This window comes from Daejeonella sp. (genome assembly GCF_030684675.1).
In the GTDB taxonomy this organism is placed as follows: domain Bacteria; phylum Bacteroidota; class Bacteroidia; order Sphingobacteriales; family Sphingobacteriaceae; genus Daejeonella.
In genome coordinates, this window is the sequence record NZ_JAUXXZ010000026.1 from 1 (window position 1) to 48,625 (window position 48,625).

Sequence of the window (48,625 nt, forward strand, 5' to 3'; positions counted from 1 at the left end):
AAAAGAAAAAAGAAGCAAAAAAGAAAAAAACTGTGGAAATATGGAAAACTCTATCGAGTTTACCACATTCCCACAGTTACAACAATAATAATAACAGGTTTGTATACCTTTTAAAAGTCAACCTTATTCAGGCACGGACAAGTGATTTACTGATAACAGATAACTGACAACAGATAACACATTTACTCGTGCCCGAAGAGAGACTCGAACTCTCAAGGATTGTACTCCAACGGCTTCTGAGACCGCAACGTTTACCAATTTCGCCATCCGGGCAATGCTTTTTCTGCCATTAAAAGCCAGTTTGTTGATTGTTGTGACGCTCAGTGACACTGACATGTTCATTAGAAAGGCATGCAAATATATAAGAATTCAGATAAAATTAAGAAGCGATTTTATATATTAAATTCATATCAAACTATACCTTAATTCCTACTTTATCTAATCCATCAATAAGATAATAGGTGAGGACTCAGGTTGGATAAAAATTCTTATTTTAGACAGCTAAACAAGTATAAATGCATAAACTGAAGCTATTTTCTGTATTCTACAAAAGCACGCTAAGTTTAAGCATCGCATTTGCTACCCTAGTTGCAGCAATAGGAGGGAGGCTGGGTTTTATTACAGTTTTCGGGATTGCATTTATGACGGGTGGATGGATTTTAAGCCTTTTTTATAAAGAGCAAACCCGCAAAAATGAATACTTCTATTATCAGAATATGGGTATAACTAAAACTGCTTTAGTAATTTTCTGTATTCTTCTGAATGTTTTAATTGGATCATTCCTCATTCTCTTTGATCGTGCTTGATGTTTTGGAAGTCGATAGTCTTGCCAAAAGGTATTCTGAACGGGTAATCTTAAGCGATGTTTATTTAAAATGCTTTACCGGAGATATTGTGGGTCTATTTGGTAGAAACGGGACCGGAAAATCAACCCTGATGAAGATCGTGTTTGGAATAGAAAAGGCAGATAACAAATTTGTCAGAGTGAATGATAAGGTATTGGTAAGCCAGTCCCAACTGATACAGGAAATTTCTTATTTATCTCAGGACACCTTTTTACCCAATAATTCAACTGTACTAGAACTAATCAGGCTTACCTTAAATAATCAGAATGTGAATAGCTTTGTGAATGATGCTATCCTGAGTCCCTTTCTGAACACTAAAGTAAATTCACTTTCTGGAGGGGAGCTTCGCTATCTGGAAATTAAGGTTTTATTGAACCTGCCTTCAAAGTTTGTACTGCTTGATGAGCCCTTCAATGGTCTTTCCCCAATTATCGTAAAAGCGGTAAGTGAACTGATTAAATCTCATTCGAAATCAAAAGGGATTATTCTAACCGATCATGATTATCATAGCGTTCTGGATATCGCAAACAGGTTTTATCTGTTGAGTGATGGCTACCTGAAATCAATCTCAGGAAGAAGTGATTTGGTAAGGTTGGGATATTTGAATCGTTAAAATTTTCGATTTTATTCCCGATTTCTTATTCTCCATTCTCCACTCTCAATTGCCTACTCCTTAATCCTCAACCCGATCTTATAAATTTTGCTATTCCCATTTTCACTTTCCGAAAGATATTGATTGAGCCCTGCAATACTTTCAAATTTTCTGGGTTGAATGCTATTCCTTTTGCTGGTAAAGTATAAGGTTTCATTGACTTCATCATAGAAAGGGCAGTATTCCATGAATTTTGTGTTGATGGTATTTCCCATGTTTTCTGCCCTGCTCCATTGATTGGCTTTGTCTTTTTTAGAAATGTACAAATCGCCGCTACCCAGGCCTCCTTCGCTGTTGTATTTTGTGTAAATCAGAAAATCTTCATTTTTAGAGATGAAGGCATTGAATTCGTAGCCGGTACTATTGATTTCTGGTCCCAATAGTTTAGCTTCCTGATAAGTGCCATTGCGGTACTCGCATAAATAAATATCGTCCTGCCCGATACCACCCGGAGCGTCGGATGTGAAATACAAATTATTATTTGCTGAAACAGAGGGGTAGAATTCGTCGTTTTTGGAATTTATTGGCTTGCCCATATTGATCAGGGCAGACCATGGACTGTTTTTGTTTTCTCTTTTGACATACCAGATATCATAATCTTTTGCAGTACTTGCAGAATCGTTCAGAGGTCTGTTTGAAGCAAAATAAAGTTTGGTCTGGTCAGGGGAAAGAAATGGCTCCATATCGGAGAATTTATTGGAGAATGACATTAATTTGGGTCTGACCATTTCCCATTCAACTTTTTCATGGATACAATTTGTGAAATCTCCTGAAAAGGGCTTTGCAGCGTAAAATAGATTTCGTCATTATTCTGAGAAATGCAGAAATCCCTTATATTTTGAAACTGGTTTAGCTTTTCGTTTACAATTTCTACTTTCCCGATGATCTGGCTAAAACCAGTGATTGTACAGCAAATAATTACTGAAACAAGGAAGGAAATTCTAAGTGCTGCTTTCATTTTTTAGGATTGTATGGTCTGCTGTATTTGAAAAATAAGCCTTGATACACAATTTGAATGATTTCTTAATTCGTTTTCCGGATAAGCATAAACTCAGGTATTGGAATAGCTTTGTTTAAATATGCTAAATATCTGTTACAGGTTCTAATTTAATAATGCTCTCTTCAGGAGCAGGAAATCCTGGGTATAATTCTTCCATCTTATCAAATCATAATCACATTCCATCGTCCAAATTCCCATAAAAAAATTAACTTTGCAATTCTAATACAGGTACCCAAAGAAAACGTTCAATGATCCATTTTTTTGTCTCCCCAATAAACAAAGTTTTTGCTGTTCAAACACCTGCTGAGATCGCTCAGGAAGATATAAAGAGACTAAACTGGCTCTTTGGGGAAGCACATAAATCAGATCAATTGGTGATGCCAGGCTATCATGTGGGTCCGAGGGCTGCAATGATTACACCTTGGAGTACCAATGCGGTCGAGATCACACAGAACATGGGTATTTCAGGCATTATCCGTATCGAGGAATTTGAAAAGGTTCCGGCTGATTTTAATGCTTTTGATCCGATGCTTTCGCAGAAGTATTCAGAACTGAATCAGGAGATCTATACGATTCATATCAAACCTGAGCCTATTCTGGATATCAGCGATATAGCGGCTTATAATCAATCCGAAGGACTGGCCTTAAGCGTTGAGGAAGTTGATTATTTGAATAATCTGTCTGCCAAGCTGGGCAGGAAATTAACGGATTCTGAGATTTTCGCCTTCTCACAGGCCAATTCAGAGCATTGCCGTCATAAGATCTTCAACGGTACTTTTGTGATTGATGGGGAAGAAAAACCGACTTCACTATTCAAACTGATCCGTAAAACCTCTGAAACGAATCCCAACGATATTGTTTCGGCCTATAAAGATAATGTGGCCTTTGTAAAAGGCCCTAAGCTGGTGCAATTTGCACCTAAAACTGCCGATAAGGCTGATTTCTACGAAGAGAAGGAATTTGATTCTGTTCTTTCCCTTAAAGCCGAAACCCATAATTTCCCTACAACCGTTGAACCTTTTAATGGCGCAGCAACCGGTTCGGGAGGGGAGATCCGCGACCGGCTGGCCGGGGGACAAGGTTCATTGCCGCTCGCAGGGACGGCTGTTTATATGACCGCCTACTCTCGCTTGGAGCAGGAGCATGCTGATTACCAGCACTCTAGTCACCCCGATGAAAATCGGGGGCATCAGGGTGACACCGCACAAAGCAACCGCACCTGGGAGAACGCCATGTCCGAACGCCCATGGCTCTACCAAACCCCTATGGATATCCTGATCAAAGCTTCCAATGGTGCTTCAGATTTTGGAAATAAATTCGGTCAGCCTTTAATTACGGGTTCTGTATTGACCTTTGAGCATGAGGAAAGCGGTCGTAAAACCGGCTATGATAAAGTAATTATGCAGGCGGGTGGTGTTGGATATGGTAAGCTGGATCAGGCGATTAAACATAGTCCGAAAGCAGGAGATAAAATTGTGATCCTTGGCGGAGAGAACTACCGCATTGGAATGGGTGGTGCTGCGGTTTCTTCTGCAGATACCGGTGCTTTTGGTTCAGGAATTGAGTTGAATGCGATTCAGCGTTCCAATCCTGAAATGCAGAAGCGTGCAGCCAATGCGATTCGTGCTTTTGTTGAAAGCGATCATAACCCGATCGTTTCCATTCACGATCATGGCGCAGGAGGACATTTAAACTGTCTTTCGGAGCTGGTGGAAGCTACCGGTGGACTTATTGATCTGGATAAATTGCCTGTTGGCGATCCAACTTTATCAGCAAAAGAAATTATTGGTAACGAGTCACAGGAACGTATGGGTCTGGTGATCGGCCAGAAAGATATAGATACCTTAAAACGCATTGCCGAGCGTGAGCGTTCACCAATGTACGAGGTGGGAGATGTAACCAATGATCATCGTTTTACCTTCGAGTCGAAATCAACAGGCTTAAAGCCAATGGATTATGCTTTGGAAGATTTCTTTGGAAGTTCTCCTAAAACCATTATGGCGGATAAAACAGTTCAGCGGAATTATGCTGATCTGACTTATAATACTTCAGATATTCCAGCTTACCTCAATCAGGTATTGCAATTGGAAGCCGTGGCCTGTAAAGATTGGCTGACCAATAAAGTTGACCGTTGTGTTGGTGGCAGGGTTGCTAAACAGCAATGTGCCGGACCGTTACAATTGCCATTAAACAATGCAGGTGTAATGGCGCTGGATTTTAAAGGAAAGGAGGGTATTGCGACTTCCATCGGGCATTCACCGGTATCCGCATTGATTGATCCGGGAGCGGGTTCTCGGACTGCCATCGGGGAGGCACTCTCAAATATAGTCTGGGCTCCTTTAAAGGATGGTCTAGCTTCGGTTTCACTTTCAGCAAACTGGATGTGGGCTTGTAAGAATGAAGGTGAGGATGCCCGTTTATATGAAGCTGTAAAGGCATGTTCAGATTTTGCTATTGAACTGGGAATCAATATCCCGACAGGGAAAGATTCGCTGTCAATGAAGCAGAAATACCCGAATGATGAGGTTATTGCCCCTGGTACTGTTATTATCTCGGCAGCCGGCAATTGCTCTAATATCACTAAGGTTGTTGAGCCGGTTCTGAAGCGTAATGGCGGAAACATTTATTATCTTAATTTATCTCAGGATACATTCAAGCTGGGTGGTTCTTCTTTTGCTCAGATTCTAAATAAGGTTGGAACAGAAGTCCCAACAATTAAGGATTCAGCTTATTTCAAAAAGGCTTTTAATGTATTGCAGGATCTGATTAAAGACCGCAACATCAATGCCGGGCATGATGTGGGCAGCGGTGGTTTGATCACTACTTTGCTGGAATTGAGCTTTGCGGAGGTTAATCTGGGTGCTGATTATGATCTGAGTTCATTAAATGAACAGGATACGGTAAAAGCATTCTTTAACGAGAACATTGCAGTAGTTTTCCAGGCTGATGCATCTGTGGAAGCTATCTTTGCTCAGAATGGGATTGAAATCTTTAAAATAGGTAGGGTTGCCGAAGGTAATTCAATAAGCATTAAGAATAACAGCGATTCATTCACTTTCAATGTGTCTGAAACAAGAGATACCTGGTACAAAACCTCATTCCTCCTGGATTCTAAGCAATCGAAAAACGGAATGGCGCAGGAGCGTTATCACAATTATAAGAAACAGCCTTTACAATTTACTTTCCCTGCAAATTTTGACGGTAAATTACCTGTCATAGCCAAGGGAGCAGTAAGACCAAAAGCAGCGATCATTCGTGAGAAAGGAAGTAATTCTGAACGCGAAATGGCGAATGCGATGTATCTGGCCGGTTTTGATGTGAAAGATATCCACATGACCGATCTGATTTCGGGAAGGGAAAATTTAGAGGATATTCAGTTTATCGGGGCTGTCGGAGGATTCTCCAATTCGGATGTTTTGGGTTCGGCAAAAGGCTGGGCAGGTGCATTTTTATACAATGAAAAGGCTAATACAGTCCTGAAGAACTTTTTTAAGCGTGATGATACTTTATCTGCGGGTATTTGTAATGGCTGCCAGCTGTTTATGGAGCTTGAACTGATCAATCCTGATCATGAAGTTCATGGAAAGCTGCATCATAACACTTCTCACAAGCATGAAAGCGGGTTCACATCCGTAAAAATCCAGAAAAACAATTCGGTGATGCTTTCTTCGCTTGAAGGCACTACTTTGGGGGTCTGGATTTCACATGGAGAGGGTAAATTCAATTTGCCTTATGCCGAAGAGCAGTATAATATTGTCGCTAAATACGGCTATGAAAGCTATCCTGCAAATCCGAATGGTTCAGATTTCAATACTGCTATGATGTGTGATGCAACAGGAAGACATTTGGTAATGATGCCGCATATTGAGCGCTCAACTTTTCCATGGAACTGGGCGAATTACCCTGACAGAGGCCAAAAGGACGAAGTTTCTCCGTGGTTGGAGGCATTTGTGAATGCGAGAAAATGGGTTGAGGGGAGCTTAAAGCTAAAAGCTTAAAGTTGAAAGCTGGGATTGGGGTTCAATGCATAACAGGTAATCTTAAGCACTTTCCTAATCCTACTAATCACCTTAATCCTACTAATCCTAGTCCATACCGGCCTCCCCCCAGCCCCCTCCGAAGGAGAGGGAGGCATGATGGCTAGAAATTTTAGTTCAATGGAAATGGTTATTCTTAAGCACTATTCCTAATCATACGAATCAGCTTAATCATACGAATCACAGTTCAGACAATATTGCAAGTAGTTATTCTTGAGTACTATTTCTATGCGCCCAGTATCCCCCGCAGGCGGGGGAATAAAAGGGGGAGGCTGGAAGAATGATTATGATTTTAACCTCCCCCTGCAACCGCACCAATCCGATGCACCCCCTCCAAAGGGGGATAGCATGATACCTAAAAATTTGAGTTCAATGGAAATGGTTGTTCTTGAGTATTTTCGTAATCATAAGAATTGCCAAAATCACAGTTCAGACAAATTGAATAAGCAAATAGTTGTTCTTAAGCACTATTCCCAATCCTACGAATCACCTTAATCCTAATATTCCTAGCTCCCATTGATTTTTATTCCCCCTTTACCTAGTTAATTTGAAATTATCCATATTTTTATAGCTAATCAATTAGCTAACCATGCAGAAATATCTTTTTATCGTTCTGCTGCTTTTTTGCAGTATGAATGGCTTTTCGCAAAATAAAGATCTGATCCTTGGGAAATGGCTTAATGCGACCGGAGAGGCACATATTCAGATTTACGCCAATGGAAACAAATTCTTTGGCAAGCTGGCCTGGCTTAAAGAGCCATTTGATGCGAATGGGAAACCTAAATTGGATAAGGAAAATCCGCACAATGATTTGAATAAACGTCCGATTCTGGGACTGGTTTTTCTTAAAGATTTTATCTACAAAGAAGGAATCTGGGAGGGGGGCACTATTTACGATCCTAAAACAGGCAAAACTTATAGCTGTAAAATCAGTGCAGATGGTAAGAATAAAATCAATGTACGCGGTTTTGTGGGCTTTTCATTGCTCGGGCGCACAGAAACCTGGACCCGGGTGGAATGAGGTATTTTATTAGTTTGATTTTTATTATCATTCTTTCCGTTTCCGGATTGAGTGCCCAATCTATACAGCTTTTACAGAAAGGTAAGGATACCAGTTTGCGGGGATTATCTGTTATGGATGATTCTGTTGTCTGGGTAAGTGGCAGCAAAGGCTGGACTGCAGTCAGTAAAGATGGGGGCAAAAACTGGGGCTGGAAGCAAATAAAAGGCTATGAAAGCCTCGATTTCAGGGATATTGAGGGCTTTTCGGAAAGCAAAGCTATTATAGTGAGTGCTGGCACACCTGCTGTGATCCTGTTAACAATAGATGGCGGCAAAAGCTGGAAGGAAGTCTACCGGAACGAATCTAAGGATATCTTTCTGGACGGCATGGATTTCTGGGATGCTGATAGAGGGATTATTTATGGTGATCCGATTAAGGAACAGATGGTCTTATTGGAAACAAGGGACAGGGGAATGAGCTGGCAGAATATCAGTGCTCAGAATAAAATTCCTTTGATAAATGGAGAAGCAAGTTTCGCGGCAAGCGGGACAAATATTCGCACGGGAAAGGGAGGCAAGGTCTGGATTGCAACGGGTGGCTTGCAATCAAGAATATTCAGATCGAATGATTATGGATTAAACTGGGAAGCCACACAATTGCCGATTATCCAGGGTAAAAATAGTACCGGGCCATTTTCAATTGCATTTTATAAGAATAAAGCAGGTGTAGCAGCCGGGGGTGATTTTCTTTCGGATACTTCCAGGGTAAATAATTTGGTACTGACAAAAAATGGGGGTCAGGGCTGGACAAAGCCTCAGGTTACATTATTCGGTTATCGCTCTGCTATAGAATATTTATCAAAAAATGAATTAATTGCTACGGGGCCTAAGGGTACTGACAGTTCTGCAGATGGCGGTAAAACCTGGATGAAACTTTCTGATCAGGGTTTTCATACGGTCAGAAAGGCAAAAGCAGGCGATCTGGTATTACTGACAGGTGGAAACGGGCGTATTGCTATTTATCAGAAATGAGGGATTTTGCCATTCAATTTTAAGACTTAAATGCTACTATGAATCTTGAATTCAATAAAAATGAGGACAGCAATAAGCAGCTAGTCTATGAGGTGAAAACCCGCTTAAAGAAAATTTATGCCGGTGGTGGTGAAAAGGCTGCTGCGAAGCAGAAGGAGAAGGGAAAGATGCTGGCACGTGAGCGGATTAGTTATTTACTCGATCCGGATAGCCAATGGTTGGAGATCGGGGCTTTTGCCGCTGAAGATATGTATCAGGATGTTGGCGGCTGCCCTTCGGCGGGAGTGGTTACGGGCATAGGTTATGTTTCGGGCAGGCAGTGTATGATTGTTGCGAACGATGCGACTGTAAAGGCTGGTGCCTGGTTCCCGATGACGGCTAAAAAGAACCTCAGGGCGCAGGAGATTGCGATGGAGAACCGTTTACCTGTGATCTACCTGGTTGATTCGGCAGGGGTGTTTTTACCAATGCAGGATGAGATATTTCCGGATAAGGAGCATTTCGGGAGGATTTTTCGCAATAATGCGATCATGAGTGGCATGGGAATCGTACAGATTTCTGCAATTATGGGATCTTGTGTTGCCGGAGGGGCTTATTTGCCTATTATGAGCGACGAAGCAATGATTGTTGAAGGTACCGGCTCGGTATTTCTGGCAGGAAGCTACCTTGTTAAATCAGCCATCGGAGAAGACATTGATAATGAAACCCTGGGTGGTGCGAGCACGCATTGTGAAATATCCGGCGTGACCGATTATAAACACCCCAATGATGCGGCTTGTCTGGATTCGATTCGTAAGGTCATGAGCATGTTAGGGAGTCCAAAGAACGCTGGTTTTGACCGGATTAAGCCTGCTGCACCTAAATTGAATGAAGAGGAGATCTACGGATTGCTGCCTGAAAGCAGGGAGAATCCCTACGATATGCGGGAGATCATTCTTCGCCTGCTGGACAATTCAGAGTTTGAAGAGTACAAAGCTTTATACGGACAGAGTATTATTTGCGGATTAGGGCGGATTGATGGCTGGGCGGTCGGTATTGTGGCCAATCAGCGTAAGGTGGTGAAGAGTAAAAAGGGTGAAATGCAGTTCGGCGGGGTGATTTACTCGGATTCGGCTGATAAGTCTGCTCGATTCATCATGAATTGCAACCAGAAGAAGATACCCCTGGTGTTTTTGCAGGATGTGACCGGTTTCATGGTTGGGAGTCGCTCGGAGCAGGGTGGAATCATCAAGGATGGTGCTAAAATGGTGAATGTAGTTGCCAATTCGGTGGTTCCGAAGTTTACCATAGTGATTGGAAACTCCTATGGTGCAGGTAATTATGCGATGTGTGGTAAGGCCTACGATCCGCGCTTGATCTATGCCTGGCCTTCTGCGAAGATCGCGGTGATGGGTGGTCAGCAGGCGGCTAAAGTATTGCTTCAAATTCAGGAAGCATCTTTAAAAGCAAAAGGGGAGGTAATAACTCAGGAGAAGGAAGATGAATTGTTAAATGAGATTAAAGATCGTTATGATGCTCAAACCACACCGTATTATGCGGCATCCCGTTTATGGGTCGATGGAATTATAGATCCCCTGGAGACCCGGAAGGTGATTTCGATGGGGATTGAGGCAGCGAACCAGTCGCCCATAGAGAAGTCCTTTAACGCAGGTATTTTACAGACCTAAAGAAAACAGATGAAGCATTTATTTCTCGGCATATTTTTATTGGGGGCGCTTGGTGCCAGTGCCCAAACCGGGGCAAAACTCCATAAAAAAGCTATTGTAGTGGATACCCACGGAGATATTTTATCCGATCAAATCAAAACGGGTATTGATGTTGGTGTACGGCAGAAGAGTGGAAATTTTGATCTGGTACGTGCTAAAGAAGGTGGATTGGATGTACAGGTTTTTTCGGTCTGGAGTGATTATACCGGAGGATTCGCATTGGCAAACAGGCAGATTGATTCGCTGGATGCACTGATCAGACGTCACCCGGATAAGATTGCTAAGGTAAGAACTGCTTCAGAATTGAAATCAGCAGTGAAACAAGGGAAAATGGCGGCTTTGTTTGGTGTAGAGGGCGGACATATGATCGAGAACAAGATCGAAAACCTGGAAGCGCTTGCCAAACGCGGGATGATTTATATGACCCTGACCTGGAATAATAGTACCCCATGGTCGAGTTCGGCATATGAAGAAACTTTTTAAAAAGATAGTTTAAAGCAAATCGGTCTCAGTGATCTGGGAAAGCAGATCATCAAACGCATGAACGAGCTGGGGGTAATTGTAGATCTTTCGCATGTGGGTGAGACTACTTTTTACGATGCGATTAAGGCTTCTACGAAGCCTGTAATGGCCTCACACAGCTCTGCTTATGTGTTTAATGCACATCAGCGTAATTTAAAGGATGATCAGATCAGGGCCATTGCTAAAACAGGAGGGGTGGTTTTTGTGAACTTCTTTTCCCTTTTTTTGGATAGTACTTACAGCGGTAAGCAAAATCAGTATAATGACAGGCATAAAGATGAACTGAGTGCTTTGACAGCGAAATATAATAGTCGGTCAAGAGCTTCTGAGGAGATTAATAACAAATACCGTCAGGAAATAGAGGATATGCGTGCTCCATTGTCTTTGCTTATTGATCATATTGATCATATGGTCAAGCTTGTTGGTGCAGATCATGTTGGTTTAGGCGCTGATTATGACGGCGCAGAATCCTACCCCAAAGGCCTTGATGATGTTTCCAAATACCCGCTGATTACTGAAGCGTTACTTCAAAGGGGGTATTTAGGGAAGGATGTGAGGAAGATATTGGGAGGGAATTTTATCAGACTCCTTCTTAGAGCTAAAAGTTGAAAGCTTAAAGCTAAAAGCTGAAAGCAGGAATTTGAGTTAAGATTCAAGATGAATTTGAACTCTAAAGTAAATCCTCCCCCTGCAACCGCAATGGCTTAGGCACCCCCCTCCGAAGGGGGACATGAACGATCCTTTTGAAGAAAAAGTCAATCTCTCAGCTCTAATTTTTTCTCATTTTCAACTATCAATTAAAATTCTCCATCAGATAGCTATCGGGTCTCAATTAAACAGATCTCTTCTCGCGGAAAAATCAACTTTAATAAAATTTATTTTCGCTCGTCGAGATGACAACGGTCAACTCTCCATTCTCCTCATGTTGTCAACTGTCAATTATCAATTGTCAACTAATCAAATGTTCCACCAATACGTCATCTTCAGCACAAGGAACCTGTTCTTGACAGAAAAGGGTGTTGGCAGGTAATTGTCGGTATACACGATAAAGATGTCGGAGGCGGGCTTATAACGCCATTGTACCCGGGTATTTACATTGATATTATCGCTTTGCTCATTGTACTGTACAAACCCTGTGAAAAAGAGCTTATTGGTCATGGTAACATCCAGACGCGGGCCAACCAGCCAGAATTTGCGGTTGTTCCATGGATTGGGTAGTTTGATGTCGTTATAACTTGAACTGAGAGCAAAACTGACATAGGGCTGGAATCGGTAACCAAACTCCGTTGTAATATTCAAACGGGTTCCATCAGCATAATATCCGCCATAGCGCGTTGAAAAAGAGAAAGTGTAGAGACTTTGAGGCCGGGAAACGAATTCTGTACCAAATGAGTTCCAGCTATGCTTGCTTCCGGTAGGTAAAGTTGCAATTCCAGCATTGGTTGGATCAAAGGGTTGTAGAAGTTTCACATAATCATGGGCAGTCCAGGCGGTAAATGTTGCCCTGGTTCTAAAATTCAGGCTATAAGCAACATAGTTGGTATTATCAGTCGGTTTAAATGATTCGTTAAAGTAATTGCTGCTGAAGAATTTTGGTCCGTGGCTAACCAGTTTGCCCGCTTTTGGAAAAAAGAGATAGGAAGCAGAAGGGTTCAGATGGACATAGCCTCGTCTGGGAACATAACCGACTTCTGCATTGTAATTTATTCCAACATATTCATGCTGCCAGTTCAGATCCCAGTTTCCAGTCCAGTAACGAAGGTTTGCTGCCTGCATCATATCCTTACCGCGTTTATTCGGACTGAAGGATTTCATGCTCACTGCCTTGCCTGTCCAGGTGTTATTGGCCGAGGCCAGATTATACTCTAATCCTGCCACCCGATTGTATCTTGAAACCCCAACGGCTGCATTGGCTGCACTAAAATTCAGGGACTGCTTATTGATTACAATGGCACTGATGCTGGATCTTGCAAACACTCTTCTCTGTAATGCAATTACCCCGAAATTCTGAGCAGGGTCACTTGCACCAGTATTTTCGGTCTGCATATTCATTACACTGATTCTCAGGTCTTTATTTAGTTTTCCACTGAGGCGTGCGCCATACTGAATCGGTACTCCTAATCCAATACGTCTGGAGAAAAAGGGACGGATATTCTGATAGCCGAAATTGGCAAAAAGGTCACCGTTTTCAAGGAAATATTGTCTTCGTTCCGGGAAGAAAAGTTCAAAGCGGTCCAGGTTTGGAACCTGCCTGTCGACTTCAACTTGTGAATAATCTGGGTTTACAGTCAGATCCAGATTTAATGAAGAATTGATGGCTACTTTAATATCCCCACCAATCTCACCACGATAATCCCTATGAATGGGGGAAGTCAGATGATTATTTGAAATGCCGCCCAGCACATAAGGGATCACTGAAATATTCTGTCCTGGTACAGGCGGTGGCTGATCCCAGACCAAAGATCCGGTATAGGCCAGGGAAGCGGTTGCAAACTGTCTTGGAATAGGGGTCCAGCTTGATTTTTCGCTCGATTTAAGGTCCATACGACTGAAATTGATCCCCCAGCGGGTGATTCCAGGTTTATAGCGGATGGATTTGAAGGGTATGGCAGCTTCAAAAACATAGCGATCAGGGTAATTTTTTACCGCTGAAGTCCATTTATTATCCCAACTAAGGTCTACTTTACTGCCTTCATACATAATACCATCCCATTGAGCGCCGGCTGCATTTGTTCCGAATGAAAATCCATTGGTCAGGTCATTGAATGGATCCATAAACATCAGGAAGTTGTCGTTCTTTCCAAATGCAAAATCCCTTCTTAAAGATTCTACGAAATAAGGACCTGGTTCGTGATAACAAATAGCAATAATGTAGAGATGATCCTTGTCATAAGTCATTTTTACATCTGTTCTCAACTTTGCAAAGCTCGTATCCATGGGTTGTACCATGAAGAAATTACTCGCTAGTTCAGCATCATTCCATGCCTGCTCACTCACATCTCCATCAATTTTGATTTCAGAAGTCGCGGGTTTGATATTCAGTTCGTATTTGGAATTTATCTTTTGAGCAAGGGCATTTATACTCAGCAAACTGAGAAAAATAAAGATAATGTACTTAAACACTGATTTAGATCTTTGATTAGAGTGATTAGGCAGTATTGAATTGGGGTTGTTCAGATCTCCTGATTTTAAAGGATTGGGCATAACAAAACGTAGCTGGTATTTGTTTGTAATAATAACAACAATGGATGAGTTTATTTTAAATAAATATATTTTAATGCGATGTCATTGTTCGCCTATAGTGAATTGTGATGATACCTTTGTTAGGATAGTATTTTTAGTTGACATTTCCATGTTGTCCATCCGCCGCCAAAAGCCTAAATTTGTATAAATTAATTACAGAAATGTCTCAAGATACTGAACATGTACAATGTCTGATCATAGGATCAGGTCCCGCAGGTTATACTGCAGCTATTTATGCAGCCCGTGCTGATTTGAAACCGGTAATGTATACCGGAATGGTTCCCGGAGGACAACTGACTCAAACTACTGATGTGGAAAATTTCCCTGGTTATCCCGATGGAATTATGGGTCCTGAGATGATGGAGGATTTCAGAAAACAGGCTGAACGTTTCGGAACTCAGATCCGCTTTGGATATGTAACTAAAGTCGATTTTTCTTCAACTCCACATAAAGTAATTATTGATGAAGAAAAGACAATAACTGCTGATACAGTAATTATTGCTACGGGTGCAAGTGCTAAATGGCTCGGACTGGAAAGCGAACAAAAATATAACGGTTTTGGCGTTTCTGCCTGTGCAGTATGCGATGGCTTCTTTTTTAAGGGTCAGGATGTTGCAATAGTAGGGGCAGGCGATACAGCAGCAGAAGAGGCGACCTATCTGGCCAAGCTTTGTAAGAAGGTGCACATGCTTGTAAGAAGGGATGAATTCAGAGCTTCCAAGGCAATGCAAAACAGGGTTTTAAATACCCCAAATATCGAGATCCATTACAATACAGATACAGAAGAAATTCTTGGTGACGGTAAGAATGTTACCGGTATAAGAGTCTCAAATAACCTGACCAAAGAAAAAAAGGTGCTGGATGTAACGGGATTTTTTGTTGCAATCGGCCATAATCCAAACACAGAGATATTCAAAGGAATACTGGATATGGATGAAACAGGATACCTGATTACGGAAGCAGATAGCACTAAGACAAATATTCCTGGTGTATTCGCTTGTGGCGATGCTCAGGATAAGTTATGGCGGCAGGCGGTAACTGCGGCAGGAACTGGCTGTATGGCAGCACTGGAGGCTGAAAGATACCTGGCAGCTGCAGAACATGGTAGTCATTGATTATCGGATAAATAAGACATTAAAGCCTCCCTCATACGGAGGCTTTTTTTTTGTTTCTGATCGTGTACACTACAAGATCAGACGCATAATATATTGTTAATCAAGCTTATGAAATGCCTGTATTTATTTATTAAATTTGAAATGAGCAAACAATTCTAATTACACCTTTATTGAGAATTTCCTGATATGAATAGTTTTAAATTTATTTCTGTGCTTTGTTTAACGGGTTTATTAATTTCTTGCGGAGCGGAAGAGGAAAAGCAGGTAATGCCAGTCAAGCAGGAAGCGAAGAAGACAGCGGAGCCTTTTCGTTTTCACAAAGCAATAGAAGTAAAACCGGGATTGACTCTGGATATTGTTAGCTGGGGCAGGGGATCAGATTCCATTGGAGGCTATCTTATTTTAAGATCAGACTCTACTCATTTAAGTTATCGCTCTGTTTCCGATGAACTAAAAGGTCAGGTGGTAGATGCCTGGAATATGGATCTCGATACCGACGGGAATCCGGAGTTGTACATACAGTCGGTAGGGCAGGAAAAGGATTCTTATCTGAATATGTATATCTACGAATTTGGGGATAGCGGATCCAGCCAGCAAATTCGTTTTCCGGATCTGAATTCATCCTTAAAGGAGGGGTATCAGGGGAAAGATTCAATTTATGTTAAAGATAGAAAGCTATTCCGTGAATTCCCTTTTCATGCAGTAAAGGATTCTTCATCAAATGTTAAACCCGCGATCAGGAAGTTAGAGTATACACTCAAAAACAATAGCTTGCAATTTAAAGAGATAAAGGAAGAAACTGAGGGGGAAGCTAAAAAGCCTTAGGATTATTGATCGGTATCTTCGAACTGTTTATGCAGCCTTTCGAGATTTTGGATCATTTCTTCCAGTTTTGCTTCCTCGCGTTTAATATAGATTCGCATCAATACAAAGTAGCATAATGCGATCCAAAGGAAAGTGAATAAAATTCCCATAACCGTAATCCATAGGGAAGTCATAAAAGAAATCTCAATAAAATAGAGTATAAATCCGGCGGTAAAGAAAATTGAATACACTTTATACTTTCTGGTATTGAAAATATAACGGTCGTGTTTATATTTTTTGAGGTGATTGATATAACATTCAGGCTTGTCCAGCAGCTTATCATAATTTATTCTGCGGTAATTGCTGATCATTGCCAGTATATAGTAAATACAACAACAAATAAATATGATCATTGCCAGATGGGTGGTCCACATTGTAAACGGACTCGCTATCCAAACGTAGATGAGTACTGCAGCGGCAATCCCCATGCCTATCATTTCGATTAATAGTTTACTTGCAAGACCATTCCTGGTCTTTCGCAGGTTCTTCAATACATCTTCGTGACTGACTTTCGGCAGTGCAACCTGGTCGTGCCAGATACTCTTCAATGCTTCAAAATCTTTCATGTCTGTTATATAATTCAGTCAGTTTTTGTTTAATTCGATGAATTTTTACTCTCAAATTCCCTTCCGAGATACCCGATATTTCTGCTATTTCGACATAGGGTAATTCATCCAGCACCATGGTGATTATGATACGTTCATTTTCTTCAAGCTGGGCGATACATTTATAAAGAGTTGAAACCTGCTCGTTCTTCTCCGAGATCTCTTCGCCTCTGGTTTCAATAATGGTGTCGGTAAGCTCATCTTTTGCCTGCCGCTTTTCCACTCTCAGATAGGATAAACAGGTATTGACAGCAATCCGATAGATCCAGGTAGATATTAAAGCCTGATTTCTGAATTTATCAAGATTTTGCCAGACTTTCATGAAAGTCTCCTGCATCAAGTCGTTCGCGGTTTCATCATCCCCGGTATAACCATAACACAAATGGTAGATCTTTTTAGAATTGGCCTGGAAAATTTCCTTGAATTGCGCTTCCTTGCTCAAAAGTAATCAGTTTAGGTTTTTTTGACTTTGCTATTGCTGAATTGTTACAAATATTGGCTTTTGTTAATCCATCGGGTTTGCTCGGAGGCATTAATTACAAGAGATTCGAATTCCTTTTGATAATCAAACTGAAGGTCTTCATGCAGTTTTGGTAATAATTTAATGATTTTTTCAAATTGCCGGGTAAGCAATCCCTGCAGCGGTTTATGGCTGGTTCTTAAATCCGCATATTTTAAAAAATTAATACAAAACCAAAGTGCAAGCTCGGTTTCTACCTCCTTTGATCCGGTATATTTAGCATAACGGTTAATCAGGCGGATAATTTTGCGCATACTTTTAGTACTATAGTAATAATGCTTCTGCATCGTTTTAAAATCCTCAAGCAGGAAATTTTTTACCTCTTCGGCATACTTCATCGGGTCATCCGCATCAAAAAGGAGATAGGCAAGTAACTCTTTGTTTTCCTTTTTGTATTTGGCCAGCCGGAGGCAGATGTCCGTTAATTCGTGCACAGAAAGCCCTGACAACTCTTTTTTTAGATCACTTAGTTTCTCTGGCTTCATCTTATGCTTTCATTTGCTTGGTAAATCTAATTAATTACTTTTGTTCGATAGACTAACCAGCATTTATGAAGTTTTCAAATCTCGGAATTATCGCTATCATAGTGATTTCATTTTCTGCCTTGCTCACTTTTTTGGATCATTATAGCTTATTGAATGTTCCAGAATTGGTATTGATGTTTTCGAGGTGGCTGGCCATCGCCGGATTGTTTATGTACGGGTTTAAAAAGAAATCACTTACTACCTGGATTTTGATCTCTATGGTAGTCGGAGCAGAAATCGGGCATGATTTTCCGGAGATAGGAATTAAACTGCAGGTATTAAGCAAGGTCTTCTTAAAGATGATCAAGACTATTATTGCCCCATTACTTTTTGCGACACTGGTATTTGGTATTGCCGGTCATTCTGATTTGAAACAGGTAGGTAGAATGGGATGGAAGTCAATCCTGTATTTTGAAGTGGTTACTACCGTTGCTCTTTTTATCGGACTTGCAGCAATCAATATTTCGAAGGCTGGTATGGGGATTTCAATGCCAACAGGGGCTCATGAAGAACTTGAGAAAGTTCCACCCCAAACCCTGAATGATATAATCCTTCATATTTTTCCTGAGAATATTGCCAAATCTATAGCCGAGGGTCAGGTTTTACAGATCGTGGTTTTCAGTATTATTTTCGGGATTGCACTTGCAATGGTTCGTGAAGATAAGCGTCAGCCTATGCTGCGTGCGACAGAGAGCCTTTCGGAAGTGATGTTTAAATTCACCAATATTATCATGTATTTTGCTCCGATAGGAGTAGGAGCGGCCATAGCTTATACTGTGGGGCATATGGGACTTGGGATTCTGGTGAATCTCTTTCAGTTGCTTCTTACTTTATACGTAGCCTTATTGGTATTTCTTCTCGGAGTTTTGCTTCCGATCGCTTTTTTTGTGGGTGTTCCGATCAAAAAATTCCTGCAGGCCATTGCCGAGCCTGTCTCAATCGCCTTTGCAACTACCAGTTCAGAAGCTGCTCTTCCTAGGGCAATGGAAGCAATGGAACGCATTGGTGTGCCGCGTAAAATCGTAGCTTTTGTAATGCCAACCGGATACAGCTTTAATCTGGACGGAACTACTTTATATTTATCACTTGCCGCGATATTTGTCGCCCAGGCGGCTGGAATGCCCATGACCTTTGGTCAGCAATTGCTGATCGTATTCACCCTGATGTTAACCAGTAAGGGTGTTGCAGGAGTGCCAAGGGCTTCTTTGGTCATTTTGCTGGGTACTGCAGCATCTTTTGGTATGCCGGTATGGCCCATATTTATAATACTGGGTATCGATGAACTGATGGACATGGCAAGAACATCGGTCAATGTAATTGGGAATTGCCTGGCTACTGTAGTTATTGCTAAATGGGAGGGAGAATTTAATCCTCCGGCAGAATTAAGTGCTCCGGATGAGAACCGGATTCATAATCTGGAAGATCAGGCATCAAAACATTAATGAAATTTAATTTTAACAGACACATGTCTTTAAATGCGTCAAATTTATGAGTGATAGAGGTAAAAAGATATTTTTAGCGATTTGTATAATAACCCCATTTCTGTTATACACTGTTTATTATTATTCGATAATGGTGAAGAATGCCCCTTACCGGTTTTCTGATTTTGAATCCATTACTTTTAAATACGGACTTGGGGATAGTATGGTCAATCAGTATTATTCCAAAACAGGTGATTTTCAATATGTTAATCAGGATGATTCCCTGATTAAGACAAAAGTTAAAATGCGTAAGGATGATCTGTTGTATCTGCACCGCAAAGCAGCAGAACTCGGATTCTGGAACTTTCCCGATGAACTTAAAGGGGATGTAGGGTCAGCTAAAGGCAGAAATTCTCCGACTTATTATATTGAATTCAGATATAAGGACAAGAGTAAACATGTGCTGTATGACATCAGCTATGATAAGGAACCTAAGCTGGCAGGTGCTGCAAAATCATTGATTACCGAGATCAGTAATATGATATCGGATGTGAGGGATAGGGATAAGGATTGATTTTTAGGTTTTAATCTGGTAGAATGCCTATTCGAAGATGAATTGTCATTATCAAGGCTTTTTTCAATCTTGATTATTGCAATCCAGATTGGAATTTTTTCTAATGACCCAGAATGGGTCAAATGTTTATAGCAAAATTTCACAAGGAAATCCCGCCCGTCCAGGGCGGGCGCATGTACTTCAAATTATCACATACGACCCCTTCAGGGTCGGGAACCAAGATATTAAGGTGTTTCTATAAACATTCGACCACCTTCGGGGTCGGCTGAGCAAGCAATGTTGAACACTGCAGGGCTGCAATTCCCAATGAAATACAGCCCCTGGTAAAATAAACCTTGCCGGAGGAGGTAGCTTCCGGCTAATGGAAATTTGAAATAGAACGCGATTTCATGCCGGATAACTCCGAAGGAAAGGGCTGAGCCAGCCTATAACACACAGGTATTGATTTACAAAATCAAACCATTGTGGGTCAAGAGCCATACCTGACCAATTAAAACCCTAATATTTAAAATTTTTCTTTTATCGGACTCAAGTTAAATCAGGGATTATAGCATGGACAGAACATGGGGTATTCTCTTCCAGACTAATTATTCCAAATTAGTTTTTCTTTCAAAAGAAATATTCTTATATTTGCACCTCATTTAAAAAATATATTAATAATGTACGCAATAGTAAATATAGCCGGACAGCAATTTAAAGTTGTTAAAGACCAATATCTTTTTGTACACCGTTTACAGGGAGAAGAAGGCGCTAGTATTGAATTTGACAACGTATTATTAGCTGAAAACAATGGTAAATTCTCAATCGGTGCTGATGCATTGAAGGGAGCCAAAGTAAGTGCTAAAATACTGTCTCATTTAAAGGGTGAAAAAGTAATCGTTTTCAAGAAGAAACGTCGTAAGGGTTACAAGAAGAAAAACGGACACCGTCAGATGTTCACTAAGATTGAGATTACAGGCATTTCTTTATAAGTAATAAGTAATAAGTTTTAACTTTTACTCTTAACTCAAAACGATTACAATTAGTTTAAGTTTAAAATCCTGAATTGTTTACAATTCATAAATTATAAAATAACATGGCACATAAAAAAGGAGCCGGTAGTTCCAGAAACGGTCGCGAATCACATAGCAAGCGTTTAGGTATTAAGATCTTCGGTGGTCAGGCAGCAATTGCAGGAAATATTATCGTGCGTCAGCGCGGTACTCAGCATCATCCAGACAGAAATGTTGGTATTGGTAAAGACCATACCCTTTTTGCACTGATTGATGGTACAGTAATTTTCAGAAAGAGATATGATAATAAATCATATGTTTCTATTCTTCCAAGAGAAGCTGCGGTAGTAGTTGAAGATGCTGCTCCAAAAGCAAAGAAAGCAGCAGCTCCTAAAGCAGCTGTAATCGATGAAGCAGTAGAAGTTGCAGCTAAACCAGCAGCAAAAAAGCCTGCAGCCAAAAAAGAACCAGTAGCTAAGAAAGCGCCTGCAAAGAAAGAAGCATCTGATGATGCTGCAGAAGCTTAATTTTAGAATAAAGAAATATTAATTTATGAAAGCCCTGATGAAAATCAGGGCTTTTTTAATGCTCTCTGATCAGTAATTGCTCCGCAAATCCTCTGAGGAGTTCTTTCCTTGAATTTTCCACAGTGATTTTATCCAGGGCATTTAGTGCTTTCCTGACGTAATTTTCCATTTCAGCTTCCGCAAGCTTGCGTACTCCCAGTGAATCATAGATAGAAGTGATGGCATTCACCTTATTTTTGGGTAAGACATCAGAATTGTTCAGCCATCTATCAAGTTCTGATGCGTTTTCTTCATTAGCTAGTTCCCTGGCTTTGATTAGCAGAAAGGTTTTTTTATCAGCGAGAATATCTCCTCCAACCTGTTTTCCGAATTTTTCAGGATCACCATATACATCGAGGATATCGTCCTGAAGCTGAAAGGCAAGCCCCAGATTTTCGCCAAATTCATATAATAAATCGGCCTGCTCTTTTTCAGCCCCTCCAATCAAAGCTCCGATCTGCATACTTCCTGCAAGTAATACCGCAGTTTTAAGCCTGATCATTTCAATATATTCTTTAAGGCTTACCTGATCCCTTTTCTCGAAATTCATATCAGCCTGCTGCCCCTGACAAACTCCCGATGCGGTATCAGAGAATATATCCAGAACTTTCCTTAGTATCGAATCATCTACCCGGATCATGAGTTTGTAGGCCTCTACAAACATTACATCACCCGATAAAATCGCTGCGCTTTCATTCCATTTTACATGGACTGTTGGGTTCCCTCTTCTGAGGGGAGCTTTATCCATAATATCATCATGCATCAGCGTGAAATTATGAAACAGCTCAATGCCTATCGCAGCATCCAATGCTTTTGAAACATTCCCTCTGAATAGTTCAGTTGAAACAAGAACCAGAACCGGCCTCATTCGTTTACCACCCAATTGCATCAGGTAGCTGATTGGCTTGTATAATTCTGCAGGTTTTGCGGTGTATTTGGTTTCGGCTATAGCCTTATTAATGATGTTTTGAAGCTGTTCTATCGAATGCATTTAATTTAAACTATGGCTTGAAGCAAAATTAGCAAAACTGATTAATTCAGACTCTGTTTAATTCCCCCGGTTATCTTAATTTTATTTTACTAAGGTGAAATCTATCTGACGCTTACCCAAATCTACTTTTTTGACCATGATGGTCACCTCATCTCCCAGTTGATACTTCTTTTTACGGCGCTGACCAATGATGCAGTAGTTCTTCTCGTCTAAAACGTAAAAATCATCGTTAAGATCGCGTAATCGAATCATACCCTCGCATTTATTGGCTATAATTTCAACATACATACCCCATTCAGTCAATCCGGAAATAATTCCACTGAATTCTTCCCCAATATTATTCTGAAGGTATTCTGCCTGCTTGTATTTTACTGAAGCACGTTCAGCATCGGCAGCTTTTTTCTCCATCTGGGAGGAGTGAATTGACATTTTTTCATATTCCTCTTCATTTACAGATTTTCCGTCCGCCAGATATAGTTCGAGTAAACGGTGAACCATCACATCAGGATATCTGCGGATAGGAGAGGTGAAATGGGTATAATAATCGAATGCCAGTCCGTAGTGACTATGTTTTTTAGTCGTATAAACAGCTTTAGCCATTGATCGGATTGCGAGCTGGGTCAATACATTCTGCTCTTTCTTTCCTTCCACATCAGCCATTAAGAAATTAAGTGAGCGGGCAGTTTCACGTCCCGAACTCATATCAATCTTATAGCCAAACTTTGATGCAAACTGTGAGAAACTCAATAAAGCATCCTCTTTGGGTGAATCATGTGAACGATAGACAAAAGTCAATTTCTGCTTTCCTTTGCCTTTTTTTGCAATAAATTCAGCTACTTTTTTGTTAGCCAGGAGCATGAAATCCTCAATCAGTTTATGGGCATCCTTACGCTCTTTGACATAAACCCCAAGTGGTTTACCCTGATCATCAAGACGAAATTTAATCTCTACACTTTCAAAGCTGATTGCGCCATGTTTAAACTTACGTTCTCTCAGTTTATAGGCAATCTCATTCAACTTTAAAAGCTCCTCGCTATGTTTACCGCTTTTATTTTCGAGTACTTCCTGCGCATCTTCATAACTGAAGCGGGTATCAGAATGGATAATTGTCCGTCCAAACCATTGTTCAACGACATTGGCATCATTATCGAGCTCAAATACGGCCGAGAAGCATAGTTTATCTTCATTAGGCCTTAGTGAGCATAAACCATTAGATAATCGCTCAGGAAGCATGGGAATCACTCTGTCGACCAGGTAAACAGATGTTCCCCTCTCAAAAGCTTCTTTATCAAGTGCTGATCCAGGTTTAACGTAATGCGAAACATCGGCAATATGTACACCTACTTCAATATTTCCATTTTTTAATTTTTGGAATGAAATGGCATCATCAAAATCTTTGGCATCCGCCGGATCAATAGTAAAGGTCAGTACCTGTCTAAAATCCTTCCGTTTGGCGATTTCTTCTTCGGTGATCTCTTCCTTTATTAATTCAGCCTGTTTTTCTACTTCATCAGGGAAAGCCAGAGGAAAACCATAATCAGCTAAAATGGCATTCATTTCAGCATTATTCTCACCCTGTTTACCAAGCACATGGGTAATCTCACCAATCGGGTTTTTGGCATCTTCAGGCCAGTCAACAATCTTTGCTATGGCTTTATAACCATCTTTAGCACCATTGAGTCTGTCTAAAGGAATAAAAATATCATGCAGCATCTTCCGGTCATCCGGTACAAAAAAGGCAAAGCGATCAGAAAGCTTGATAATTCCTGTAAAGTCCATTTTGGCCCTTTGCAGGATCTCGACAACTTCTCCGTCTTTTTTACGGCCCTTGTTCTTGGCATAGACATACACCTTAACAATATCACCGTGCAGGGCATTGCGCAGTTTACGTGGTGCTACGTAAATATCTTCCTCAAATTCATCATCACTGACAATATAGGCCGAACCGTCACTGGTCATATCGACTTTGCCGGTTACGAACGTTTTAAGCTGTTTTAATATGAATTTGCCTTTTTCAGGCTCCTGAAGAATTCCTTTTCTGGTTTCTTCCTTTAAAACCTCCAGTATTAAGACTCTGGTTTCATCATCATGGAGGTTAAGTTTTGATGCAACCTGTTTATAATTTAATGGCTTATTACCTGATTTTTCAAACACATCAGTAATGAGTTTGGTAAGGACCAGGTTAAAGTTATTTGATTTCTTTTTTGACATTTTTTACTAATTTCCCCTAAGGTAAGGCTTAAGCAGCTAATAATAAGCTTCTTTACCATTTGATAACATTCAAATGATCATTGAAATGCCTTCAGGGCTCCACAATAGTAATCTGATCTGAGGATAAGGCAGCTAAAGATTTAAATTTTAGCAGGATTTGTGCAGTAGTAATCACATCTTTTTCACAATATATCCTGATACGTTCAAGGTCATTATCTTCCCAATAAACCTTATGAACCATACTGCCGTCAATATCGTCTTTCGGACTTGGTATATTGAATACCGCAGCAAGCAGGTTCAGCGAGGTATAGTTTTTATAATCCCCGAATTTCCATAGATCCATCGTATCCAGATGCATGATCTCCCAGGGCTTTTTTCCATGAATATTCAATTGAACGGGTATTTGTAGTCCATTGATCAGCATCCTGCGGCATAAATAGGGAAAATCAAATTCCTTGCCATTGTGGGCACATAAAACAAGGGAATCCGACTGTTTGTTTAATAGATCAATAAATGACTGAATCACCTCCTTTTCTTCATCTCCATAGAAGGATTTTACCCGCAGGGAAAGTGTTTCTGTTTTTTTTGAGAAGATTCCAACCGAAATGCAAATGATTTTTCCAAATTCTGCCAGTATTCCTCCTCTGGAATAAAATTCAGCTGCTGTTTCGCCATCACGCCGTTGAAAACGGGTCTTTTGATCCCATAATGACTGATAATCTGCAGGTAATTCGTTAAAAGAAGGGTATTGGGGAACGGTTTCAACATCGAGTACTAAAACCTGTTGAAGATCAATGCTTTCTAACATATATGAATCTTTATCAGTATTAGAAAATTACACATTATAAACCTTTTATAAAAATAAGCTTAGAAAACGGCTAAGTTAATTCAGACAGGAGTTTATTGAATGCCTCTTTTAATTCTGAAAGTTCTTTCTCAAGGATTTCAACCCGGGCACTAAGCTGATCGGCAGATGCAGGGTTTATACCTGATTGATAATCACTAGTGTCTTCGACGCTGTCTCCAAGCAGGTGCACATAACGCACTTCTTTTTGTCCGGGGCGACGTTCAAGTGCTTTTACAAAACCTCTTTTAGAAAGATCCTGCAAGGTGCTCTGAACTTCTTCAATGCTTTCAAATTCATATAACCTTCCGGAGTTTGTATTCAGTTCGCCAGGTGTTTGGGGACCTCTGAGGAGGAGCAAACCGATTAAAGCAAGTTCTGCCGGAACCAGCGGGTAGACAATTCCAAGGTTATGTTTGTATTTAACTACCCGGCTGGAACCACCTGTTGCAGTGGATATTAAACTTTTTTTCTTTAATGAATTTAAGGTCTCAACAATGGTTTCTTCATCATACTGTACAATAGGAGATCTTGAAGTTTTTTGGTTACACGCAGACTGGAGACCGTTAATTGACATAGGGTAATAATCGGGAGTGGTTCTGCTTTTTTCAATGAGAGAACCCAGAACACGTTGTTCTTCTGCGTTGAGCTGGGCTAAGGTTTGATTCGAATCCATTCCCAAAGATAAGGTTCTATTTTATTTGCGGGATATGAGGTTTTGATTTAGGTAAATTGACTAACCAATCATGACCCCAGGCATGTTCACCAGCGGAATTCTGCTTAGATTGGTATCAATGATACTTTCAGGTACAAAGATGAATTTCTTGTCAAAAATCTGTCCGCCGATATAATAACTAAGCCAATATTCATTAGTTAGGCCGAGAACCTGTTCATCAATCAGCTCAATGGCCACATAATCCCGGGCAGCTACCATACCTATTGAATGACGTAAAACAGATGTTTTTACCTGTTTCCCATTTTTTTCACCATATCCCTTAGAACTTACAAGGACGGTTTCAATAGGCTCATCCTTGAGGTTCAGCAGATAAACCTTCCAGTTTTTAACTTCTGGCGTAGAGGATTCCAGAACGACAGCTATTGCTACGTTTTCGACTATGTTTTCAGGCAAATCTTTTTTCATGAGGTATATAACCTTATTTCCTATCCCTTCGCCTATTTTTTAACTAGCTTTTTGGTGCTTTTCTTAACTGCTACTTTCTTCACAACCTTCTTAGCTTTCGCTGCAAATGCATCGGGAACCTGTTCTTCGATTAGCTTTTTAACGGCCTCGAGAGAAAGTGAAGCCAGTTCTTCAGGACTGTATTTGTCGTTGTTGCTTTTGTTCTTTCCAAGCTTTAGCATTTGCTTGCCAAAACGAATGAAAGGTCCCCATCTTCCATTTTCAAGTGCTATTTTTTCAGATGGCCAGGCTTGTATAAATCGGTTGGACTCTTTTTCGACTTTATTACTGATTAATTCATTGATTTCTGTCTGACCTAACTGCTCAAAATTATAGCGCACTGGGACATTGATATAGAGGTTATTCCACTTTATAAATGGACCGAAACGACCTTTACCTTTAGTTACAGGCAGGTTTTCATATTGGGCAATAGGAGCTTCAGCGATATTTTTTTGATCGATAAGTTCAATAGCGCGATCCATATTCACTGAAAGTGGATCTTCACCCTTGGGTAAGGAGATGAAACTTTCACCCCATTTGATATAGGGTCCGAAACGACCTAATCCCACGCTAAGTTCCTTACCCTGGTAATCTTCCAGCTGGAAGGGGAGCTTAAAGAGATCAAGAGCCTCTGGTAAAGTGATGGTTTCGATCATTTGTCCGGCACGAAGGCTCGCATAACGTGGTTTTTCATCCTCCTCATTTTCCTGCGATTCACCAATCTGAACAAAAGGTCCATATCTTCCAATGCGCACAGATATTTTCTTCCCGCTTTCAGGGTCCTTACCAAGCTCCCTTTCGCCGCTGGCTCTATTCGCAGTTTGCAGGGTGTTTTCCACCTCAGTATGGAAAGGATTGTAAAAGGAGCGGAGCATTTCTGTCCAGTTTTTTAATCCTTGTGCAATTTCATCAAACTCTTTTTCAACTTTGGCTGTAAAGTTGAAATCAACAATGCCCTTGAAATGTTCTACCAGAAAATCATTTACTACAGCACCAATATCTGTGGGGAATAGTTTATTTTTTTCTGCTCCGGTATTTTCTGATTTTGTTGCTGAACTAATCTTCCCATCTTTCAGGCTAATTACCTGAAAATCACGCTTTTTACCTTCACGTTCTTCTTTGACAACATATCCCCGGTTCTGTATAGTGGAAATGGTAGGAGCATAAGTAGATGGCCGGCCAATACCCAATTCTTCGAGTTTCTTAACAAGACTGGCTTCAGTATAGCGTGCCGGTGGTCTTGAATAACGCTCAGTAGCGTTCATTTCACGTAAATTCAGTTTCTGACCTTTGCTTAAAGGGGGCAGAATCGAGTTTTCGTTTTCTTCATCGAGGTTGATTTCAACTTCTTCCTCATCTTTAGATTCAAAGTAAACCTTAAGGAATCCGTCAAATTTCATTACCTCCCCATTAGCCACAAATTCTTCAGGACGGGTTGAAATATTAATTCTGGCGGTAGTTTTTTCGAAGTTTGCATCCGACATTTGGGAAGCAATTGAACGCTTCCAGATCAGTTCGTACAAACGTTGTTCTGATGAATCACCGCTGATTCTATGCTGCTCGAAGTAGGTAGGTCTTATCGCTTCGTGAGCTTCCTGTGCACCTGCAGATTTAGTTTTAAATTTTCTTAAATTATGATATTTTTCTCCATATGCAGATCTGATCTCATCTGCAGCAGCATTCAGTGCAGTATCTGACAGGTTAACCGAGTCGGTACGCATATACGTGATTTTACCGCTTTCGTATAGTTTCTGAGCTACCGACATGGTTCTGGCAACTGAAAAACCTAATTTTCTGCTGGCTTCCTGTTGCAGAGTGGAGGTGGTAAAAGGTGGAGCCGGACTTCTTTTTGTGGGTCTGGTTTCCAGGCTATTTACGGTATAGACTGCATTAATACAATCCTTCAGAAAATTCTCAGCTTCAGGTGCTTTTTCAAAGCGCTCAGGCAATTCAGCCCTGAAAATTTCTTTTTGATTATCGGTAGAAAATACAGCTACAACACGAAATGCGGCAGTGGCGGTGAATTTGTTTACTTCACGTTCACGGTCCACGATTAATCGTACTGCAACTGATTGTACGCGTCCTGCAGAAAGGGAAGGTTTTACCTTTTTCCACAATACCGGTGATAGTTCAAAACCAACCAGACGGTCTAAAACTCTTCGTGCCTGCTGAGCATAAACTAAATTATAATCAATCTTTCGGGGTGTTTCAATTGCTTTGAGAATGGCTGTCTTAGTTATTTCATGGAAGACGATGCGCTTAGTTTTATCTTCTTTCAGACCCAAAGTCTCAAATAGATGCCATGAAATTGCTTCTCCCTCGCGGTCCTCATCCGATGCAAGCCATACCATTTCTGCATCCTTAGCCAATTTCTTTAATTCATTAACTACGGCTTTTTTATCTGAAGGAACTTCATAGCGCTGTTCAAAATTGTTGTTCACATTAATTGCATCATCGGTCTTGATCAGGTCGCGGATATGACCATAGCTTGATTTGACTAGAAAATCTTTTCCAAGATATCCTTCGATGGTTTTGGCTTTTGCCGGTGACTCAACAATAAGTAAATTTTTGGCCATTAAATTCTTTGATATTCTGCAAATAAAGGGATTATAAAAGGGAAAGACAAATAAGCGTCCAGCAGAATTGATTTTCCGGACTAAAAAAGGATAGAATTATCGAAAATTTTAAAAAGAATTGGATTCAATTAAGGATCAGGTCAGACCAGAAATCCACCACCAATCAAATCATTTCCTTCATAGAAAACTGCCGATTGACCCGGTGCAATTCCCGATACTGAATGATGGAAATTAATCCGGATCATTTCGCCTTCCTGCGTCAGGGTACTCATTGCACCCGAATCTTTATATCTGATCTTGCTTATAGCTTCGATTGGTTCCGGTATGCTGTCATATTTTACCAGATTGATATTTCTTACCAGAGCTTCAGATTTCTCGAGTTCATCGATCGTACCCAGCATGACTGTGTTGCTTTCGGGAAGTATGCGTGTTACAAACATAGGGTGGCCAAAGGCTACACCCAATCCTTTACGCTGTCCGATAGTATAATAAGGATAACCCAGGTGTTTTCCCGCGATGCTGCCATCGCTGAGCATAAAGTTTCCCGGACCGATACGCTCATCGAGATCCTGAACCTTATTTCTTAGAAAAGCACGGTAGTCATTATCTGGAACAAAGCAAATCTCATAACTTTCAGATTTATTGGCCAGTTCGAATTGTCCCATATCCTTAGCCATCTGTCTGATCTCTGATTTTGCAAAGCTTCCCAAAGGAAACTGTGTACGGGCTAAATTTTCCTGAGATACCCCCCAAAGCACATAAGACTGATCTTTATGTTCATCCTTTCCTTTAGAGATCACATACCTGCCATTATCCTGTAAACGGATATTGGCGTAATGTCCGGTAGCAATAAACTCACAATCCAGCTTATCAGCACGTTTTAAGAGGGCTTCCCATTTGATATGCGTATTACATAAAACACAGGGATTAGGGGTTCTGCCTGCAATATATTCATCAACAAAATTGTCGATCACAAAATCTCCAAACTCAGAACGGATATCCAGAATATAATGAGGAAAACCATAGGCAACTGCAAGGGCACGGGCATCATTGATACTATCCAGACTGCAGCAACCCGTTTCTTTTGATGAGCCCCCGGAAGAAGCATAATCCCAGGTTTTCATGGTCAGGCCGATTACTTCATAGCCCTGTTCATGCAGCATAACCGCAGCAACAGAACTATCCACTCCACCACTCATTGCAACCAGTACTCTTCCTTTTTTGCTCATTGAAATTTCAGGCCGTATACTGGCCTCTTGTAATTATTTGCAAAGATAAGGGTTTTGCCTATTCAGATGGTCAGATTGGGGTAAATTATGGATGAGATATGAAATATGAGATATGAGATGGATGTTGTTAGAGGTAACTGATATTTTCCAATGCCTGATGTGTGCCCTCTTGGGAAAACTGAAGGTTATTTATTATTCAGTTTTTTGATGAGATCAGTTTCTTCCTTACGATATGGTCTTCCATCCGGCCAGAAAATGTCGTGAAACCACAATTCAGGCTGAGCACCATCCTGAATGGGTTTATCCCAGGCATAAATTGTATTTGTTTTTCCGGCTACCAGCCCCCAATTAATTGCACCAATATTCTCCTTTTGCAACAGGGGCATCGTATTGGCGAAAGTACTGTTATTTGTCCTTGCCATATATTCAGTACAGATCAGGGGTCTGCCATGTGTTTTTAAAACTTGCAAAACTCGTTTATGCCATTCAGCTGCTTCATAGTCATGATAGGTTATGATGTCGGAATTCAGGACCTGAAATGCATTCAGTTTTTCAAAATCCCACCTCCAGAGTCCGACTGATAATGGCTGATCAGGATTAACTTGTCTTGCCCATTCAAAAACCTTTGTTAACAAGGGCAGGGAAGTTTCCAGTTTGCCCGAATTGCCTGGCTCATTGTATAAATCCCATAAAAGAATGCGCTTATCCTTAGCAAAATGACGCATTACATCCTTGACATAGGTTTCAAGTGCAGAAAAGTTCTCAGTCTCCCTGTAATTCGGATCACCCGGATCCTGAACCCAGCCTGAATTATGTATGCCCGGTTTAGGAGAGGGTTGTTTCCCAATGACTCCAATCTTATTCCAGCAATCGTCAAAAAACACGAAAATGGTTTTGATTTTATGTTTATCAGCAATACTGAGGTATTGATCGATCCTGCCTTTAAAGCCCACAGGATCTTGTTTATAGGCAAGACTGTGTAAATAAACGCGCATGGTATTAAAGCCGATTCCTTCAGCCCATCCCAATTCACGATCGATAGTTTGGGGATCAAAACTGGGAGCCTGCCACATCTCCAGCTGGTTAATCGCGGTGCTTGGAATAAAATTGGCACCGTTGATCCAAGGATTCTCTTTTTGCCAGCTATTAGCTTTTTCTATACTCCATTTACCTGCAATTTGTGCACTTGCATCAAAAATTACAGTTATAAATAATGCAGCTAAAATGATGTATTTGATCTTCATCTTTAATTATTGATTTTGCTTTCAATGAAATTGATCTGCCGCCTGATATTAATATTCAATACAGATTGGAAAATATGAATTTAATCCATTTGCTGGATAAATTATGGAATATGGTAAAATTATAATGCAGGATCTAATTTAGCCGACCGGGTATTTATATTTTGATAATCTTTTCTCTATATTTTTAAATAATTTCCTCGAGGCAATGTTCCTTAGATTGGAGCAAAGCAATTATTTCAGGAAGAATTAATCCCTGGACGATTTAGATAGTCATAAGGAAGAAATTCGGATAAACACTATGAAAAATATTCTAAAATTTTTTTATCTGCCCATTTTTCTGGCTTTTTGCCTGATAGTCGGTTCATCATTCAAAATTTCTGAATCTGACAGGATCAAATTTCCCTATAAAAAAGCTGGTTTGACCGAACGTCAGGCTGCTGCCCATTTATTGAATCGTTTTACATTCGGAGCCCGTCCCGGGGATATTGATGAGCTGGTTAACATTGGACTGGAGAAATGGTTTTCTCAACAATTGGCCGCCGGGCAGAAGGATGATGAGTTGAATAAAAGGCTTGCATCATATGATGCAATCAATCTTAGCAATACGGAAGTGGTTAAACTCTTTCCCAAGAATGCACAGATTTTACGTTTGGCGATAAAAGACGGTCTGATTAACAAGGATTCAGTTAATCTGTCTGACATGAAGAAGTACCATGCAACTTTAGTAGAATATATGCGTGATAAGGGTTATAGACCGCAAGCAGAACTTTTCAGGCAACTTGTTAATCAAAAGATCTTAAGAGCTGTATACAGTAATAATCAGCTTCAGGAAGTTTTAACAGATTTCTGGTTCAACCATTTTAACGTTTCGATCACCAAAAATATTTGTGCTGAATATATCCCGGCCTATGAACGGGATGTGATCAGACCCAATGCGAATGGCAGGTTTGAAGATTTGCTCATTGCCACAGCTAAATCTCCCGCTATGCTCTTCTTCCTGGATAATTTTAGCAGTTCGGGGACTAGTGAGAGTACTATAATGACTGTAAATGATAATGTCAGGAGTCAGGTTTTGGCAAAGGCAAGAATGCAAATGGCCGATACCAATTCTATGAGAGCTCAAGCTTTGAAAAAAGTACAGCAGAACAGAAAAAATCAAGGCTTGAATGAAAATTACGCACGCGAATTGATGGAGTTGCACACTATGGGAGTGGATGGAGGTTATACCCAGTCGGATGTAACTCAGGCCGCGCAGGTTCTTACCGGCTGGTCGGTTTACCCGATGGACAATGCTTATGGAAATCCATTGAGAAATATGATTGAAAAAGCAGGAGTAGAGAACTTGAAGAAAAGAGGCTTTGTAATAGAGGGAGATTTCCTTTTTGCTGCAAATCGGCATGACAGAGGCGAAAAAGTGGTTCTGGGTAAAGCTTTTCCTGCAAATGGTGGTTATGAAGAGGGTTTTGAACTTTTAAAAATGCTTGCTAATCATACTTCAACCGCGAAATTCATCTCCCGTAAACTAGCGGTACGATTTGTTAATGATAATCCATCTGAAACTTTGATTGAAAAGATGGCAGAAACGTTTAAGCAAAAGGATGGTGATATTTCAGCGATCCTGATGCGTATGGTATCTTCCACTGAATTCTGGTCGGCTGAGTCTATACGTGAGAAGACAAAATCTCCTTTTGAACTGGCTATAAGTGCTGTCAGAGGCTTGAATGCAGATGTCAATCAACCATTTCAGTTGAACAGCTGGATCAGTAGAATGGGTCAGAAAATGTATTTTTATCAGGCTCCGACCGGTTTTCCGGATAAAGGACAATACTGGATTAATACAGGTTCTTTGCTGAACAGGATGAATTTCGGTTTGGCACTTGCTGCTCAGCGGATTCCTGGTGTCATGTTGAACTTGCTTGCTTTGAATAAAAACAGAGAACCTGAAAGTTCTGAATCTGCTTTGCATCAGTATAGCGAATTAATTCTTCCTGAACGGGATCTCGAAAAAACGATCTCACGTTTAATTCCTATGTTAAATGATCCTGAGCTTATTAAAAAGGTTGAAAGGGCTGCATCACTCAATGTGGTGCAACAACCAAAGGCAATAATGGTAAATGAAGATGCCCGGCAGATGAGTGATGGAACAGAACCAAAAATAAGTAAAACCATTTCGGGAAATAGGTTAAACAGTCAGGGACAAACACAAAATGCCGATAATTTGATGCTTGCACAGGTAGTTGGGGTGATTTTGGGTTCTCCGGAGTTTCAAAGGAAGTGATATAAAATTACGAGATCATGATATCAAGAAAAGCATTTTTAAAAGCAGGAGGTCTCACACTTTTTGGGATTGGGATTGGCGGAATACCCGCTTTTATAGCTCAGGCAGCCAATCTTGTGCAGGAACCAGCACTTTTCAAGAGAAAGAAAATTCTGGTGAGCATATTTCAGCGTGGGGCTATGGATGGCTTGATGGCTGTTAGCCCTTTTAATGATCAATTTCTGAAAGCCGCGAGACCCGGTTTATTTATGCAGGCAGTTAAGAGCGGGAATATTCCTTCATTAATTGATCTTGATGGACGATTCGGTTTACATCCTGCAATGCAGGCATTTGAATCAGTGTTTCGCGAAAAACGTCTGGCAATCGTTCATGGAATGGGTTCACCCAATAATACGCGTTCACATTTTGATGCCCAGGATTATATGGAATCGGGAACACCTTTTAATAAAGGAACATCCAGTGGCTGGTTGAACAGGGCTGTTGGTCTGCTCGGACATGAAGCAACACCATTTCAGGCTGTAAGTCTGACTTCATCAATGCCTCGTTCATTTTATGGGGAAATGCCTGCTTTGGCAATCAGCAATCTGCAGGATTTTTCAATCCAACTACGGGGTAATCAAATGACCGCCAATCGTATTTCGAAAAGCTTTGAAGAGCTTTATGACCAAACTGCTTCAGGATTATTAAAAAACACAGGTAAAGAAAGTTTTGACGCAGTTAAAATGCTTCAGAAAACTGATGTAAGAAATTATAAACCTGCTAATGATGTGGTTTATCCAAGCAGTCCGCTTGGCAATTCTTTGAAACAGATCGCTCAACTGATAAAAATGGATGTGGGACTCGAAGTTGCATTTGCTGAGTCAGGAGGTTGGGATACCCATTTTAATCAGGGTGCAGCAAATGGGATATTTGCCAGGATTGTGACTGATCTGAGTCAGAGTATCATGGCTTTCTGGAAGGATCTGGAAGTTTATCAGGATGATCTGACTGTAATGACCATGACCGAATTTGGGAGAACGGTGAAGCAAAACGGTACTGGTGGTACTGACCATGGTCGTGCATCCTGTAATTTTATACTGGGGACTGATGTGAACGGAGGAATTGTACATGGAAAAGTGGATACCCTTGCACCAGAAAATCTGGAAGATGGAAGGGATCTGGCTGTTACTACTGATTTCAGGAGTATTTTCTCGGAGTTAGCTGAACGACATCTTCAGATCGCAGACAAGCAACTATTGTTTCCAGATTTTGAAGGCGGGAGCATAGGAGTAATGAAGTAATCATATCTAAAGATTTTCTTTCTTTAATTTCAGGTGTATAAAGTATCAGATCACATATTACATTATTATAAAGACTACACTATTTCCACTATAATGAGCAATTCATTTAATTAGAACAGTCGGATAATCGATTTAAATTCAAGTCAAGACTATTAATTAAAAGTTTAAAATTTTATCTAATTAGATTTTTTATTTCTTAATTGTAGATTTTTCGACTAATTAATCCTGCTAATTTTCCTAAATAAGCTTTTTCGGATACCCCTGTTTTGCATTTTATAAGACCTTAATTAACGGGGCACTCCCTTTGCTTTAGTAAGGTCGATGGAGATCTTTATAAAAAACATGGTTTGCACCCGCTGCAAAATGCTAGTAAAACTCGAGCTTGAAAAACTTGGAATTTATTGTCATGAAATTGAGCTGGGAAGGGTTAAAACAATTAACACTCCAAGCATTGAGCAACTCCATGATTTCAGGCTTGCATTAGAAAGTGCCGGACTTGAATTAATCGATAACAAAAAGATTATACTCGTAGAAAAAATTAAGCATACCATTATTGAATTGGTTTATAAGTTTGATGCTCCGCTTAGAACGAATTTTTCGGATTATTTAAGTAATAAGCTTGATTTTGATTACACCTATCTCGCAAATATATTTTCTGAAACCACCGGTTCCACCATTGAACAATTTATTATTAGAATCAGAATCGACCGTGTAAAAGAAATGATTTTGTACAATGAGTTAACCTTAACTCAAATTTCCTGGAAACTGCACTTCAGCAGTGTGGCGCATCTCTCGTCACAGTTCAAAAAAATAACCGGAATGACCCCCTCCCAATATAAAAATATTACTGTTATCAGTCCTATGCTGCGACAGAATGTGTGAATTATGTAATCTTTTTCCAGAATAGTATAAGATTCAGAATGGCTTTCTTAGGTAGGTTTGTTATGGTCCTATGGTCTGTTGAATTCATGCTGTGGGACTATAAAGAACCTATAAAAAATATATTATGAACAAAAAAATTACTGTTTTTAATAATAGCTCTCAAACGCGTAAAAGCAACGGCTATTATACAATCAGCAAATCCATAGCTTTTATGGCTTTACTCTTTGTGGCCTTTCTTGCAGGATGTAAGAAGGATGACTTTACAGGAGAGGTTGTTGGCCTTTGTCCGACTGTTACCACCGATCCGATTGATAAGTCTGTTAATGTGCCGCTTAATAAGGTAATAACAGCAACATTTAATACCGTAATGAAGGGATCTACCGTTAACAATTCAACATTTGTTATTAGGCAGGGAACAACCCAAATTTCAGGAAAAATAGCACCAACAGCTGATGCTGCTGTTTTTACATTTGATCCGGATGTGGATCTTTTACCATTTACAACCTATACCGGAACAATAAGTAAATCTGTTACAGATACATTACGTACTGCGATGGTTGCTGATTATGTATGGACATTTACTACAATTCCGGTTCTTTCTGTATCAGCAGATCCAATTGCTGGGGGAACAGTAACAGGAGGCGGAGCATTTGCTCAAAGTTCTGTGGTAACAGTAAATGCAGTCCCTGCTGCTGGATATACTTTCCTTAACTGGACTGAGTCTGATAATGGTCCGGCAGTTTCTACAAGTGCGAGTTACCAGTTCACTATGAATGGAAACCGAACACTTATCGCGAATTTTGAACCTATTCCAATCGGTAAATTTGCTGTGGTATTGTCAGCTAATCCAACTGCAGGCGGAACAACAATTGGAGCCGGTTCTTTTGATGCCGGTTCAAGTGTAACCGTATCAGCAAGAGTAAACGCAGGTTATACCTTCGTCGACTGGACAGAAAATGGTGTAAGGGTTTCTACAAGCTCGAACATTCAATTCACTTTAAATGCGAATAGAAACTTTGTTGCCAATTTCAGGGCAATACCGGCCTCACAATTTGCAGTTCTTTTAACATCGAGTCCTGCTGCAGGTGGAACAACAGATGGTGAAGGTGCATATGCAGCCGGGACATCAGTTACCATAACTTCAGTAGCAAATACAGGTTATACCTTTACAAACTGGACAGATCTGGCAAGTGGAGCGGTAGTTTCTGCAAGTCCGAACTATACGTTCGCTTTGACTGCTAACAGAACTTTGGTTGCAAATTTCTTATTAAATACCTACACGCTGACTGTTACTGCAGTAAATGGTACAGTTTCAAAAGCACCTGATCAGGCGACTTACAATCACGGAAGTAATGTGGTTCTAACAGCAACACCTGCTGCAGGCTATGTATTCTCCTCCTGGAGTGGTGATGCTACAGGTACAACGAATCCACTTACTGTAAACATGACCAGTAATAAAAATATCACAGCTAATTTCACTGCGATACCTGCTAATCAGTATACTCTTACAGTTAATGCAGTGAATGGTTCGGTTGCAAAAGTTGCCAATCAGCCAACTTATACCAGTGGAAGTACGGTGGTACTTACTGCTACACCTGCTGCAGGTTATACCTTCTCATCATGGAGCGGAGACGCTACAGGTTCGGTGAATCCTTTAACTGTGACCATGAATGCCAATAAGAATATCACTGCTAATTTCACACCACTTGCTGCAGTTGGACCTACAGCTGTAAATCTTGGAACAGCAGGTGATTTCGCTATCTTATCGAAAGCAGGGATCTCAACCACTGGTGTTACTGCCATTACAGGTGATATTGGCGTTAGTCCAATGGCTGCCACCGGGATGACAGGATTTGGTTTGATTATGCATTCCAGCGGACAGTATTCCACCACTCCAATTGTAAGTGGAAGAGCCTATGCTTCTGATTATGCAGCTCCAACTCCTTCTAAAATGTCAACGGCTGTAAGTGATATGGAAACTGCATTTACCACTGCAAATGGTTTAACAACTCCAGCGCCAATTGTTGGCCTATATGCCGGTGATATAAGCGGAAGAATTCTTCCTCCGGGACTTTACAAATGGAGTACGGGTGTATTAGTAACCAGTGCTGGTGTAACACTTACTGGTGGTCCAAATGATACATGGGTATTCCAGATTGCACAGAACCTGACCATTAATAATAATGCGAAAATTACATTATTAGGTGGAGCGCAAGCTAAAAACATCTTCTGGGTGGTATCAGGACAGGCAACCATCGGTTCAAACGCAAATGTTAGTGGAAATATCCTGAGTAAAACTCTTGTTTCAATGAATACTGGTTCAACAATTACAGGAAGGTTATTGGCACAAACTGCTGTGACATTGAACGCAAGTACAGTAATTAAGCCATAACAAATTCAATGAATCTTCCCCGGCCATGCCGGGGAGATTTTAAAAGGAATATTATTTACACAAAATATTAAAGAGAAATCTCATGTTAACAATAAATAAAATAATGCAGCGATGGGTCATCTTAGTTTTGATGATCATGTTTGCTCAAAGCAAGGCTGAGGCACAGACCTCACAGCCAACCTGGTGGTTTGGACTATCGGGAGCGGCCAATTTCAATTTTTATAGCGGAACAACCCAAAGATTGAATAATTCCTTATTTGTTCCGACAGCATTTCACAAGGGTGAAGGTATTAAGCCATTTGGATCATTCCTGATGGAATATCGCCCCGGACCATATTGGGGAGGAATGCTGAATATAGGCTATGATGGCCGTGGTGGACAGTTTAATGATGTGATCGCACCGTGTAACTGCCCGGCTACACTTGAAACCAATCTGAGTTATATAACTGTTGAACCCAGTATACGTCTTGGTTCGCCGATTTCAAATCTTTACTTTTTTGCAGGTCCGCGCGTAGCATTCAATTTAGGTAAAGACTTTTCATATACCCAGGAAAAGCAGCCGGATACGGATGGAGAATTAAGTGCAATGCGTAACACACTATTGTCTGGTCAGGTTGGTGTAGGTTATGAATTCCAGCTTTCTCCTGCAAGCAATGAAAATAAAGTAGTATTATCTCCTTTTGTTTCCTATCATCCTTATTTTGGACAGGATACCCGTACGATTGAAAGCTGGTCGGTTTCTACACTTAGAACTGGTGTTGCATTAAAGTTTGGAAAAGGTAAAGCCACTGCAGTTATACCTGAAGCACCTCAGGTTGTAGTGCCTGTACGCGATGTTACTTTTTCAGTTCGCGCGCCTAAATACGTACCGATAAAACGTCAGGTAAGTGAAACCCTTCCTTTGCGTAATTATGTATTTTTTGATGAAGGATCTTCCCAAATACCGAATCGTTATGTCATGCTGAGCAAAGACCAGGCAAGTTCATTCAGAGAAGTACAATTACAAAGTGTTCAAACTGAAAGTATGACCGGACGTTCTGCCAGACAGATGAATGTTTACCATAACATTTTGAATATTATCGGTGATCGCATGCGATCAAATCCCGGAAGCAGCATTTCTTTAAGTGGTGCTTCATTAAAAGGACCGAAAGAAGGTAAAGAATTTGCAGAAGCTATCAAATACTATCTTGTTGATAAATTTGGCATTGACGCGAACAGAATAACCACAGATGGTCGTACCAAACCTTTAATTCCTTCAGAACAACCGGGTGGTAAAAAAGAACTTACACTTCTTCGCGAGGGAGATCGTCGTGTAGATATTGTTAGTTCTTCACCAGAATTGATGCTTGAAGTTGGTGGTGGTATGATGAAGCCGGTTAATATAGATGCAGTTCAGGTCGATCCAATGGATAGCCATGTTGTATTTCAGGTAGGAGGAGCTAAAGAAATTCTGAAAACCTGGTCAATGGATATTTCAAATGATCAGGGTAACACACAACATCTGGGTCCTTTTACAAGAGATGTAGTGAGTGTACCGGGTAATAATATCCTTGGTGATCGTGCTGAAGGCAATTATAAAGTAGTGATGACTGGTGAGACCAAAAATGGTTTAACTGTCAGGAAAGAAAGCATGGTTCGTTTGGAGCGTCAAACCGAGACATTAGAAAAAGCATATCGCTTTAGTATTTTATTCGATTTCGATAAAGCAAAAACCATTGATTCTTATGAAAAATTCCTTGTCGAAACAGTTGTTCCCCTGATTCCAGATGGTTCAAGAGTGATTATTCATGGGCATACCGACATCATCGGATCTGATGAATATAACAATACATTGTCTGAAAGCAGAGCTATGCAAACTCAAAAAATAATTGAGCGTGCTTTGAACGCTGCAGGCAAGAGAAATGTACGTTATGAAACCATTGGTTATGGAGAAGATATCAATCAATCACCATTTGATAACAACACTCCTGAAGAGCGTTTCTATAACAGAACAGTAATTATCGATATTGTTCCTAATTAAAGTACAAAAATCTTTTTTTGTTTTCAAAGGACGGGAGAAATCCCGTCCTTTTTTGTTAATAAAAATAAAATCACCTCTTCTCCAAGATTCGCTTTCAATTGGGAGGATAATAAAAAACTAATTGATTGAACTAGAGCGTATTCCTGATTTCAGTTGTTCAATACTGATTTTATATCCATTTATCTATTTATCTTGAGGGATTTGATAATAAACGGAGCGTTTTGATTTAAACATGAAAGAGGCCGAAAATTTCACAGATTTTAAGCAGCAAATAGCACAAATTGCATCGGTAGAGCACCTGATACCCACAGTGGTGATTATTCATGATCTTCAGGGTAGGGTGATGTGGATGTCGAAGATGGGATTGGAACAGCTGGAAATCAGTATGGAAGAAATTTTGAACAGCTCAGCAGAAGATTATTATTCCCGGTATTTTAATGAATCAGATGCAAAAGATTATGTTCCGAAAATCTTAGGCTTACTTGAAAGAAATAACGATGATGAGATCATTACCTATTTTCAGCAGGTGAGATACCGTGAGCATTTGGATTGGACCTGGCATATGAGCAGCACGAGGATATTCTATCGTGATGAGCAAAGCAGACCATTGTATACCATTACGATGTCATTTCCGATAGATGCGATGCATCATATGGTCAACAAGGCAGGCAAACTTCTGGATGAAAATAATTTTCTCAGGCACAATTATAATCGTTTTTGCAGACTAAGTAAAAGAGAACGGGAAGTACTTAAGTATATGGCATTGGGAAAATCATCTGCCGAAACTGCTTCAGAGCTTTTTATCTCAATAGGAACAGTAGATACCCATCGTAAGAATATCAGAAAGAAGCTGGAAACAAAATCCTATTTTGAGTTAAGTCAGTATGCGCGTTCATTTGACCTGATTTGAGAACGATTGCTTATACCTGATCAAAATATGAGATTTGGTTATTAAGCCGTTTAGTTCCTATTATTTAAAGCCAAAAACTAGTTTTGCACGTAAATAAAGCAAACCGATATTAAAAATTATAAAAGATGGAAAATCATTATTACAAGGCCAGTGATCTTGGAAAATTTCGTAATATCGCTGAATACCAGAAAGAACTGGCCGATAAATTTTTTTCTTACTATGGTGAGGTATTTAAGGACAGCCATTTGACAGCAAAAGAAAAATCACTGATTGCATTAGCAGTTGCGCATGCTGTACAATGTCCATATTGCATTGATGCTTATAGTAGTGATGCCTTTGAAAAGGGCTATAGTGAGGCCCAGATGATGGAAGCCGTCCATGTGGCCTCTGCAATAAAAGGTGGTGCGGTTCTTGTTCATGGTGTACAGATGATGAACAAAGTCAAAGAAATTGGAATGTAATAGTGTATGATTAAATCATTAAAAGTTTTGCATCATCCTTTAGCGGATTCGGAAAATCAGCTTGAGGTGCTTGAAAATTCCCTTGGGAGTATTCATCTGACCTTTAGTGAAAAACTAGCGTTTAGCGGAATATATCCATTAAAGGCCTCAGGCATCGACATCATGCAGTTGAACCTTGGAAAAATGTGCAACCAAACCTGCAAGCATTGTCATGTAGACGCTGGACCTGACCGAAAGGAAATGATGAGCCGCATCACGATGCAATTATGCCTGGATGCGCTTAAAAACTCGAATATTGATGTAGTTGACCTAACAGGAGGTGCTCCTGAACTTAATCCTGATTTTCGCTGGTTGGTAGAGCAGATAAAGAAACTTGGAAAGCATGTTATGGTGAGATGCAATCTGACTATCATACTCGCAAATAAACGCTTCCATGATTTACCGGAATTCTTTAAGCATCATCAGGTGGAAGTAGTTTCTTCACTTCCCGGTTTTACACAGGATCGTACAGACAGACAACGTGGTAATGGTGTTTTTGAAGACTCTATCAAGGCCCTTCAAATGCTTAATCACGTGGGTTACGGACAGGAGGGAAGCGGATTGGTTCTGAACCTGGTTTACAATCCGGCCGGAGCTTTTCTTCCTCCATCACAGGTAGCGCTTGAAAAAGAATATAAAATGGAACTCGCTTCAAGATATGACATCGTTTTTAACCAGCTTTTCGCGATTACAAATATGCCAATAAGCCGCTATCTCGATTATTTATTGAGCTCTGGAAACTATAGCAGATATATGGATAAACTGATATCAGCTTTTAATCCTGCGTCAGTTCAAAATCTCATGTGCCGCAATACACTTTCTGTGGGTTGGGATGGATCTTTGTATGATTGCGATTTTAATCAAATGCTTGATCTTAAAGTAAGCGCTTCAGATAGCCAGCATATCTCAGATTTTGATTTTGAGATACTGAATAACAGGAATATTGTTGTAAAGCAGCATTGTTTTGGATGTACCGCAGGCGAAGGATCCAGTTGTGGAGGAAGCCTTACAATTTAAATGACCATGCTCAGCACCACCGCTTTAGTGATTTTTGTTAGAAACCCAATCTCAGGACAGGTAAAAACACGTCTGGCAAAAGATATTGGTGATGAACGGACTCTTGCAATTTATCTTCAATTACTTCAGCATACCCTTGAAATTACCAGAGGCTTAAGTTTCAGAAAGTTTATTTATTATGCTGATGAAGTTAGTGATTATGACCTTTGGAGCGTTCCCGGTTATACTAAAAGAAAACAAAATGGAAATCATCTCGGAGAACGAATGCATAATTCTTTTAAAGAGCTTTTTGATCAGGGTTTTACCCGGATTATCATTATTGGGAGTGATTGTTTTCAGTTAAAAACTGAAACTCTGGAGGAGGCGGTTGCTTTACTCGAATCTAATGCAGCTGTTATTGGTCCTGCAAGTGATGGTGGCTATTATCTGCTTGGACTAACTAAATTTTATCCAGAAGTATTTATCGATAAGCCCTGGAGTACGAATCAGGTTTTTGAAAAAACAATCAAAGATTTCATTAATCAGGGTATTTCATATGCCTTACTCGAAGAGCTCAGTGATATTGATGATATCACAGATCTTAAGGAAAATGGAATTTCAATTTAGATAAGGCCGGTACTCATCAGAAGCTCAATTCATTTAGGGTGAGTTCGTTATAAAATCTTGCTGAGGTAAGTATAAATTGCATAATTTTCTCTTGTTTTATAAAGCAGGGTCTGTGCCTCTTCGGTTCTGCCTTTGCTGGAACGCGCGGCACGCGCGCACCAGCAAAGGGTCCTTTTGCCGGGCTACCCGTCCCAATGAAAAACAGCAATGGGTAAAATAAACCTTGCCGGAGGATGTAGCTTCCCGCTATTGGTAATTTGAAATAGAACGCGATTTCCTACCGGAACTACACCGGAGGAAAGGGCTGAACCAGCCTATAACACACAGGTATTGGTTTCCATAATAAAAGTATTTTTGCTCCGGATCCTTATCTGGCCAATTGTAACTGTATTATTTTACCCTTCTTTATATCGAATTCAGGTTATTTAGATAATTTAGCTGAATGCCCAAAAAGAAATCAATACCTGTAGAAAAAGATAGTTTTCATCCCCGAAACAGGCACAGGCATCGATATAATTTCCCGGAATTAATTATAGCCTGCCCTGAACTGGCAGAATATGTTTCGCCAAACCAATTTCAGGATCTTTCTATTGATTTTACAGATCCAAATGCGGTTAAGGCACTGAATAAAGCCTTATTAAAGCAGTTTTATAGTGTTGATTTATGGGATATTCCGGAAGGATTCCTATGTCCGCCTATACCCGGAAGAGCTGATTATATTCATTATGCAGCAGATTTACTGATTGGAGCGGATGGAAAGCTTCCCAAGGGCAAACATATTAAAGTTCTGGATATTGGGGTTGGGGCGAATTGTATTTATCCACTGATTGGCCATTATGAATACGGTTGGACCTTTGTGGGCTCTGAGACCGATCAGCTTGCCAGTCGTTCTGCAACAAATATTATTGAAGCTAATGGACTTTCAAAATTCATAAGTATCCGGAGGCAACGTAATGCAGATCAGATATTTACAGATATCATTAACCCGGGAGAAAAATTCAGTTTAAGTATTTGTAATCCTCCTTTTCATTCCTCAATGAAGGAAGCCGCTGAAGGAACTGCACGAAAATGGAAAAATCTTGGTAAAGATAAAAAGGAAGGAATCGACCTGAATTTTGGCGGTAAAAATGCAGAATTATGGTGTGAGGGTGGGGAGGAACGTTTTCTTCTGAGGATGATTGAAGAGAGTGCCCGTTATGCCCAATCAGTTCGGTGGTATACTTCTCTGGTCTCAAAAAAAGAAACTTTAACTGCATGTTATAAGGCCCTGGAAAGGTTGGGTGCAAAAGAGGTTAGAACGGTTGATATGAAACAGGGACAGAAGTCGAGCAGGATGCTGGCATGGACTTTTGTGGAATAAGTATGTCAATGATTTATCTACTATCTTAATGCCTCAATCTCAGCCTTAGTCACAGCATCAGAATTATTCCCCCAGCTTTTACGAACGTAGGTCAGCACCTCTGCGATCTGTTCATCGTTGAGGAAACTGCCATGTGCAGGCATGATTTCGCTGTATGGTATGCCTTTAACTGTTATTGGTCCCGATAAACCATTCAACACAATTCTGATCAGCCTGCTTTTATCGCCATTTACCCATTCTGAACCTTCAAGAGGGGGAAAGCGGGCTCCATCTCCTTTGCCATCCTTCTGGTGGCATGTACCGCAGTACATCGTATAAACAGCCGATGCAACAACAGGTTTACCCAGTTCAAGATTGTCTTTTATCGGATCAGGATCTTTGATATTGCTGGCAGTTTTCTTCCTGATAGCCATTTTAGCTAATTGGGTAGTCCCGAATTTAGATTTATCACCTTTAAATATCACCCTCCAGATCTTTCCTTTTTCTGTCTCACTGATATACAAAGAACCATCCGGCCCTTCGGCAATTCCCATCGGACGGTAACCAGCTGAATTGGCAGTTACTACAGGATCTGTTTGTATAAATCCATCAGCAAAAACTTCCCAAGGACCGGTAACTACACCTTTTACCATTGGAACAAAGGCCACAAAATAACCACCCTGAGGGTATGGCTGGCGGATTGTAGACCCATGGAGGACAACAAATGCTCCATTTTTGTATCGTGCTGGCAGCTGATTTCCTTTATAAAATAAAAGATCATTTGGTGCAAAATGTCCGGGGAATCCTACCAGAGGCTTCACTAATTTGGCTCCATTTCCTTCTTTGATCTTATCCCCTCCATATTCCGCGTTTAAGAGTTTTTTTCCTTTTATCTGATCATAATAATAATAAGGCCATCCGCCATCAATTCCCTGATCTACCTTGAATAACTCATCAGCAGGCAGTACAGCACTTTCCCAGGGAGAAAATAGTTTTGGCCAAAGCATGTGCAAATAATCCCTGCCATGGACTACTGCAAAGAGTGAATTCGTGGTTTTATCCCAGTCCATTCCGATCACACTTCTCATTCCATTAGCATATTTCAGACCCTGGGATTGAACCTGATTCAATTTATTTTCATCAAATTTCCAGATACCGCCATGATCGATCAGATGCGGGCAGCCTTCACCCGGAATTACAGCATCTGGTTTACCCTGACCTTTGGAACCCGGAGTTCCGTCAGCACAGACATCAGATCCGGCTCCCCAGCCTACAAACATGTATCCTTTGCCGTCAAAAGCAATGGATTTTCCCTGATGGATATGAGCCGGGGGATTATCAATCACGATTGTGTCGATTCTTTTTTCGGGGAGGAGCTGTCCGGGAATCAGCTTCTGCCGAAATACCATCAGGTTTGAGCTGAAATACAGATATCCATTGTGGATTTTCATTGCAGTTCCAAATGGACCGCTTTCATATTTTGAGAAATGTGTAATGATATCTGCTTTGCCATCATTATCGGTGTCACGCAAAGCCACATTTCCATATCCCTCAGTACGGGCATGAAAGCGTGTTTTGACATAAATATCGCCATTGCTGTTTACCGAAAGTTGTCTTGCGCTACCTTTTAAACTATCCACTACGACTAAGGCTTCAAAGCCATCAGGCAAATAGAGTCCGGCATTATTGGGCTCACCAACAGGTAAAGCGGGCTGCCGGTAATGGCTAAATCCAAAGATTGTCAAAATGCCTGCAAATACTGCAGCACCATAATACAGTGACTTCTTTCGATTGAGAGAAATTTTCAGCACAATGTCTAAGATCTATCTAAAACCATTAATTCCCTGATCGTCTGACTGCTGCAACTTCTTCACGGCTTATTGCATCCGAATTGTTTCCCCAGCTTTTGCGGACATAGGTCAATACCTCTGCTACCTGATCATCATTCAGGAAGCTGCCATGTGCGGGCATGGCTTCACTGTATGGCAATCCTTTAACAGTAATTGGACCGGACAAACCTTTAAGAACTACATTAATTAGTCTGGTCTTATCTCCATTTACCCATTCAGATTCATTTAAAGGAGGGAATCTTCCGCCATCACCTTTTCCATCACGCTGATGACAGGCACCGCAATACATCGTGTAAACTGCTGATGCAACCACTGGTTTACCGCGGTCAAGATCATCCTTTATCGGATCAGGATCTTTGATATTGCTGGCAGTTTTCTTCCTGAGCACCATTTTTGCCAATTGAGCAGCTCCGAATTTTGTTTTATCTCCTTTAAACATTACCCTCCAGATCTTTCCTTTCTCTGTCTCACTGATATACAAAGAACCATCCGGACCTTCGGTAATTCCCATTGGACGGTAACCTGCTGAATTTGCAGTTAATACCGGATCAGTTTGAATAAATCCATCTGCAAATACTTCCCACGGACCGGTAACGACTCCGTTTACCATTGGAACGAATGCAACAAAATATCCCCCCTGAGGGTATGGCTGGCGGATTGTAGAGCCATGCAGGACTACAAATGCACCTTTTTTATATCTGGCCGGAAGTTGGTTACCTTTGTAAAAAAGAATATCGTTTGGAGCAAAATGACCAGGGAAACCCATAACCGGCTTGGTTAATTTAGCACCATTACCTTCTTTCATCTTATCGCCGCCATATTCAGGATTAAGTAATTTCTTTCCTTTCATATGGTCATAATAGTAGTATGGCCAGCCACCGTCTATACCCTGGTGGACTTTAAACAGCTCTTCAGATGGCAGAACTGCACTTTCCCATGGAGTATACATTCCCGGCCAAAGCATTCTGAAATTATCTCTTCCATGAACCACTGCATAAAGGGAGTTACTGGCTTTATCCCAGTCCATTCCAACAATACTGCGCATGCCTGTCGCATATCTTAAACCTTGTTCCTGTTTTTGATTCAGTTTATTCTCATCAAATTTCCAGATTCCACCATGGTCAATTAACTGAGGACAGCCTTCACCTGGTATAACTGCATCCGGTTTTCCAGCGCCCATAGATCCCGGACGACCGTTGGTACAAACATCAGAACCTGCTCCCCAACCCACATACATATAACCCTTACCATCAAATGCCAGAGGTTTTGTTTGGTGGGAATGCCCTGGTGGGTTATCGATAACAATCGTATCTACCTTACTGTCAGGTACTAACTGACCTGGTTTTAGTTTCTGACGGTAAACAATGAGGTTGGAACTGTAATAGAGATATCCATTATGGATTTTCATTGCAGTACCATACTGCCCGCTTTCATATTTGTTGAAATGAGTAATGATATCAGCTTTGCCATCACCATCAGTATCTCTTAAAGCCACATTGCCATAACCTTCGGTAAGTGCATGCAAACGGGTTTTTACATAGATATCACCATTGCTGTTTACTGCGAGATGCCTTGCATCACCCTTCAGGCTATCAACCACTGCCAGGGCTTCAAATCCATCGGGCAGAACCAGTCCTGCATTATTCGGATCACCCGGAGGCAATTTAGGTGTTTGGTAAAGTGTAAATCCATACACAATGAAAAACACAGCTAATAATGCTATGACATAGAGTTTTGAAATTTTTTGTTGGCGAACAGATTGTAGTATTTTATTCATTTCAAATGGTTTTATCGTCTAAAAAGAAGGTGCTGAAAATCCTGCAATACAAGTCTATTGAAAAGAAATTGTATTGGAGGTTTCTATCTTATTTTTTACAGAGTAGTTAGTTGTCTGTTACCTGTTATCAGTTGTCAGCATGTCCGTGCCTGAATAAGGTTGACTTTTTAAAGGTATACAAACCTGTTATTATTATTGTTGTAACTGTGGGAATGTGGTAAACTCGATAGAGTTTTCCATATTTCCACAGTTTTTTTCTTTTTTGCTTCTTTTTTCTTT

Annotated in this window: 38 protein-coding genes, 1 tRNA gene and 1 pseudogene; 23 read left to right on the top strand and 17 right to left on the bottom strand. The window is 40.5% G+C overall.

From position 1 onward, the window contains the following. Positions 1-189: 189 nt before the first annotated feature. A tRNA-Leu gene (locus Q8M41_RS04700) sits at positions 190-273 on the bottom strand. 242 nt (positions 274-515) lie between these two features. Between Q8M41_RS04700 and Q8M41_RS04705 the strand changes: the two genes are divergently transcribed. Then, positions 516-806, top strand: coding sequence for a hypothetical protein (locus tag Q8M41_RS04705; protein WP_305364093.1), 291 nt, complete (start codon positions 516-518; stop codon positions 804-806). Further along, positions 772-1,458 (top strand): ATP-binding cassette domain-containing protein, encoded by a 687-nt coding sequence (locus Q8M41_RS04710; RefSeq protein ID WP_305364094.1) that lies wholly within the window; start codon positions 772-774, stop codon positions 1,456-1,458. The genes Q8M41_RS04705 and Q8M41_RS04710 overlap by 35 nt, the downstream gene beginning before the upstream one ends. Before the next feature lie 53 nt (positions 1,459-1,511). On the opposite strand, the gene Q8M41_RS04715 is transcribed toward Q8M41_RS04710, so the two are convergent. Both Q8M41_RS04715 and Q8M41_RS04720 read right to left on the bottom strand, forming a co-directional pair. Continuing rightward, positions 1,512-2,180 carry a hypothetical protein gene (locus tag Q8M41_RS04715; RefSeq protein ID WP_305364095.1) on the bottom strand — a complete coding sequence of 223 codons (669 nt, stop codon included), beginning with the start codon at positions 2,178-2,180 and terminating at the stop codon, positions 1,512-1,514. 26 nt (positions 2,181-2,206) lie between these two features. Beyond that, entirely contained in the window at positions 2,207-2,455 is a 249-nt protein-coding gene (locus tag Q8M41_RS04720) for a hypothetical protein (protein ID WP_305364096.1), read from the bottom strand. A 290-nt stretch (positions 2,456-2,745) separates the two neighbouring features. On the opposite strand from Q8M41_RS04720, the gene purL reads away from it, so the two are divergent. From purL to Q8M41_RS04745, 5 genes and pseudogenes are all read left to right on the top strand, one after another. Then, positions 2,746-6,495: a phosphoribosylformylglycinamidine synthase gene (gene purL / locus Q8M41_RS04725; protein WP_305364097.1), complete on the top strand. Its 3,750-nt coding sequence runs from the start codon at positions 2,746-2,748 to the stop codon at positions 6,493-6,495. A 628-nt stretch (positions 6,496-7,123) separates the two neighbouring features. Then, complete coding sequence (locus Q8M41_RS04730; RefSeq protein WP_305364098.1) at positions 7,124-7,555, top strand: DUF2147 domain-containing protein; 432 nt, start codon at positions 7,124-7,126, stop codon at positions 7,553-7,555. Continuing rightward, entirely contained in the window at positions 7,552-8,568 is a 1,017-nt protein-coding gene (locus tag Q8M41_RS04735; protein ID WP_305364099.1) for a YCF48-related protein, read from the top strand. The genes Q8M41_RS04730 and Q8M41_RS04735 overlap by 4 nt, the downstream gene beginning before the upstream one ends. 38 nt (positions 8,569-8,606) lie before the next feature. Further along, a complete protein-coding gene (locus Q8M41_RS04740; RefSeq protein WP_305364100.1) occupies positions 8,607-10,235 on the top strand; it encodes an acyl-CoA carboxylase subunit beta in 1,629 nt (542 codons plus the stop codon). Positions 10,236-10,244: 9 nt separating this feature from the next. Next, positions 10,245-11,405, top strand: a pseudogene (locus Q8M41_RS04745) (dipeptidase). Between the two features lie 348 nt (positions 11,406-11,753). Here the strand turns inward: Q8M41_RS04745 and Q8M41_RS04750 are convergent. Then, on the bottom strand, positions 11,754-13,886 hold the full coding sequence (locus tag Q8M41_RS04750; RefSeq protein WP_305364101.1) for a DUF5916 domain-containing protein: 2,133 nt from the start codon (positions 13,884-13,886) through the stop codon (positions 11,754-11,756). Between the two features lie 314 nt (positions 13,887-14,200). Between Q8M41_RS04750 and trxB the strand changes: the two genes are divergently transcribed. Then, the gene (gene trxB / locus Q8M41_RS04755) at positions 14,201-15,154 is read left to right on the top strand and encodes a thioredoxin-disulfide reductase (protein WP_305364102.1); all 954 of its coding nucleotides are present in this window, start codon (positions 14,201-14,203) and stop codon (positions 15,152-15,154) included. 186 nt (positions 15,155-15,340) lie between these two features. Further along, positions 15,341-15,979: a hypothetical protein gene (locus tag Q8M41_RS04760; RefSeq protein ID WP_305364103.1), complete on the top strand. Its 639-nt coding sequence runs from the start codon at positions 15,341-15,343 to the stop codon at positions 15,977-15,979. 2 nt (positions 15,980-15,981) lie between these two features. Here Q8M41_RS04760 and Q8M41_RS04765 read toward each other — a convergent pair whose 3' ends face one another. The 3 genes from Q8M41_RS04765 to Q8M41_RS04775 are packed head-to-tail and all read right to left on the bottom strand — an operon-like array spanning position 15,982 to position 17,628. Next, the gene (locus tag Q8M41_RS04765) at positions 15,982-16,584 is read right to left on the bottom strand and encodes a hypothetical protein (protein ID WP_305364104.1); all 603 of its coding nucleotides are present in this window, start codon (positions 16,582-16,584) and stop codon (positions 15,982-15,984) included. Beyond that, entirely contained in the window at positions 16,571-17,065 is a 495-nt protein-coding gene (locus tag Q8M41_RS04770; RefSeq protein WP_305364105.1) for an RNA polymerase sigma factor, read from the bottom strand. The genes Q8M41_RS04765 and Q8M41_RS04770 overlap by 14 nt, the downstream gene beginning before the upstream one ends. A 44-nt stretch (positions 17,066-17,109) precedes the next feature. Continuing rightward, positions 17,110-17,628: a hypothetical protein gene (locus Q8M41_RS04775; protein WP_305364106.1), complete on the bottom strand. Its 519-nt coding sequence runs from the start codon at positions 17,626-17,628 to the stop codon at positions 17,110-17,112. 65 nt (positions 17,629-17,693) lie between these two features. Between Q8M41_RS04775 and Q8M41_RS04780 the strand changes: the two genes are divergently transcribed. The 4 genes from Q8M41_RS04780 to rpmA all read left to right on the top strand — a co-directional run bounded on the left by Q8M41_RS04780 (position 17,694) and on the right by rpmA (position 21,181). Further along, on the top strand, positions 17,694-19,109 hold the full coding sequence (locus Q8M41_RS04780; RefSeq protein ID WP_305364107.1) for a dicarboxylate/amino acid:cation symporter: 1,416 nt from the start codon (positions 17,694-17,696) through the stop codon (positions 19,107-19,109). 130 nt (positions 19,110-19,239) lie between these two features. Further along, the gene (locus tag Q8M41_RS04785) at positions 19,240-19,662 is read left to right on the top strand and encodes a hypothetical protein (protein ID WP_305364108.1); all 423 of its coding nucleotides are present in this window, start codon (positions 19,240-19,242) and stop codon (positions 19,660-19,662) included. Positions 19,663-20,321: 659 nt separating this feature from the next. Beyond that, positions 20,322-20,633 (top strand): 50S ribosomal protein L21, encoded by a 312-nt coding sequence (rplU, locus tag Q8M41_RS04790; protein ID WP_305364109.1) that lies wholly within the window; start codon positions 20,322-20,324, stop codon positions 20,631-20,633. A gap of 104 nt (positions 20,634-20,737) precedes the next feature. Further along, positions 20,738-21,181, top strand: coding sequence for a 50S ribosomal protein L27 (rpmA, locus tag Q8M41_RS04795; RefSeq protein WP_305364110.1), 444 nt, complete (start codon positions 20,738-20,740; stop codon positions 21,179-21,181). A gap of 55 nt (positions 21,182-21,236) precedes the next feature. On the opposite strand, the gene Q8M41_RS04800 is transcribed toward rpmA, so the two are convergent. The 8 genes from Q8M41_RS04800 to Q8M41_RS04835 form a co-directional block, all read right to left on the bottom strand. Continuing rightward, entirely contained in the window at positions 21,237-22,211 is a 975-nt protein-coding gene (locus Q8M41_RS04800; RefSeq protein WP_305364111.1) for a polyprenyl synthetase family protein, read from the bottom strand. Between the two features lie 81 nt (positions 22,212-22,292). Next, positions 22,293-24,422, bottom strand: a complete 2,130-nt coding sequence (rnr, locus tag Q8M41_RS04805) for a ribonuclease R (RefSeq protein WP_305364112.1) — start codon at positions 24,420-24,422, stop codon at positions 22,293-22,295. 91 nt (positions 24,423-24,513) lie between these two features. After that, positions 24,514-25,230, bottom strand: a complete 717-nt coding sequence (locus Q8M41_RS04810) for a 3'-5' exonuclease (protein WP_305364113.1) — start codon at positions 25,228-25,230, stop codon at positions 24,514-24,516. 70 nt (positions 25,231-25,300) lie between these two features. Then, complete coding sequence (locus Q8M41_RS04815) at positions 25,301-25,942, bottom strand: YceH family protein (protein WP_305364114.1); 642 nt, start codon at positions 25,940-25,942, stop codon at positions 25,301-25,303. A 60-nt stretch (positions 25,943-26,002) separates the two neighbouring features. After that, complete coding sequence (locus Q8M41_RS04820) at positions 26,003-26,407, bottom strand: hypothetical protein (protein WP_305364115.1); 405 nt, start codon at positions 26,405-26,407, stop codon at positions 26,003-26,005. A gap of 32 nt (positions 26,408-26,439) precedes the next feature. Beyond that, a complete protein-coding gene (gene topA, locus Q8M41_RS04825; protein ID WP_305364116.1) occupies positions 26,440-29,022 on the bottom strand; it encodes a type I DNA topoisomerase in 2,583 nt (860 codons plus the stop codon). Positions 29,023-29,162: 140 nt separating this feature from the next. After that, positions 29,163-30,251: a tRNA 2-thiouridine(34) synthase MnmA gene (gene mnmA / locus Q8M41_RS04830; protein WP_305364117.1), complete on the bottom strand. Its 1,089-nt coding sequence runs from the start codon at positions 30,249-30,251 to the stop codon at positions 29,163-29,165. 185 nt (positions 30,252-30,436) lie between these two features. Further along, positions 30,437-31,495, bottom strand: a complete 1,059-nt coding sequence (locus Q8M41_RS04835; protein ID WP_305364118.1) for a glycoside hydrolase family 2 TIM barrel-domain containing protein — start codon at positions 31,493-31,495, stop codon at positions 30,437-30,439. Between the two features lie 298 nt (positions 31,496-31,793). Between Q8M41_RS04835 and Q8M41_RS04840 the strand changes: the two genes are divergently transcribed. The 10 genes from Q8M41_RS04840 to rlmF all read left to right on the top strand — a co-directional run bounded on the left by Q8M41_RS04840 (position 31,794) and on the right by rlmF (position 44,740). Further along, entirely contained in the window at positions 31,794-33,773 is a 1,980-nt protein-coding gene (locus tag Q8M41_RS04840; RefSeq protein WP_305364119.1) for a DUF1800 domain-containing protein, read from the top strand. A 17-nt stretch (positions 33,774-33,790) separates the two neighbouring features. Beyond that, positions 33,791-35,053, top strand: coding sequence for a DUF1501 domain-containing protein (locus Q8M41_RS04845; protein ID WP_305364120.1), 1,263 nt, complete (start codon positions 33,791-33,793; stop codon positions 35,051-35,053). A 363-nt stretch (positions 35,054-35,416) separates the two neighbouring features. After that, the gene (locus tag Q8M41_RS04850; RefSeq protein ID WP_305364121.1) at positions 35,417-35,935 is read left to right on the top strand and encodes an AraC family transcriptional regulator; all 519 of its coding nucleotides are present in this window, start codon (positions 35,417-35,419) and stop codon (positions 35,933-35,935) included. Positions 35,936-36,059: 124 nt separating this feature from the next. After that, entirely contained in the window at positions 36,060-38,327 is a 2,268-nt protein-coding gene (locus Q8M41_RS04855; RefSeq protein WP_305364122.1) for an ice-binding family protein, read from the top strand. A gap of 82 nt (positions 38,328-38,409) precedes the next feature. After that, positions 38,410-40,347, top strand: coding sequence for an OmpA family protein (locus Q8M41_RS04860; protein ID WP_305364123.1), 1,938 nt, complete (start codon positions 38,410-38,412; stop codon positions 40,345-40,347). A 232-nt stretch (positions 40,348-40,579) separates the two neighbouring features. Then, positions 40,580-41,257 (top strand): helix-turn-helix transcriptional regulator, encoded by a 678-nt coding sequence (locus tag Q8M41_RS04865; protein WP_305364124.1) that lies wholly within the window; start codon positions 40,580-40,582, stop codon positions 41,255-41,257. A gap of 125 nt (positions 41,258-41,382) precedes the next feature. Beyond that, a complete protein-coding gene (locus Q8M41_RS04870; RefSeq protein WP_305364125.1) occupies positions 41,383-41,718 on the top strand; it encodes an arsenosugar biosynthesis-associated peroxidase-like protein in 336 nt (111 codons plus the stop codon). 6 nt (positions 41,719-41,724) lie between these two features. Beyond that, positions 41,725-42,774 carry an arsenosugar biosynthesis radical SAM (seleno)protein ArsS gene (gene arsS / locus Q8M41_RS04875; protein ID WP_305364126.1) on the top strand — a complete coding sequence of 350 codons (1,050 nt, stop codon included), beginning with the start codon at positions 41,725-41,727 and terminating at the stop codon, positions 42,772-42,774. A 6-nt stretch (positions 42,775-42,780) separates the two neighbouring features. Continuing rightward, on the top strand, positions 42,781-43,380 hold the full coding sequence (locus Q8M41_RS04880) for a TIGR04282 family arsenosugar biosynthesis glycosyltransferase (protein WP_305364127.1): 600 nt from the start codon (positions 42,781-42,783) through the stop codon (positions 43,378-43,380). A 442-nt stretch (positions 43,381-43,822) separates the two neighbouring features. Continuing rightward, a complete protein-coding gene (rlmF, locus tag Q8M41_RS04885; protein ID WP_305364128.1) occupies positions 43,823-44,740 on the top strand; it encodes a 23S rRNA (adenine(1618)-N(6))-methyltransferase RlmF in 918 nt (305 codons plus the stop codon). 20 nt (positions 44,741-44,760) lie between these two features. Here rlmF and Q8M41_RS04890 read toward each other — a convergent pair whose 3' ends face one another. Both Q8M41_RS04890 and Q8M41_RS04895 read right to left on the bottom strand, forming a co-directional pair. Further along, positions 44,761-46,530 (bottom strand): c-type cytochrome, encoded by a 1,770-nt coding sequence (locus tag Q8M41_RS04890; RefSeq protein ID WP_305364129.1) that lies wholly within the window; start codon positions 46,528-46,530, stop codon positions 44,761-44,763. A gap of 25 nt (positions 46,531-46,555) precedes the next feature. Next, positions 46,556-48,346, bottom strand: coding sequence for a c-type cytochrome (locus tag Q8M41_RS04895; protein ID WP_305364130.1), 1,791 nt, complete (start codon positions 48,344-48,346; stop codon positions 46,556-46,558). Between the last annotated feature and the right edge of the window lie 279 nt (positions 48,347-48,625).

Coding starts and splice junctions, on each gene's coding strand:
- Q8M41_RS04850 (WP_305364121.1), top strand. CDS start 35,417: ATGCTAGTAAAACTCGAGCTTGAAAAACTTGGAATTTATTGTCATGAA.
- Q8M41_RS04835 (WP_305364118.1), bottom strand. CDS start 31,495: ATGAAGATCAAATACATCATTTTAGCTGCATTATTTATAACTGTAATT.
- purL (WP_305364097.1), top strand. CDS start 2,746: ATGATCCATTTTTTTGTCTCCCCAATAAACAAAGTTTTTGCTGTTCAA.
- Q8M41_RS04810 (WP_305364113.1), bottom strand. CDS start 25,230: ATGTTAGAAAGCATTGATCTTCAACAGGTTTTAGTACTCGATGTTGAA.
- Q8M41_RS04840 (WP_305364119.1), top strand. CDS start 31,794: ATGAAAAATATTCTAAAATTTTTTTATCTGCCCATTTTTCTGGCTTTT.
- Q8M41_RS04705 (WP_305364093.1), top strand. CDS start 516: ATGCATAAACTGAAGCTATTTTCTGTATTCTACAAAAGCACGCTAAGT.
- Q8M41_RS04765 (WP_305364104.1), bottom strand. CDS start 16,584: ATGAAAGATTTTGAAGCATTGAAGAGTATCTGGCACGACCAGGTTGCA.
- trxB (WP_305364102.1), top strand. CDS start 14,201: ATGTCTCAAGATACTGAACATGTACAATGTCTGATCATAGGATCAGGT.
- Q8M41_RS04735 (WP_305364099.1), top strand. CDS start 7,552: ATGAGGTATTTTATTAGTTTGATTTTTATTATCATTCTTTCCGTTTCC.
- Q8M41_RS04740 (WP_305364100.1), top strand. CDS start 8,607: ATGAATCTTGAATTCAATAAAAATGAGGACAGCAATAAGCAGCTAGTC.
- Q8M41_RS04880 (WP_305364127.1), top strand. CDS start 42,781: ATGCTCAGCACCACCGCTTTAGTGATTTTTGTTAGAAACCCAATCTCA.
- topA (WP_305364116.1), bottom strand. CDS start 29,022: ATGGCCAAAAATTTACTTATTGTTGAGTCACCGGCAAAAGCCAAAACC.
- Q8M41_RS04800 (WP_305364111.1), bottom strand. CDS start 22,211: ATGCATTCGATAGAACAGCTTCAAAACATCATTAATAAGGCTATAGCC.
- Q8M41_RS04780 (WP_305364107.1), top strand. CDS start 17,694: ATGAAGTTTTCAAATCTCGGAATTATCGCTATCATAGTGATTTCATTT.
- Q8M41_RS04785 (WP_305364108.1), top strand. CDS start 19,240: ATGGTGAAGAATGCCCCTTACCGGTTTTCTGATTTTGAATCCATTACT.
- Q8M41_RS04845 (WP_305364120.1), top strand. CDS start 33,791: ATGATATCAAGAAAAGCATTTTTAAAAGCAGGAGGTCTCACACTTTTT.
- rnr (WP_305364112.1), bottom strand. CDS start 24,422: ATGTCAAAAAAGAAATCAAATAACTTTAACCTGGTCCTTACCAAACTC.
- Q8M41_RS04760 (WP_305364103.1), top strand. CDS start 15,341: ATGAATAGTTTTAAATTTATTTCTGTGCTTTGTTTAACGGGTTTATTA.
- Q8M41_RS04815 (WP_305364114.1), bottom strand. CDS start 25,942: ATGGATTCGAATCAAACCTTAGCCCAGCTCAACGCAGAAGAACAACGT.
- Q8M41_RS04895 (WP_305364130.1), bottom strand. CDS start 48,346: ATGAATAAAATACTACAATCTGTTCGCCAACAAAAAATTTCAAAACTC.
- rpmA (WP_305364110.1), top strand. CDS start 20,738: ATGGCACATAAAAAAGGAGCCGGTAGTTCCAGAAACGGTCGCGAATCA.
- mnmA (WP_305364117.1), bottom strand. CDS start 30,251: ATGAGCAAAAAAGGAAGAGTACTGGTTGCAATGAGTGGTGGAGTGGAT.
- Q8M41_RS04715 (WP_305364095.1), bottom strand. CDS start 2,180: ATGGAGCCATTTCTTTCCCCTGACCAGACCAAACTTTATTTTGCTTCA.
- rlmF (WP_305364128.1), top strand. CDS start 43,823: ATGCCCAAAAAGAAATCAATACCTGTAGAAAAAGATAGTTTTCATCCC.
- Q8M41_RS04860 (WP_305364123.1), top strand. CDS start 38,410: ATGTTAACAATAAATAAAATAATGCAGCGATGGGTCATCTTAGTTTTG.
- rplU (WP_305364109.1), top strand. CDS start 20,322: ATGTACGCAATAGTAAATATAGCCGGACAGCAATTTAAAGTTGTTAAA.
- Q8M41_RS04775 (WP_305364106.1), bottom strand. CDS start 17,628: ATGAAGCCAGAGAAACTAAGTGATCTAAAAAAAGAGTTGTCAGGGCTT.
- Q8M41_RS04870 (WP_305364125.1), top strand. CDS start 41,383: ATGGAAAATCATTATTACAAGGCCAGTGATCTTGGAAAATTTCGTAAT.
- Q8M41_RS04855 (WP_305364122.1), top strand. CDS start 36,060: ATGAACAAAAAAATTACTGTTTTTAATAATAGCTCTCAAACGCGTAAA.
- Q8M41_RS04865 (WP_305364124.1), top strand. CDS start 40,580: ATGAAAGAGGCCGAAAATTTCACAGATTTTAAGCAGCAAATAGCACAA.
- Q8M41_RS04720 (WP_305364096.1), bottom strand. CDS start 2,455: ATGAAAGCAGCACTTAGAATTTCCTTCCTTGTTTCAGTAATTATTTGC.
- Q8M41_RS04730 (WP_305364098.1), top strand. CDS start 7,124: ATGCAGAAATATCTTTTTATCGTTCTGCTGCTTTTTTGCAGTATGAAT.
- arsS (WP_305364126.1), top strand. CDS start 41,725: ATGATTAAATCATTAAAAGTTTTGCATCATCCTTTAGCGGATTCGGAA.
- Q8M41_RS04820 (WP_305364115.1), bottom strand. CDS start 26,407: ATGAAAAAAGATTTGCCTGAAAACATAGTCGAAAACGTAGCAATAGCT.